The organism is Variovorax paradoxus (assembly GCF_030811855.1).
Classification (GTDB): domain Bacteria; phylum Pseudomonadota; class Gammaproteobacteria; order Burkholderiales; family Burkholderiaceae_C; genus Variovorax; species Variovorax paradoxus_L.
Genome location: NZ_JAUSRN010000005.1, coordinates 284577 through 339312 on the forward strand (window position 1 = coordinate 284577; position 54736 = coordinate 339312).

The window sequence follows — 54736 nt, forward strand, 5'->3', positions numbered from 1 at the left end:
ACGCGGCCATCAACCCCGGCAATTCGGGCGGCGCGCTGATCGACGTCAACGGCAACCTGCAAGGCATCAACACGGCCATTTATTCCCGTTCTGGCGGCAGCATGGGCATCGGCTTCGCGATTCCAGTTTCCATGGCCAAGATCGTGCTCGAAGGCATCGTGAAAGAGGGCCAGGTGCGCCGTGGCTGGATCGGCGTGGAGCCGAACGAACTCTCGCCGGAACTGGCCGAGACCTTCGGCGTGAAGGCGAATGCCGGCGTCATCATCACGGGCGTGCTGCAGAACGGCCCCGCGGCCAAGGCCGGCATCCGTCCGGGCGACGTGATCACCTCGGTCGGCGACAAGAAGACCGACAACGTGCAGGCCCTGCTCACCGCCGTGGCCGGGCTCAAGCCCGGCACCACTGCGCGTTTTGCGCTGCAGCGCGGCACCGACAAGATGGAATTGGACGTGACGCCGGGCCTTCGCCCCAGGAGCCCGGTGCGGCAGATTCCCAATCAGACCGAATGAGCGGTCAAGAAGACGCTGAGGAGTCGGCGCCTTCTTCTTCGGGCTTCTTGTTGCCCTGCGCAAAGTAGCGGGCGCCGATGATGCCGACCTCGTAGAGCAGGCACATTGGCACCGCCAGCGCGAGCTGCGACACCACGTCGGGCGGCGTGAGCACCGCCGCCACAACAAAGGCCACCACGATGAAGTACCCACGGAAGGACTTCAGCTTCTCGATGGTCACCATTTCGAAACGCACCAGCAGCATCACGACGATCGGCACCTGGAAGGCGACGCCGAACGCGATGTAGAGCGACAAAATGGCCTCGACGTACGAGGAGATGTCGGGCGTGGCCGCCACTGCGGCGGGTGTGAACTTCTGGATGAAGCTGAACATCTTGTCCAGCACGAAGAACTGCACAAAGGCGATGCCCGCATAGGCCAGCAGGCTGCCGAAGAAGATCAGTGGCAGTGCAAAGCGCTTTTCGTGGCTGTAGAGCCCCGGCGCAATGAACATCCAGGCCTGGTACATGAGCCAGGGCAGCGCCAGCAGCACCGCCGTCATCATCAGCACCTTGAGCGGCACGAAGAACGGCGAGAACACGCCGATGGCGATGAGCTTGGCATCCGGCGGCATGTGCGCGCGGATGGGCATGGCGATCAGGTCGATCAACCCCCCGGGACCGGGCCAGATGGCCAGCAGCACGCCAGCGATCACAAGGCCGTAGACGCAGTAGAGAAGCCGGTCGCGGAGTTCGACCAGGTGCTGGACGAACGGTTGTTCGGTGCCCGCCAGCTCGTCTTCTGCGTCTTTGTTCTTGTTGTCGGAATCGGCCATGGGGAGGGGAAAAGAGCAGGGAAAAGCGTTGGCTTCGGCCGGCGTGCGGCGCACGAGGAACGCGGAGAGTGAAAGCCGCTAGTTGATCTTGTGGGGGCGGAAACGAGCCACGCGCGCGGCACCCGAAAGCGCCTTGGTGCGCACGCCGTTGCGCGCCTTATACCACTGCGGTGTGGCGCCCTGCTTCAGGCGCCAGTTCTTGCGGGGATGCCGGTATTCCGGCACCGAAGACTCGGGTTCGGCCAGGGCCGAAAGCGTTTCGCCCGAGCCGGAAAACTGCTTCTCGAGATCACTCGCGCCGGTCTGGATGCTGTGCTCGACGTCGCGCGCCGCATCCTCCACGGTGCTTTTCATCTTGCGCAGTTCGTCCAGCTCCATCGAGCGATTGACTTCGGCCTTGACGTCGTTCACGTAGCGCTGCGCCTTGCCCAGCAAGGTACCGACCGTGCGCGCCACGCGAGGCAGCTTTTCCGGTCCGATCACGATCAACGCCACGACGCCGATCAGCGCCAGCTTCTCAATGCCAAGGTCGAGCACTTATGACCCGCGCTCAGGACTTCTGGCGCGCTTCGACGTCGATCGCCGACTTGTCGCTGTTGGCAGCCGGTTGGCCGGTGACCTGGGCGGCGGGGGCCGACGAAGCGGCCGGCGCATCGGTGGTGCTGCCGTCCTTCATGCCGTCCTTGAAGCCCTTCACGGCGCCACCAAGGTCGGAACCCATGTTCCTCAGCTTCTTGGTGCCGAAGATCATGACCACGACGAGGAGCACGATCAGCCAGTGCCAGATTGAAAATGAACCCATGGAAGACTCCTAAGAATGTGTCCGATTTTAGTCGGGCGGAATGTGACAGTTTGGCCTAATGTTCAGCCACGAAGCCAGGGCCGGGGACCGCCCATGACATGGACATGGAGATGGTGAACCTCCTGCCCGCCCTCGGCGCCGGTGTTGACCACCACGCGGTAGCCGCCGTCCGGATAGGGCCTGCAGCCCTGCTCCAGCGCGAGCTTGGGCGCCAGCGTCATGATCTTGCCCATCAGCGCGGCGTCTTCCGGGGTGAGTTGCGCCATCGAGGCGATGTGCCGCTTGGGCACCAGCATGAAATGGACCGGCGCCCAGGGCGCGATGTCGTGAAAACCGAACAGTTCGTCGTCTTCGTAGACCTTGCGCGAGGGGATCTTGCCTTCGATGATTTTGCAGAAGACGCAGTTCGGATCAGATGACATCTTGGGGTTCCATGGGGCGACTGTCTTTCATGCGGATCATGCCCTTCACGATCCGGTAGAGAAACCACAGCGAAATCAGGCTCCAGGCAATCCAGCCCGGCACGAGAAACAACAGCCAGAGCCACGAAGTGACCAGGTACAGCAGGCCTGCCCACAGCACCGAGCGGATGCGCCAGCTGAAGTGCGTGGCCTGCCACGTGCCGGCGGCATCGTCTCGTTTGACGAAGTCGATCACCAGCGCCACCAGCAAAAGGACCACCGAAGCCTGCGCCCCTGGCAGCACGGCGCCAATGGCCACGATCAGGTGCAGGATATAGCTGACCCAGCCCCAGGTCTTGAGGGAGTCGTCGGGTTCCACGTTCACGATGTCGTTGGCCATTGAATGTCCTTTCAATCGTTGGATGCTTCGCGGGCCTGCGCCTTGCGCAGGGCTTTTTCCTCGATGCCGCTGGTGCCTTCGCGACGCTCGAGCTCCGCGATCACCTCTGCCGGCGAGAAGCCGTAGTGGGCCAGCGCCACCATGGTGTGGAACCACAGATCGGCCACTTCGTTCACTATTTTCGTGCGGTCGCCGCCGTGGTCGGCGTCCTTCGCGGCCATCACGACCTCGGTGGCTTCCTCGCCGATCTTCTTGAGGAAGGCATCGGGGCCCTTGTGCAGCAGGCGCGCCACGTAGCTCTTTTCAGCATCGCCGCCGCGCGCGGGCAGGCGGCTTTCGATGACGGCGGCAAGGCGTGCGAGGGCGTCCGAAGTATTCACTGGTGCCGTCATTTGTAGATCGACTCCGGGTCTTTCAAGACCGGCTCGACCGCGGTCCATTGGCCGTTGTCGTACTTGCTGAAGAAGCAGCTGTGGCGGCCCGTGTGGCATGCAATGCCGGGCTCGTGGCCGAGTTGCGTGACCTTGAGCAGCACGACGTCGTTGTCGCAGTCGAGGCGGATCTCGTGCACCGTCTGCACGTGACCCGATTCCTCGCCCTTGAACCAGAGCTTGTTGCGCGAGCGGCTGAAATACACGGCGCGGCCCAGCTCGGCGGTCTTTTCGAGCGCCTCGCGGTTCATCCAGGCGAACATCAGGACGTCGTTGCTGCCCTGCTCCTGCGCGATCACCGGCACCAGGCCGTTCGCGTCCCACTTCACTTCATCGAGCCAATTCATCGCGATATTGTCGGGGATAGGCAAAGACCCCTCAGGAGTCGATTCGCACCGGGATTCCCCGCGCGGCCATGCGGGCTTTCGCCTCACCAACCGTGTGCTCGCCGTAGTGAAAGATGCTGGCAGCCAGCACCGCGTCGGCGCCGCCGGTCTGGATGCCGTCGGCCAGGTCGTCCAGGCTGCCGACGCCACCCGAGGCGATCACCGGCACGTTGACCGCATCGCTCACTGCGCGGGTGAGCGCCAGGTCGAACCCGCTCTTGGTGCCGTCGCGGTCCATGCTCGTGAGCAGGATTTCGCCGGCGCCGCGGCGCACCATCTCTGTCGCCCATTCGACGGCGTCCAGGCCGGTGTTCTTGCGGCCGCCATGGCTGTACACGTCCCAGCCGGCGCCACGCGTGGCGGCTTCTTCAGGGCTGCGGCGCTTGGCGTCGATGGCCACCACGATGCACTGCGAACCGTATTTCTGCGATGCGTCGTTGATCACCTTCGGATCGGCAATGGCCGCGGAGTTGAAGCTGGTCTTGTCTGCGCCGGCATTGAGCAGCCGGCGCACGTCGGCGACGGTGCGCACGCCGCCGCCCACCGTCAACGGAATGAAGACCTGCGACGCCACCGCCTCGATGATCGGCAGGATCAGGTCGCGTCCGTCGCTGGTGGCCGTGATGTCGAGAAAGGTGAGTTCGTCGGCGCCCTGCGCGTTGTAACGGGCCGCAATTTCGACCGGATCGCCGGCATCGCGCAGCTCGAGAAAATTGACGCCCTTGACGACGCGGCCGCCGGTGACGTCAAGACAGGGAATGATGCGTTTTGCGAGCATGGTCGGTGGTAAGGAAAAGTTCATTCAGAGAACGCGCAGCTGCTGCCAGCCCTGCCATTGGGCACCCGGCAGGAGCAGCACCTGCTCGTCGATGCGCGCGGCCTCTACGCACAGCATGTGCCGATATCCGTCTTCGGGCATGTCTGCGAGTTTCGCACCGAGCACCGCGCCGGGGTTCCACACCACGGTTTCGCTGCAGCTCGCACTTTGCGTGATTTCGAGTGTGCCGCTCGGCTGCACCAGGCGCATCGGCTTGGCGGGAGCGGCATAGACGCTGTCGAACTCGGCATCGAAGCGCAGTGCCGGCGCCGTCTCCACGTGCCGGTCGTCGCGCAGGGAATCCCAGCGGTTGGCACCCTGGAGGCCTTCCAGCCGCACTTCGGCGATATCGTCGACGCGCAGGTAGGTATGCAATGCCGCCGCAAAGCTGAACGGCGCATGATCCACATTGAGCAGCGTCAGCGTGGTGCGCAGCCGGCCGGGGCCCATGCCGACGTGCAAGCGCGCCTCGAAAGAGTGCGGCCAGAGCTTGCGGGTGGCCGGGTTGTCGCGCAGCCGCAGGACCAATTCGCCCGAGTTGGGGTCGACACCCCGGTTTTCCCAAGGCAAATTGCGCATGAATCCATGCTTGGGCAACATGCCGCGCTGGTTGAATTGAGGGCAGCAGATGGGCACGCCGCCGCGGATTGCAGCCTGCCCGTCGAACACCGCGCGAGGGCTCAGATAGAGGCGCTCCGCGCTGTCGGACGTGGTCCAGGAAAGCAGCTGCGCCCCGTGCAGCGACACGACAAAAGCACTTCCGTCAGCCCCGGCGGCACGAAGCGCGGGCTGGCCGCGAAAGTCGATCGAACTGATATCCATTGGAGAATTGTAGGCAGCGAAATCCCGTGGCACGGAATTGGCATTGGGCACTTAAGGCTTCATCGCGGCCGCGTCCTGCCGGTTGCAAGCAAGGGACCTTCTTGGATACCCTTCGCCTGCCGCACAAGAAGAGGCTGCCGGCCGACGCGCCCGCGCTCCCCAACCACACACACCTAAAAGGGACAAATATGCGAAAGAAAATGCCCGCCGCGGCCTGGATCCTGATTGCCATGGTGCTCGGCATTCTTGTCGGCTACATGATCTTCACGAGCTTTCCCGACAAGAAGGCGGCCGCGCAGATCGCGGGCTACGTGTCGATCATTTCGGACGTGTTCCTGCGCCTCATCAAGATGCTGATCGGCCCGCTGGTGTTCTCCACCCTGGTGGTGGGCATCGCGCACATGGGGGACGCCAAGTCGGTGGGCCGCGTGTTCGGCAAGTCGCTCGGCTGGTTCTTTACCGCTTCGCTGATCTCGCTGGTCATTGGCCTCGTGATGGCCAACGTTCTTAAGCCCGGCGAGAACCTGGGCCTGCCGCTGCCGGACATCGGCTCTTCGGCCAACCTTGCCACCGCCAAGTTCACGCTCAAGGACTTCGTGAGCCACATGGTGCCCAAGTCTTTTGCCGAAGCCATGGCCAACAACGAGATCCTCCAGATCGTGGTGTTCTCGATGTTCTTCGGCGTTGCGCTCGCTTCGCTCGGCGACAAGGCCAAGACGCTGGTGGCTGCCATCGACGAACTCTCTCACGCCATGCTCAAGATCACCGGCTACGTGATGAAGCTGGCCCCACTCGCGGTGATGGCCGCCATGGCGGCCACGGTCGCGGTCAACGGCCTGGGCATCCTGCTCAAGTTCGCCGTTTTCATGGGCGACTTCTACCTGGGCCTCTTCGTGCTGTGGGGCGTGCTGATCTTCGCGGGCTTTTCGTTCCTGGGCCCTCGGGTGTTCAAGCTGCTGGTGCTCATCAAGGAAGCCTTCCTGCTTTCGTTTGCCACCGCCAGCTCCGAAGCGGCGTACCCGAAGATCCTGCAGGCTCTCGACCGTTTTGGCGTGAAGCGCAAGATCTCGAGCTTCGTGATGCCGATGGGCTATTCGTTCAACCTGGACGGCTCCATGATGTACTGCACCTTTGCCGTGCTGTTCATCGCGCAGGCCTACAACATCCACATGCCGCTCAGCACGCAGATCACCATGCTGCTGATCCTGATGCTCACCTCCAAGGGCATGGCCGGCGTGCCGCGCGCTTCGCTGGTGGTAATCGCCGCCACGCTCAACCACTTCGACATTCCCGAGGCCGGCCTGCTGCTGATCCTTGGCGTCGACACCTTCCTGGACATGGGCCGCTCGGCCACCAATGCCGTGGGCAACTCCATTGCCACGGCCGTCGTGGCCAAGTGGGAGGGCGAACTGCTCTCCGAGAGCGATGCGGCATCGAACGCCAAGGCGCTCGACGCCGAGGCCGCGGCCACCCTCGCCCATCCAGCGCACGCGTGAGGCTCGCGATGAAAGCCAAGGCCACGCTGTCGGTTTTTTGGGCCGGCCTGCTGGCAGCCGCTGCGCTTGTTTCCGCTTTGCCTTCGCAGGCACAGCCGCAGGCCCCTGAAACTTTGACCGGCACTCTCGCCAAGGTGCGCGAGACCGGTGCCATCACCATCGGCTATCGAGAATCGTCGGTGCCGTTTTCCTTTCTCAACGCGCGCAAGGAACCCATCGGCTATTCGATCGAGCTCTGCCGCGCATTGGTCACGGCAATCGAAGACGCGGTGAACAAGAGCCTCACGATCAAGTGGACGCCCGTGACGTCCGATTCGCGCATCGACGCGGTCGAGAGCGGCGCGGTCGATCTCGAGTGCGGCTCGACCACCAACAACCTCGAGCGGCAGAAGCGCGTGAGTTTTTCGCCCACGATCTTCGTCTCGGGCACCAAGGTGCTGGTGAAGAAGGGTTCACCGATCAAGTCGTTCCGCGATTTGGCCGGCAAGCGGGTGGCGGTGACCGCCGGCACCACCAACGAGAAAACGCTGCGCGAGCTTTCGCAGAAGTTCAAGCTCGGCATCAACCTGCTGGTGGCGCGCGACCACGCCGATTCGTTCGGGCTCGTGAAGAGCGGCCAGGCCGACGCCTTTGCCACGGACGACGTGCTGCTTTACGGCCTCATCGCGCGGGATGCCGCCAAGGCCGAGTACGAGGTGGTCGGCGACTACCTCTCCTACGACCCCTACGGGATCATGTACCGCAAGGGCGATGCACAGCTGCGCAAGGTGATCAACGACAGCTTCCAGGTACTGGCCGAAGACGGCGAGATCGAGCGCCAGTACAAGCGCTGGTTTTTGCGCAAGCTGCCCACGGGGGAAAGCATCAACCTGCCGATGAGCGCTCAGCTGGAAGCGATCATTCAGACGATGGCGGTGAAGGCCGAGTAGCCTTCACCTCGCAAAACCTCAGGCGCCGGCGAGTTCGTCGGCGCGGGCCTGAGCGGCGGCGAAATCCAGGTCGCCCGAATAGATGGCCCGGCCGCAGATCACGCCTTCAACGCCTTCAGGCTCGACGGCGCAAAGCTGGTCGATGTCGGCCATGTTCGACAAGCCGCCCGAGGCGATCACCGGAATGCTCAGCGCCTGCGCGAGCTTCACCGTCGCATCGATGTTGATGCCCGACAGCATGCCGTCGCGGCCGATGTCGGTGTAGATGATCGATTCGACGCCGTAGTCTTCGAACTTCTTGCCCAGGTCGGCCACCTCGTGGCCCGTGAGCTTGCTCCATCCGTCGGTGGCGACCTTGCCGTCCTTGGCGTCCAGGCCCACGATGATGTGGCCGCCGAAGGCCACGCAGGCGTCTTTCAGAAAGCCCGGGTTCTTGACCGCGGCGGTTCCGATGATCACGTAGCGCAGGCCGTCGTCGATGTAGCGCTCGATGGTGTCCAGGTCGCGGATTCCGCCGCCCAGCTGCACCGGAATGTCGTCGCCCACCTCGCGCAGGATCGCCTTGATGGCCGCGTGGTTCTGCGGCTTGCCGGCGAACGCGCCATTCAGATCGACCAGGTGCAGCCGCCTCGCGCCGGCCTCGACCCACTTGCGGGCCATGGCGGCGGGGTCTTCGCTGAAGATGGTGGACTGGTCCATGTCGCCCTGTTTGAGGCGAACGCAGTGGCCGTCTTTGAGATCAATGGCGGGAATGAGGAGCATGGAAGTGACGCGAGTGTGCGGAATCCGGGCTGAGGAAGGGTCGGCCCGGGCAGAAATATAAGGTCAGGGATTCCAGTGGAGGAAATTTCGGTAGAGCTGCAACCCATGGTCCGCACTCTTCTCCGGGTGGAACTGGGTGGCAAAAATGTTATCGCGTGCAATGGCTGCGGTAAAGCTCGCGCCGTAATCTGCCTCGCCCACGCTGTGCCGGGCGTCCGCCGGCCGCGCATAGAAGCTGTGAACGAAGTAGAAATAGCTCATGTCCGGCACGCCCGCCCACACGGCATGCGGCTGGGCCTGGCGCACCTGGTTCCAGCCCATCTGCGGCACCTTGAAGCGACTGCCATCGGGTTGCAGCCGACCGGCCAGTTCGAACTTGACGACCTCGCCGGGGATGAGGCCCAGGCCGTCGGTCGGCCCCTCGTCGCTGCGCGACAGCAGCATCTGCATGCCCACGCACACGCCAAAGAGCGGCTTGTTCGCTGCGGCCTCGAGCACCGATTCCTGCAACCCAGAGTCGCGCAGTTCGCGCATGCAGTCGGGCATGGCGCCCTGCCCCGGCAGCACCACGCGCGTGGCCTTGCGCACCACTTCCGGGTCTGACGTGACGAAGACCTGCACGCCCACCTCATCGGCCGCGTGCTGCACAGCCTGCGAGACGGAGCGGAGATTGCCCATGCCGTAGTCGACGACCGCGACGGTATTTGCTACAGATTTCATAGCTGTTCGCTGGAGGAATTCAGAGCGAACCCTTGGTCGATGGAATGACGCCCACGGAGCGCGGGTCGAGTTCGAGCGCACCGCGCAGCGCGCGTGCAAAAGCCTTGAACACCGTTTCGCACTGGTGGTGCGCATTGACGCCCTTGAGGTTGTCGATGTGCAGCGTGACGAATGCGTGGTTGGCGAAGCCCTGGAAGAATTCGTAGGTGAGCTGGCTGTCGAAGGTGCCGATCATGCCGCTCGTGAACGGCACGTGCATCTCCAGGCCCGGTCGGCCCGAGAAATCGATGACGACGCGGCTCAGCGCCTCGTCGAGCGGCACGTAGGCATGGCCATAGCGGCGAATACCCTTCTTGTCGCCCACGGCCTTGGCAACCGCCTGGCCGAGCGTAATGCCAACGTCTTCCACGGTGTGGTGGCCGTCGATGTGCAGGTCGCCCTGGCAGTCGATCTCCAGGTCGATCAGTCCGTGGCGGGCGATCTGGTCGAGCATGTGGTCGAAAAAGCCAATGCCGGTGGAGAGCTTGGCGCGGCCCGTACCGTCGAGGTTGACGCTGACGGTGATCTTGGTTTCAGCGGTGTTGCGGGTGACCGACGCGGTGCGCGCAGCGGTGCCCGTTTCGGTGGTTTGGGGGGTGGTCATAGTGAGGCTTCGAGTGCCGCGAGCATCCGCGCATTCTCGTCGGTCGTTCCAACGGTGAGGCGCAGGCAATTTGCCAGCAGTTCATGCATTTTAGAAACGTTCTTCACCAGTATCCCGCGGCTCTTCATGCCCTCGAAGGTCTTGGCGGCATCGGGAACGCGCACCAGGATCATGTTGGCATCACTCGGCCACGCCTTCACACCGGCCAGGCGACCAAGGCCCATCAGGATGCGGTGGCGCTCCTCGCGGATCTGCTTGGCCTGGGCCTCGAACACCTCGGCGTGCTCCAGCGCAAACAGAGCGCATTCGCAGTTGAGGACGCTGATGTTGTAGGGCGGGCGCACCTTGTCGATTTCGGCGATCAGTGCCGCCGGCCCCATGAGGTAGCCGAGGCGGATGCCGGCCAGGCCGAACTTGCTGAGCGTGCGCATCAGCAGTACATGGCCGTGCCGTGCGATGCGGTCGACATAGCTCTTGGCGGCGAAGGGCTGGTAGGCCTCGTCGATCACCACCAGGCCGCCCTGCTCGGCCTGGGCCTGCACGATCTTCTCGATGGCAGCGTCGTCCCAGAGGTTGGCGGTGGGGTTGTTCGGATAGGCCAGGTAAACGATGGCCGGCTTCTCGCGCGCGATCGCGGCAAGCATGGCGTCCTCGTCGAGTTCAAAGTCGGCCGTGAGCGGCACGCCGACGAAGCGCAGGCCCTGCAGCTTGGCGCTCATGGCGTACATCACGAAGCCGGGCACGGGCGCGAGCACGGTGGCACCAGGCATGTCGCAAGCAATGGCCAGGAGCGAGATCAGCTCGTCGGAGCCGTTGCCCAGCATCAACGCAAAGCCTTCGGGCATGTGCGCGTGCGCGGCCAACACGCGCTTCAGATCGCTGCCCCGCTCACCGGGATAGCGATTGAGCGCCAGCGCGCCTAGCCGGGCGCCGAGCTCGGCCTGCAATGCGGGCGGCAGACCGAACGGGTTCTCCATGGCGTCTAGCTTGACGAAGCCGCGCGCGTCCTGCACCGAATAGGCATTCATGGACTGCACGTCGGAGCGGATGCGATCGATCGGGCGGGCGGTGGAAGAAGTTGTCATCGGGTGCAGCGGAAGCTGTTTTTAAGGGCGCCGGACATGACCAGTTGCACGGGCATGTCGGCTTCATAGCTGTCGGCGTTGCGCGTCAGCTCGGTTTGATAGAGGGAGCGCGCCATCGAGGGCTCCAGGCGCCGGCCTTCGATGCAGAAGACTGGCTTTTGGCCATTGCGCTGCGACGCTTCCACGCCTTCGCGCAAGCCTTCGAGCACGCCGACCAGGTAGTAGCTCGCGTACGCCTTGCCGTCCTTCTCGTTGGTTTCGAGCATGCGCAGTTCGCGGATGCTCATCGCCTGTGCACCGGCACCGGCCGCCAGTGCGAACAACAGCACCGGAAGGCGCAGCAGCAGCAGCAGGACGGCAGCACGGCTCATGGCGTCACTTGCGATAGCGCGGCGGCGGCGCGTACGAGGCGTCGGCCGGGAAGGCGTTGGGCTGCGGCGGCGTGGCGTCGCGGCGCGCGCGTCGCGGTGCCTCGGGCTGCTCGAGCTCGAACAATGCAGCGCCGATCACGCCGATGTTGCGCACGTCGCCGGCTTCGGTGTTCGCCGCATAGGCACGGCCCGGTGCGGCGAAGCGGAAGGCCGCGACTTCGCTCTGGCTCTTGCGGAAGCCTTCGATGTCCAGCACCTGCTGCGGACGCAGCACGTAGCCGCCATTGCGCAGGCTGCCGGGCTTGCCGTTCAGCACGTCGAGGCCGTCGACGGTGGCAATCACTTCGTAGCTTCGGTCGCTGAGGTTGCGAAAGCGCAGCGTGTAGCGCGCGCCTTCGATGCCGGCGAGGCGGAACATGTCGGCGCTGCGGCGTGCGCGCTGCAGCGGCAGGGGGCGGGCATTCTCGTCGAGCACCGACCATTCGACATCGCCTTGGGCCAGCAACAGGTTGAGCCGGCGCTCGGGGTTCTGGCCCGCGTCGCGGCGCACGGCGGATGCCTCGTTATAGCCAAGCGAGGCCACTTCGTCAGGCTGTGCGGACAGCCGTTTGGCGACGACCGAGCGGGTCTTCGACTCGATGCCCTCGCCCCACTGGGTGCCGAGCTGTGCCGGTGCGGGCGCGGCGGCGGCGCTGGGCGTTGCAGACAAGGCGGCCGACTCGTTGCGCGGCGCTTGCGGCATCTGGCTGCAGGCAGCGAGCAAGGCTGCGCCTGCAATGAGCCCTGTGGCGAATCTGAAAAAACGCGACCTATATAGACGGTGAATCATCTGACTGGCTCCTCCCCGAAGCGGTTTTTGTAAAGTCTCAGATCTTATGCAGGCGCATTCGCGCCGCTTCGGCGTGCGCCTGCAGGCCCTCGCCTTCGGCCAGCGTCACGGCGATGGGACCCAACACCTGCGCGCCAGCTTCGCTCACTTCGATGAGGCTCGAACGCTTCTGGAAGTCGTAGACGCCAAGCGGGCTCGAGAAGCGAGCCGTGCCGCTGGTCGGCAGCACGTGGTTCGGCCCCGCGCAGTAATCGCCAAGGCTTTCGCTGGTGAAGGCGCCGAGAAAGATCGCGCCTGCGTGGCGCAGCAACGGCTCCCATTGCTGCGGCGCGCTGCTGCTGACTTCGAGATGCTCGGGCGCGATGCGGTTGCTGATCTCGCAGGCTTCTTCCATGCTCTTCGTGTGGATCAACGCGCCGCGGCCGTTGAGCGAAGCCGCGATGATTTCAGCGCGCGGCATGGTGGGCAGCAGGCGATCGATCTCGGCCTGCACGCGATCGATATACGCCGCGTCGGGACACAGCAGGATGCTCTGCGCGAGCTCGTCGTGCTCGGCCTGGCTGAACAGGTCCATTGCCACCCACTCAGGCGGCGTGGTGCCGTCGGCCAGCACGAGGATTTCGCTCGGTCCCGCGATCATGTCGATGCCCACGGTGCCGAACACGCGGCGCTTGGCGGCGGCAACGTAGGCGTTGCCGGGGCCGGTGATCTTGTCGACCGCGGGGATGGTGGCAGTGCCGTAGGCCAGTGCGGCCACGGCCTGCGCGCCGCCGATGGTGAAGGCGCGGGTCACGCCGGCCACGTACGCGGCGGCGAGCACGAGCGGGTTCTTCTCCCCCTTGGGCGTGGGCACGACCATGATGATTTCGCCGACGCCGGCAACATGCGCCGGGATCGCGTTCATCAGCACGCTCGACGGGTAGGCCGCCTTGCCGCCGGGCACGTAGATGCCGACGCGGTCGAGAGGCGTGACCTTCTGGCCGAGCAGCGTGCCGTCGGCATCGCGGTAGCTCCAGCTCTCGCCGCTCGCCTTTTTCTGGGCCTCGTGATAGCTGCGCACTCGGCGGGCAGCGGATTCGAGCGCATCGCGCTGCGCAGCGGGAAGCGACTCGAAGGCTGCCTTCAGTTCGGCTTGCGTCAACTCCAGTTCAGGCAGCGTCTTCGCATCGAGCTTGTCGAAGCGGTTGGTGTACTCCAGCACTGCTTCGTCGCCGCGCTTCTGCGCATCGGCCAGGATGTCGGCCACCACCTTCTCGATGGCCGCATCCGCATCGGCGGACCAATGCAGCCGCGCCTTGAATTCAGCGTCGAAGCCGGCTGAAGCCGTGGAGAGGCGGATGGGTGCTGCTTTCAGTGTCATGGCGCTGCGGTGAAGAACTCAGGGCGTGGCTGCTGCGGGAATGGCGGAGGCGAAGGCGTCGATGATGCGTCGGATCGGCTCGCGCTTGAGCTTGAGCGCGGCCTGGTTGACCACGAGGCGCGCGCTGATGTCCATGATGCGCTCGACCTCGATCAGGTGATTTGCCCTGAGCGTATTGCCGGTCGAAACCAGGTCGACGATGGCGTCGGCCAGGCCCGTGAGCGGTGCGAGCTCCATGCTGCCGTAGAGCTTGATCAGGTCGACGTGTACGCCCTTGCTCGCAAAAAACTCGCGTGCCAGGCCCACGTACTTGGTGGCGACACGGAGGCGCGAGCCCTGCTTCACGGCCGACGCGTAGTCGTAGTCGGCACGCACGGCCACGCTGAGGCGGCAGGCCGCAATGCGCAGGTCGAGCGGCTGGTACAGGCCCTGGTTGCCGTGCTCGAGCAGCACGTCGGAGCCAGTCACGCCGAGGTCAGCGCCGCCGTACTGCACATAGGTGGGCACGTCGGAGGCGCGCACCAGCACCACGCGCACGTCAGCGCGCGTGGTGGCCAGAATCAACTTGCGCGATTTTTCGGGGTCTTCGGTGACCTCGATGCCGGCCGCGGCCAGCAGGGGCATCGTCTCTTCGAAGATGCGGCCCTTTGAGAGCGCCAGGGTAATCATGCGGCGGCTCCCGACACGCGCTCGATGTCGGCCCCGAGGCCGCGCAGCTTTGCTTCCATGCGGTCATAGCCGCGATCCAGGTGGTAGATGCGGTCGACAAGCGTCTCGCCATCGGCGACCAGCCCGGCGATCACCAGACTGGCCGACGCGCGCAGGTCGGTGGCCATCACGGTGGCGCCCGACAGTTGCCGAACGCCTTCGACCATCGCCACCTTGCCCTCGACGTGGATCGTCGCGCCCAGACGCACCATCTCGTTCACGTGCATGAAGCGGTTCTCGAAGATGGTTTCAGTCACCATGGAGGCCCCGCGCGCGATCACGTTCAGCGCCATGAACTGGGCCTGCATGTCGGTCGGGAAGCCCGGGTATTCGGTGGTGCTGAAGCTCTGCGCCTTGAGGTGCTCGCAAGCCGGCGCTTTGGAGGCAATGCGCACGCCACCCTCTTCCGGCGTGACGGTGCAGCCGGCGTCGCGCAGCTTGTCGATCACCGCGTCCATGTGGTTGGCGCGCGCGTGGCGCAGGAACACGTCGCCGCCCGTGGCCGCCACGGCACACAGGAAGGTGCCCGCCTCGATGCGGTCGGCCACCACGGCGTGTTCGCAGCCATGCAATTTTTCGACGCCCTGGATGCGGATGTGGCTGGTGCCGTGGCCTTCGATCTTCGCGCCCATGAGGATCAGCATTTCAGCCAGGTCGACGATCTCGGGTTCCTGCGCGGCGTTTTCGAGCAGCGTTTCGCCCTCGGCCAGCGCGGCGGCCATCAGGAAATTCTCGGTGCCGGTGACGGTGACCATGTCGGTCAGGATGCGCGCGCCCTTCAGCCGGGTGCGACCCGCCGGCAAGCTGGCGATCATGTAGCCGTGCTCGACCGCGATCTCTGCGCCCATGGCCTGCAAGCCCTTGATGTGCTGGTCGACCGGCCGCGAGCCGATGGCGCAGCCGCCCGGTAGCGACACCTTGGCGTGGCCGAAGCGCGCCAGCAGCGGACCAAGGGCCAGCACGGAGGCGCGCATGGTCTTCACCAACTCGTAGGGCGCTTCGGGGTTGGTAAGGTCGCCGGCATTGAGCCGCACGGTGCCATGGTGGTCGCGCTCGGCGGTCACGCCCATGTTGCGCACCAGCTTGAGCATGGTCGAGACGTCCTGCAGGCGCGGCACGTTGTGCAGCGTCACGGGCTGGTCGGTGAGCAGGGCTGCGCACAGCTCAGGCAGCGCGGCATTCTTGGCGCCGGAAATGAGTACCTCGCCGCGAAGCTGGCGCCCGCCGCGAATCAGAAGTTTGTCCATCAGGAATCCAGCGAAATTGAGGGCCGCCTTGGCCGCCCGTTGCTTACTTGTCGATCGCCGCCCATTCGGCCGGCGTGTAGGTTTTCATCGAGAGCGCATGCACCTCGTCGGTATGCATTTTCGCACCCAGGGTGGCGTAGACCCGCTGATGGCGCTGAATGGCGCGCTTGCCCTCGAACTCTGCCGAGACGATGGTGGCGTACCAGTGGCGGCCGTCGCCCTCCAGCGAGATGTGCTCGCACGGCAGGTGGGACTGGATCAGGGCCTGGAGTTCTTCGGCGGTCATGGGAATTGAATGGGCCTTTCAGCCTCTGATTTTGTAGCCGATTTTCAGCAGATGGACGGCGATGGCGCTCACTGCCAGCCACGCTGCGCCGACGATGCCCAGGCTGAGCCAGGGCGAGGCGTCGCTCACGCCGAAGAAGCCGTAGCGAAAGCCGTCGATCATGTAGAAGAAGGGGTTCAGGTGGCTCACGCCCTGCCAGAACGGGGGCAGCGAGCCGATCGAATAGAAAACGCCCGAGAGAAAGGTCATGGGCATGATCAAAAAGTTCTGAAACACCGCCATCTGGTCGAATTTTTCGGCCCAGAGGCCAGCGATGAGCCCCAGCGTGCCCAGCATCGCGGAGCCCAGCAGCGCAAACACGAGAATCCAGAGCGGTGCAACGAAGCCCGGCATCGCAAAGAACATGGTGACCAGGAACACACCGAGCCCCACGGCCAGCCCGCGAATCACCGACGAGCCCACGTAAGCGAAGAACCAGCCCCAGTGCGACAGCGGCGTGAGCAGCACGAACACGAGGTTGCCCATGATCTTGCTCTGGATGATCGACGAAGAGCTGTTGGCAAAAGCGTTCTGCAGCACGCTCATCATCACCAGACCAGGCACAAGGAAGGCGGTGTAGCCGACGGTGCCGTAGACCTTCACGTGGTCTTCGAGCACGTGGCCGAACACCATGAGGTAGAGCAGTGCGGTGAGCACCGGTGCGCCGACGGTTTGGAAGCCGACCTTCCAGAAGCGCAGCGTTTCCTTATAGAGCAGCGCACGCCACCCAGTAACCGCCATCATCTTGATACCTCCAACGGCGTCTGCTCACCCGCCATCAGGTCGATGAACACGTCTTCCAGATCGGCTTTGCGCATTTCCACGTCTTCCACCGCGACGCCGGCTTCGCGGATCGCGGCCAGCAGTTGTTCGACTTCATGGGCGTTCTGTGCGGGCAATTGCACGATGCGCCCGGTGATGCGCGCATGCTGGGCAATGGCCCAGGGCAGCATGGCATCGGTCTTGAAGCGCAGCACGTTGCTCGTGGCCGACTTCAACAGTTCGCTGGTGCGGTCGAGCGCAATCACGCGTCCCTGCTTGAGCATGGCGATGCGGCTGCACAGCGCCTCGGCTTCCTCGAGGTAGTGCGTGGTGAGCAGCACGGTGCTGCCCTCCTTGTTGAGCCTGGCGACGAACTGCCAGAGCGTCTGGCGTAGTTCGACGTCGACGCCCGCGGTTGGCTCGTCGAGCACGATGACCGGTGGCTTGTGGACCAGCGCCTGCGCCACCAGCACACGGCGCTTCATGCCGCCCGAGAGCTGGCGCATGTTGGCCGTCGCCTTGTCGGCCAAGCCCAGGCTCTGCAGCAGCTCATCGATCCAGGCCTCGTTGTTCTTGATGCCGAAGTAACCCGACTGGATGCGCAGCGATTCACGCACATTGAAGAAGGGATCGAACACCAGCTCCTGCGGCACGATGCCGAGTTGACGCCGTGCCTCGGCATAGTCGCGCTGCACGTCGAAACCATGAACGCTGATGGCCCCGGCGGTAGGCCGCGAGAGGCCGGCCAGCATGCTGATGAGCGTGGTCTTGCCTGCGCCATTGGGGCCCAGCAAGCCGAAGAACTCGCCCGGCTCGATGTGGAAGCTGACCTCGTCGACGGCGCGCAGCCCCTGCTTGCCTTGGGCCCGCTGCTGTCTGGAGGGAGGATAGGTCTTGGAGACCGATTGGAATGAGATCGCGGGCATGAGAGCCGGCGATTTTACGGGCCTGCGTTACAAGCCGCTGGACCGCACCCGGATGACCTGACTCGGCCGCTGCCGGGCCGCACTGCGCTCAGGGTGCCGCCGGCAAGAGCCCCGCGATGCCGTAGAGGGCGGCGAGTTCGCGCAGCCGCGGAGAAAGCCCCTTGACCGCGAAGCCGCGGCCGAGCGCACTCGATTCGCGCCGGCACTCCAACAACACCGCCAGCGCCGAGGAGTCGAACTGCGTCAAGGCGCTGGCGTCCACCACGGTGGACGTATCGGCTTGTCCCTTCAGCCCCTGCTGCAGCATGCGCATGCAGGCTGGGGCATCGTCGTGGGTGAGTTTGGTCGGCAGCACCAGCATGGCGTCAGCTCTTGCCGTTGTTGCCCTTGTTGCGCGCGGCCAGCGCTGCAATCAGGCCATCGATGCCGCGGGCATTGATTTCTTGCGCGAACTGCGTGCGGTAGGTGTCGACCAGCCAGACACCCAGCACATTGAGGTTGTAGACCTTCCAGCCGCCGCCCTGGCCAGGCGTCTTTTCGAGGCGGTAGTCGAGCTGGACCGGATCGCCGCGGCCCTTGACCTCGGTGCGCACCAGCACTTCGGTGTCTTCGGGCGAACCGCGGAACGGACGGACCGTGACGGTCTGGTCGCTCACCTGGTCGAGCGCGCCGGCATAGGTGCGAACCAGCAGTGTCTTGAATTCTTCCTGCAGCTTCTTTTGCTGTTCGGGTGTGGCTTGGCGCCATGCCGGGCCCACGGCGGAAGCCGTCATGCGCTGGAAGTTGACGTTCGGCATGATCTTGCTGTCGACCAGCACCATGATCTTGCTGATGTCGCCCGACTTGATGGAGGTGTCGGCCTTGATGGTTTCGAGCACGTCCGTCGACAGGCGCTTTACCAGCGCGTCAGGCGCTTCGTCGGCCGCCTGGGCCGGGCGCACGAAAGCGGTGGCAGCGCCAAAAAGAAGCGCGCTGGCCAGAACCAGGCGGCCAAAGCCGCGGCGTTGCAGGATGTTGTTGTTCATGGCAATTCCCTTAAATTTTTGAAATCTTCAACAGAGACGCAGTGATAGGCGCGCCTCCTGCAATGAAACGTGTTCGACGACTCTCAGGCCGACCGGGTTCCTGAAGCGCAGGTGAAGCCTTGAAACCGGATGCAAGCGGACGTTCTCCCGCCGCCTCCACCCGCTCTTTGGCCTCTACTTGCCGTTTTCATCGTCCGGCGGGTTCCCGTCGTATACGTCGTTGCGGCGGTGCTGGAGGAAGGCATCTCGCGTGAAGGTGTATTTGTCGAGCGCCGCGTCGTCGAGCAGCCGGCCGGCACGCAGGTACTTCGCGCGTGTATCGACAGCGTCCAGGAACGACAGCGAATTGCGCCAGGCCACGTCGTGCATGTTCGAGACAATGCCGCCGGCACGGTCCACCGGCAATGCCGCAGTGTCGCGCAAGGTCGAAGGGCCAAAGATGGGCAGCACGACGTAAGGGCCGGCGCCTACGCCCCAGCGGCCGAGCGTCTGGCCGAAATCTTCCTCATGGCGATCGATTCCGGCTTCGGTGGCCACATCGAGCAGGCCACCCAGTCCGAAGAAGGTGTTCACGTTGACCCGCATGAAGGTCTCGGCACTGTTCTGCAGCTTGAGCTGGGCCACGCTGTTGGCAAAGCTCCAGACGTCGCCCAGGTTGCCGAAGAAGTTACTCACGCCGGTGCGCACCATGGAGGGCAGCACGCGCACGTACGCGGTGGCCACAGGCACCAGCACCGCTTCGTCGACGGTGTCGTTGAAGCGCGTGACGCCGCGGTTGAAGGGCTCGAACGGGTCGGACGGATTGGCATGGGGCCCGGTTGCGCAACCTGCAAGCAGCACGAAAGCGGCTGCAGCGCCCATCAAGCGGGCAGAGTTTGCTACTTTCTTGATAGCAACGAACGATAAAAGACTGGTTTTCATTTCTTGTTGGCTGTTCCTGGCGTCGAAGGCGTGCTGCTGCTTCCTTCGGCTGCCTTGCTATAGAGGAACTGGCTGATCAGGTTTTCCAGCACCACGGCCGATTGGGTCGCGGTGATGGTGTCGCCGGCTTGCAAATTCTTCTCCTCGGCACCCGGCTCGATCCCGATGTATTGCTCGCCGAGCAAGCCACTGGTCAAGATCTTGAGCGAGCTGTCCTTGGGAAAACTGTAACGGTTTTGTAGTGCCAGTGTGACACGTGCTTGAAATGACTTGTCGTCAAACGAGATGGATTCCACACGTCCAACCACTACGCCGGCACTTTTGACCGCAGTTTGCGGCTTGAGCCCGCCAATATTGTCGAAGCGCGCGGTGACGTTGTAGGTCTTCTGGAAATTCACGCTCAGCAGGTTGGCCGACTGCAGCGCGAGGAACAGCAGCGCCGCGCCGCCGATCAGGACGAACAGGCCGACCCAGATGTCGCTATTGGAACGTTGCATTGTTTGCACTCTCTAGAACGATTGGAGCGAAGCTCCGTCAAATACTGAACATCATGGCGGTCAACAGGAAGTCGAGCCCCAGCACCGAGAGCGACGCCATCACCACGGTGCGCGTGGTGGCACGCGACACGCCTTCGGGCGTCGGCTGGGCCACAAAGCCCTGCAGCAACGCAATGAAGGTCACGGTGAAACCGAACACGATGCTCTTGATCACGCCGTTGCCCACGTCCCGCCACACGTCGACGCCGCCCTGCATCTGGCCCCAGAACGCACCAGGGTCCACACCCAGCATCAGCACGCCGACCACGTAGCCGCCCATGATGCCCACCGCGCTGAACACCGCCGCCAGCAGCGGCATGGTGATCACGCCGGCCCAGAAGCGCGGCGCCAAGATGCGCTGCACCGGATCGACCGCCATCATCTCCATGGCACTGAGTTGTTCGCCGGCCTTCATGAGGCCGATTTCCGCCGTCAGCGAGGTGCCGGCGCGGCCGGTGAAAAGCAGAGCCGCCACAACCGGCCCGAGCTCCCGCACCAGGCTCAGCGCGACCAACAGGCCCAGCGCCTCGGAAGAACCGTAGCGCTGCAGCGCGTAATACATCTGCAGGCCCAGCACAAATCCGACGAAAAGGCCCGACACCGCAATGATCGCGAGCGAGTAGTTGCCCAGGAAATGGATCTGGTCGCGCACCAGCCCGAAGCGACGCAAGCTTTGTGCCCCCCGCACCATGAGGCGCAGGAACAGCTTGGCGCCATAACCGAGGTCGGCCAGTTTGCTGCGCACGGCAAAGCCGGCGTCGGCGGGCTTCCACCAGCTCATAGCTGCCCCCCTTCATTGCCGAAATCTTGTTCGATGCCGACGCCCGGGTAGTGAAAATGCACCGGCCCGTCGGGCAGCGCGTTCACGAACTGATGCACCAGCGGATCGGCGCTTTCGCGCACCTCGCTCGGTGTGCCCTGTGCGGCGATGCCGCCGTTGGCCAGGATGATCACGTGGTCGGCGATGCGGAACGTTTCTTCGAGGTCGTGAGACACCACGATGCTGGTCAGCCCGAGCGTGTCGTTCAACTGGCGAATCAGCCGAGCCGCCGTGCCGAGCGAAATGGGGTCGAGGCCGGCAAACGGCTCGTCGTACATGACGAGGTCGGGGTCCAGCGCAATGGCGCGTGCCAAGGCGACACGGCGTGCCATGCCGCCCGAGACTTCGCTGGGCATCAGGTCGCGCGCGCCGCGCAAGCCGACCGCGTCGAGCTTCATGAGCACGATGTCGCGCACTAGCGCTTCCGAGAGCTGCGTGTGCTCTCGCAACGGAAATGCGACGTTGTCGAACACGCTCATGTCGGTGAACAGCGCACCGAACTGGAACAGCATGCCCATGCGTCGCCGCGCCAAATACATTCCGGCGGCGTCGAGCTTGCCGACGTCGCGGCCGTCGAAAAGAACCTCGCCGCGCTGCGCGCGCTGTTGTCCGCCGATGAGCCGCAGTACCGTGGTTTTGCCGCCGCCGGAGGCGCCCATGAGCGCCGTGACCTTGCCGCGCGGGACGGTAAATGACACCCGGTCGAGGATCGCACGCGCGCCGTAGCCGAACGAAACGTCGCGAAACTCTACGAAAGGCTGTGGCAGTGCGGCTGGGTCCATCTCAATAAAAAAGCCGGGCGCCTTGTCAGGCATCCCGGCATGCGGTTTCCGCGAATGATAGCGGGGCCGCAAGGGGCCCCGCAGAACTGAAACAAAAATCAGCGCGGTAAGTCGCTAAATCCCATCAAAAATTCATCCACCGACCGCGCCGCCTGGCGACCTTCGCGAATTGCCCACACGACCAGCGACTGGCCGCGGCGAATGTCACCCGCGGCAAATACCTTTGGCACATTGGTAGCGTAGCCACCGATGAAGTCGACGGTGGCCTTGGCGTTGCCGCGCGCGTCCTTCTCGACACCGAAGGCATCCAGCACAGGCGCTACCGGGCTCACGAAGCCCATCGCCAACAGCACGAGGTCGGCCTTGAGGATCTGCTCGCTGCCAGCCACTTCCTGCATGCGGCCGTCCTTCCACTCCACGCGGACGGTCTTGAGGCCGGTGACCTTGCCCTTTTCGCCGATGAACTCCTTGGTGGAGATGGCGAACTCGCGCTCGCAGCCTTCTTCATGGCTGGAGCTGGTGCGAAGCTTGATCGGCCAGTAGGGCCAGGTCAGCGGGCGGTTTTCTTCCTCGGGCGGCTGCGGCATCAGTTCGAACTGCGTGACGCTGGCTGCGCCATGGCGGTTGCTGGTGCCCACGCAGTCGGAGCCGGTGTCGCCGCCGCCGATGACGATGACGTGCTTGCCGTCGGCGCGCAGTTGGCCCTTGACCTTGTCGCCCGCGTTAACGCGGTTCTGCTGCGGCAGGAACTCCATCGCGAAATGGATGCCGTCGAGATCGCGCCCCGGCACCGGCAGGTCGCGCGACTGCTCGGCGCCGCCTGTGAGCAGCACGGCGTCGAACTCCTTGTCCAGTTGCTCGGGCGTGACGGTTTCCTTGGCGAGGTTGGTCACCTTGGAGCCCTTGCCCAGCGGATCTTTTGCAGCACCGACCATCACACCGGTGCGGAAGGTCACGCCCTCGGCCTTCATCTGCTCGACGCGGCGGTCGATGTGCGTCTTCTCCATCTTGAAATCGGGGATGCCGTAGCGCAGCAGGCCGCCGATGCGGTCGTTCTTCTCGAACAGCGTCACGTCGTGGCCCGCACGCGCGAGCTGCTGCGCCGCGGCCATGCCGGCCGGGCCCGAACCCACCACCGCCACCTTCTTGCCGGTCTTGTGCTTGGCAATGCGCGGCGCCACCCAGCCTTCGTCCCAGGCGCGATCGATGATGGCGTGCTCCAGCGACTTGATGCCGACCGGGTCGTCGTTCACGTTGAGCACACAGGCTGCCTCGCAGGGCGCGGGGCAGATGCGGCCGGTGAACTCCGGAAAGTTATTGGTCGAGTCGAGCACCGCGAAGGCGTTCTGCCAATCGTCGCGGTACACGAGGTCGTTGAAGTCCGGAATGATGTTGTTGACTGGGCAGCCGCTGTTGCAGAACGGCGTGCCGCAGTCCATGCAGCGTGCGCCCTGCACCTTGGCCTGCTCGACCGTCAGGCCGACGACGAATTCCTTGTAGTGCTTGACGCGCTCTTGGACAGGCTTGTAGCCCTCTTCGACGCGCTCATGCTCCATGAAGCCGGTGATCTTTCCCATCGTGATGTCCTTTTTCTCTCTGCGTTCTCGTGGGCGCTCAGACCGAAGCCGGCGACGTCTGCGGCGCGGGAGCCAGCGCGTGCGGCTCCAAGCCGACGTGCGCGTTGTTGCCGCTGCTGGTCAGCTCGACCTTGCGGTCGTGCAGTTCGGCGAGCGCGCGCTTGTATTCGTTCGGGAACACCTTGACGAACTTGGTGCGCGACACGGCCCAGTTGTCGAGCAGTTCGCGTGCGCGCTTGCTGCCGGTCCAGCGGTGATGCTCTTCGAGCAGCTTCTTGAGCTGGGCCTCGTCGGTTTCGCCGCCGTGCCAGATCTTGCGATGCACGCTTGCCAGCTGCTCGGCCGAGGTCAGCACCTTGTCGAGCGACACCATCGAGAGATTGCAGCGCGTGGCGAACTGGCCGTCTTCGTCGTAGACGAAAGCCACGCCGCCGCTCATGCCGGCCGCGAAGTTCCGGCCCGTCTTGCCGAGCACCGCGACCGTGCCGCCGGTCATGTATTCGCAGCCGTGGTCGCCGGTGCCTTCGATGACGGCCGTGGCCCCCGACAGACGTACCGCGAAGCGTTCGCCGGCCACGCCGCAGAGATACGCCTCGCCGGTGGTCGCACCGTAAAGCGCCGTATTGCCGACGATGGTGTTGCGCGCCGCTTCTCCGCGGAAGTCGAGGCTCGGGCGCACCACCACGCGGCCGCCCGAAAGGCCCTTGCCGGTGTAGTCGTTGGCATCGCCGATCAGGTAAAGCGTGATGCCCCGCGCCAGGAACGCGCCGAACGACTGGCCGCCCGTGCCTTCGAGCTGGATGCGGATCGAGTCGTCGGGCAGGCCTTGCGGATGCACCTTGGTCAGCGCGCCCGAGAGCATGGCGCCCACCGAGCGGTTGACGTTGCGCGCCACCTCGATGAACTGCACCTTCTCGCCGCGCTCGATGGCCGGGCGCGACTTCTCGATCAGCTTGACGTCGAGCGCACGCTCGAGACCGTGGTCCTGATTCTCGACGTGGTAGCGCGGCACGTCGGCCGGCACGATCGGCAACGCGAACAGGCGGCTGAAGTCCAGGCCGGAAGCCTTCCAGTGCTCGATGCCCTTGCGCATGTCGAGCAGGTCGGCGCGGCCGATCAGGTCGTCGAACTTGCGGATGCCGAGCTGCGCCATGATCTGGCGCACTTCTTCGGCAACGAAGAAGAAGTAGTTGACGACATGCTCGGGCTTGCCCGAGAACTTCTTGCGCAGGATCGGGTCTTGCGTGGCCACGCCCACCGGGCAGGTGTTGAGGTGGCACTTGCGCATCATGATGCAGCCTTCGACCACCAGCGGCGCAGTGGCAAAGCCGAATTCGTCAGCGCCCAGCAGCGCGCCGATGGCGACGTCGCGGCCGGTCTTCATCTGGCCGTCGGCCTGCACGCGGATGCGGCTGCGCAGGCGGTTGAGCACCAGCGTCTGTTGCGTTTCGGCCAGACCGATTTCCCACGGACTGCCCGCGTGCTTGATCGACGACCAGGGCGATGCGCCCGTGCCGCCGTCATGGCCCGCGATCACCACGTGGTCGCTCTTGCACTTGGCCACGCCCGCCGCGATGGTGCCCACGCCGATTTCGCTCACCAGCTTGACGCTGATGCTGGCATGCGGCGCGGCGTTCTTCAGGTCGTGAATCAGCTGCGCCAGGTCTTCGATCGAATAGATGTCGTGGTGCGGCGGCGGCGAGATCAGGCCGACGCCCGGGACTGCGTAACGCTGCTTGCCGATGTACTCGGTGACCTTGCCGCCGGGCAGCTGGCCGCCCTCGCCCGGCTTGGCGCCCTGCGCCATCTTGATCTGGATCTGGTCGGCCGAGAACAGGTACTCGGCCGTGACGCCGAAGCGGCCCGAAGCCACCTGCTTGATGCGCGAACGCAGCGAGTCGCCATCTTGGAGCGGCAGGTCGACCTCGACGTTGGCCGCGCCGATCACGCTCTTGAGCGTGTCGCCCTTCTTGATCGGGATGCCCTTGAGCTCGTTGCGATAACGCGCCGGATCTTCGCCGCCCTCGCCCGTGTTGCTCTTGCCGCCGATGCGGTTCATGGCAATCGCGAGCGTGGAATGCGCCTCGGTGCTGATCGAGCCAAGCGACATCGCGCCGGTGGCAAAGCGCTTGACGATTTCGGCCGCGGGCTCGACCTCGTCGACCGGAATGGCCTTGGCCGGATCGATCTTGAACTCGAACAGGCCGCGCAGCGTGAGGTGACGGCGGTTCTGGTCGTTGATGAGCTGCGCGTATTCCTTGTACGTGTTCCAGTTGTTGGAGCGCGTGCTGTGCTGCAGCTTGGCGATGGCGTCGGGCGTCCACATGTGCTCTTCGCCGCGCGTGCGCCAGGCGTATTCGCCGCCGGCATCGAGCATGTTGGAAAGAATCGGGTCGTCGCCAAATGCCGCCTTGTGCATGCGGATGGCTTCTTCGGCAATCTCGAACACGCCGATGCCCTCGACGCGGCTCGCAGTGCCGGTGAAGTACTTGTTCACCGTCTCGGTGTTGAGGCCGATGGCTTCGAACAGCTGGGCGCCGCAATAGCTCATGTAGGTGCTGACACCCATCTTCGACATGATCTTGGAGAGACCCTTGCCGATGGCCTTGACGTAGTTGTAGACCGCCTTCTCCGCGCTCATGTCGCCCGGCAGGTCGGCATGCATGGCCGACAGCGTTTCCATGGCGAGGTAGGGGTGCACGGCTTCGGCGCCGTAGCCCGCCAGCACGCCGAAGTGATGCACTTCGCGCGCCGAGCCGGTCTCGACCACCAGGCCGGCCGTGGTGCGCAGGCCCTCGCGCACCAGGTACTGGTGCACGGCCGAGAGCGCCAGCACGGCGGGGATCGCGACTTGCGTGGGGCTCACGCTGCGGTCGCTCACGATCAGGATGTTATGGCCGCCCTTGATGGCGTCCACAGCTTCAGCGCACAGCGAGGCCAGCTTGGCTTCGACGCCTTCGTCGCCCCACGCCAGCGGGTAGGTGATGTCGAGCACGTAGCTCTTGAACTTGCCCTGCGTGTACTTGCCGATGTCGCGCAGCTTGGCCATGTCGGCAAAGTCGAGGATCGGCTGGCTCACTTCGAGCCGCATCGGCGGGTTGACCTGGTTGATGTCGAGCAGGTTGGGCTTGGGGCCGATGAAGGACACGAGCGACATCACGATCGCTTCGCGGATCGGGTCGATCGGCGGGTTGGTCACTTGCGCGAACAACTGCTTGAAGTAGTTGTAGAGCGGCTTGTTCTTGTTGGAGAGCACGGCCAGCGGGCTGTCGTTGCCCATGGAGCCGATGCCTTCTTCGCCGGCCTGCGCCATCGGGCTCATCAGGAACTTGATGTCTTCCTGCGTGTAGCCGAAGGCCTGCTGGCGGTCGAGCAGCGCCACCTGGCTCACCGGCGTCTTGATGGTCGATGCGGCCGGCTCGGCCTTGACGCTGTCGAGCTTGATGCGCAGGTTTTCGATCCACTGCTTGTAGGGCTTGCTGTTGGCGAGGGTGGCCTTGACCTCCTCGTCGTCGATCATGCGGCCCTGCTCCAGGTCGATGAGGAACATCTTGCCGGGCTGCAGGCGCCACTTGCGAACGATCTTCTGCTCGGGCACGGGCAGCACGCCCGATTCCGAAGCCATGATGACCAGGTCGTCGTCGGTCACGCAGTAGCGCGAGGGGCGCAGGCCGTTGCGGTCGAGCGTTGCGCCGATCTGGCGGCCGTCGGTAAACACGATGGAGGCCGGGCCGTCCCAGGGCTCGAGCATGGCGGCGTGGTACTCATAGAAGGCGCGGCGACGCGGGTCCATGGTGGCGTGCTGTTCCCACGGCTCGGGAATCATCATCATCACGGCCTGGCTGATGGGGTAGCCGGCCATCGTCAAGAGCTCGAGGCAGTTGTCGAAGGTGGCGGTGTCGGACTGGTTGGCAAAGCTGATGGGATAGAGCTTCTGCAGGTCGGCGCCCAGCACGGGCGACGACATCACGCCTTCGCGTGCCTTCATCCAGTTGTAGTTGCCCTTGACCGTGTTGATTTCGCCGTTGTGGGCGACATAGCGGTACGGGTGGGCCAGCGGCCACTCCGGGAATGTGTTGGTCGAGAAGCGCTGGTGCACGAGGCCGAGGGCCGAGATGCAGCGCTTGTCCTGCAGGTCGAGGTAATAGGTGCCGACCTGGTCGGCGAGCAGCAAGCCCTTGTAGACCACAGTGCGGCTCGACATGCTGGGAACGTAGTATTCCTTGCTGTGCTTGAGCTTCAGGCGCTGGATGTTGGCGCTGGCGGTCTTGCGGATCACGTAGAGCTTGCGCTCCAGGGCATCCTGCACGATCACGTCGTTGCCGCGGCCGATGAACACCTGGCGCAGCAGCGGCTCCTTGGCGCGCACCGTGGGCGACATCGGCATGTCGCGGTTCACCGGCACGTCGCGCCAGCCGAGCAGCACCTGGCCTTCGGCCTTGATGGCGCGTTCCATCTCTTGTTCGCAAGCTTCGCGGGACGCGTGCTCCTTGGGCAGGAAGATCATGCCCACGCCATATTCGCCCGGCGGCGGCAGCGTGACGCCCTGCTTGGCCATTTCTTCGCGGTACAGATGGTCAGGCAGTTGGATCAGGATGCCCGCGCCGTCGCCCATCAGCTTGTCAGCGCCCACTGCGCCGCGATGGTCCAGGTTTTCGAGGATCTTGAGGCCCTGCAGCACGATGGCATGGCTCTTCTCGCCCTTGATGTGCGCCACGAAGCCGACGCCGCAGGCATCGTGCTCGTCGGCACCGGAATACAGACCGTGTTGTTGGAGATGTTCGATCTCGGCAGCCGTCGTCATGGCGCACTCCTTCAGTTTTTCGCAGGGATGAGAAGGATATTGCGATGCACAAAGAATGCCAAACACTTTATTTGGGGTCAGATTCCAATTTAATTCCGAGGCTCTTGGTCGGAGTCAAATTAGGGACACATTAAAAATGTCGCGACGACTCCCCGTAGCGGCAGGCCGCAGCAATCGTATTCAGGAACGGGGGGCCGACGGGGGACGCCCCGCCTTTGTCTTGGCCACGCGGCGTTCGGTGGACTTCTGCAGCGACGCGAGGAAATTGGCATCGCCGGCCGCCCATCCCCGCAAGGTGGCTTCGGTGAGCATGCCCTGGTCGGCGGAACGCACGCCGGCGCGCACCAATTCCGTATAGGCCGCTTCGCGCGCGAAGGGCGTATTGCCCAATTCCCAGTACAGCGGATGCGGCGTCAGCAGCTTGTCGTGCCGCAGGCCCGCATAGTGCCCGTAGCTGGACCACGGGAAGTCGCGCGCATCAGCGACCAGGCCGGCCCGCACGGGATTCAGGTCGATGTAGGCCATGCAGGTCAAGAGATAACGATCGGTCTGGATCAGCGTCGACCTGTAGCGCCCTTCCCACAAGGTGCCGCTGCGGCCATGGCGGTCGTTGAAATAGCGCACATAGCTGCGCCCCACCGACTGCATGAACTGGGGCAGCCCGGTGGTGGTGCTCGGCGTTGCCAACAGATGGAAATGGTTGTCCATCAGCACATAGGCATGCAGTGCCACGCCGAAGCGCGTGGCGGCGTCCGCCAAAAGGGCGAGCAGCCGCTCGTGGTCCGCGCGATCCACAAAAATGACCTGGCGATTGTTGCCACGCTGGATCACGTGGTGCGGCATGTCGGCGAGCGTGAGGCGAGGCAGACGGGCCATGGCGTGAATCGAACGAACGCGCTCTCGCTGACTTCAGGACAGGCGAAACCGTGTATCGCCCAGTGCGTCGAGTCCGAATTGCGACAGCAGCTCGCCAAGCCTTGCTGCCGCGGCGGCCTTGCGCTGCCCGGTGTGGCGCGCCAGGATCAGCTCGTTCTTCATGCTGTGCTCCCAGCCCACCAGCTCGGTGACGGTAACGCTGTAACCGTTGGCCTCGAGGTAGAGGCAGCGCAGCACGTTGGTGAGCTGGCTGCCGATCTCGCGCGTGTGCAGCGGATGGCGCCAAAGCTCGGCCAATGGCGTTCGCGACAAGGCCAGCGCCTTGGTTTCGCGCAGGCACGCCGCCACCTCGGCCTGGCAGCAGGGCACCAGCACCATGCAGCGCGCCTTCTTCGCGAGCCCGAAGGCGATGGCGTCGTCGGTTGCGGTGTCGCAGGCGTGCAGCGCGGTGACCACGTCGATGCGCTCCGGCAGCTCGCTCGCTTGGGCCGATTCGGCCACCGTGAGGTTCAGGAACGACATGCGGTCGAAGCCCAGCTGCCGTGCCAATGTGCGCGACTTCTCGACCAGCTCGCTTCGGGTCTCGATGCCATAGACGTGGCCGCCTGGGCGCGACCGGAAGAACAGGTCGTAGATGATGAACCCGAGGTACGACTTGCCCGCGCCATGGTCGGCCAACGTGGCCTCGGCACCGCCTTCCGGCAGTTCGCGCAGCAATTGCTCGATGAACTGGAACAGGTGGTAGACCTGCTTGAGCTTGCGCCGCGAATCCTGGTTGAGACGACCCTCGCGCGTGAGGATGTGCAGTTCCTTAAGCAGTTCGATGGACTGCCCCGGACGCAGGACCTCCGCCAGTTCGGCGTCGGCCTTGGAAGCCTTGGCGGTCTTCATCGCCTTGGTTGCTTGTGCATTCATGATCGGGCACTCCCGGGGCCGACGTCGAGCGCGGCCCAGCCAGCGGGGCCCAGCGCTTCCAGCGTTTCGATGTTGCGTTCGAAGATGGCTTCGGCCTCGGGGAACGCTTCGACCGCACGGCTCACGCTGTCTTCGCGCAGCAGGTGCAGCGTGGGATATGGCGCGCGGTTGGTCGCGTTGGTGATGTCGCCGCTCTCGGTTCCGGCAAATTGAAACTGCGGATGAAAGCTCGCGAGCTGGAACACGCCGTCAAAGCCCGCGCGGGCGAGCTTGCGTTCGGCGCGCGCCGTGAAATCGTTGAAGTCCAGAAAATCCGCCAAGGTGTTGGGTGCTATCAGCAAGGTGGTGTCGCGCACGGAGGCATCGAACGCGGCGAGTTCATCGGCCTGCTTCAGCAGAGCGTCGATCAGCGCGCCGTGGTCGGCAAGCAGGTACACGGCGTAGTGAATCTGCGCCTTCACGTGCACCGCCTTTGCGAACGGACACAGGTTGAGCCCGATCACCGCGCGCTCGAGCCAGCGCCGGGTATCGGCTTCGGCCTGAATGGCGTCGATTGTCGCCGCGCCTGTCATGCCACCTCCGCCGCCAGGCGTATTCGCCCGAGGCGCCGCGCAAGGGCCATGCCGGCCAGCGAGCATGCCAGCGTGGCCGCCCAGGTCCAGTGCCACCCGCCGGCACGGTGAGCGACCCATGCGACCGCGGGCGGCGCCAGGAATTGCCCCAGGGACGAGGCCTGCTGCATGAGCCCGACCGTCGTGGAAACGGTGGTGGGCCCTGGCGCCAAGCGAACCCCGAGCAGGAACAGAGTGGCTGGCACCATGCCTCCGCCCAGCGAAAAAGCACAGACCGCGGCATAGCGCAGCGCTGGCGGCAGGCCGAGCGCATCGGCCCCCTGCCCCACCTGCGCGAAAGCGGCCACGCCGCCCAGCGCCATGGCAACGAAACCCCACTGCAAGAGGCGCTCCGGCGCAACGCCGCGTTGCAGCCACCGGCCGCCCGCGAGGTTGCCGACGATGTTCATCGCGGCCGCAACGGCGGTGAGCACCGCGTTCCAGCCGGTCGGCACGCCCGCGCCGGCGTAGATGGCCGGCAGGAAGCCGATCACGGCCATCCATTGCGCCGAATACACGGCGAAGCTCGACGCGACCATCCAGGGCGCGCGTGCGCCGACAGTGGCGCGCAAGCGCGACGGCCATCCGCTTGGCATGGCGCTGCCTGCCGCAACAGAACGAACTCCGTCCGCCGGCACGGCCGACCACAGCCAAAGCGCTGCAGCGGCCGAAACGGCAGAGAGCGCCCACCACCAGTCGCCCCATCCGCCCCAGGCGATCAAGGCCGGCCCCAGCAGCAGCGCGAGCGCCACGCCCAGCGGCATGTAGGCGCCCCACACGCCGAGCGCCGCCTTGTCGGCCCCCGCCGGTGTCAAGGCGCGGATCAGCCCGGGTCCCGGCATGACCGCCAGCAGAAAGCCAATGCCTTCGACGGCCCGCAGGAGCAGCAGCCATTGCACCGCGTGTGCACCGCCGAAGAGGCCCGCACCGATGCCGCCCCCCAGAAGGCTGGCCACCGTCAGCACCACGAGTCCCGTCAGCATGCTGCGGCGCAGGCCGATGGTGTCGGCAGCCAAGCCTGCCGCCAGGCCCAGCGTCATGCTCGCCACCTGCACCAGCGAGAGCAGAAAACCCGCCTCGACGAGGCCGATGCCGAGCGAAGCCTGCAACGCCGGCACGGCGGGCGGCAGCTTGCCCAGGTGAAGCGCCGCGCTGACACCGCCCAGCACCACCGCGAAAGCAGCGGCCGGAACGCGCACGGATGCCCCCGCCGTTGGGCCCATCGGAATGCCCTCGCCCTGGCGCGCTGCGCCTTCCGAACGGCCGGAGGCGTTCATGCGATGCCCCGCCGGCCGGTCAGCCGCTCATGCTCGCGCATCGCAAAGCGGTCTGTCATGCCGGCGATGTAGTCGGCGACTGAACGGTACCGGTCGCGGCGCCCGGCATAGGCGGCAGGCATTTCGCCGGGGCGCTCGAGGTAGGCCTCGAACAGCTCCCGCACCACCTGCTGCGCCTGATCGGTGGTCTGCGCGACCTGCGGATGCCGGTAGAGGTTGCGAAACAGAAAGCCCTTGAGCGCGTTGGACTGCGCCTGCATGGTGACGCTGAAGGCCACGAGCGGCGGCGAGTTCCGTGCGTCGTCCGCATCGGCCGGCTTGGCCGTTTCGATTGCCGCGCGGGTAGCGTCGATCACGTCATAGACCTGGGCGCTCAGCATTCGACGGATCGTCTCGTAGAGCACGCGCCGCCCCTCCAGGTGCGGATATTCGGCGAGCGCCTCGCGGCGGTAGCGCTCGAACAGTTCCACCTCGCCGAGTTGCTCCACGCTGATGAGCCCTGAACGCACGCCATCGTCGATGTCGTGCGCGTTGTAGGCGATCGCGTCGGCCAGGTTGCACAGCTGCGCTTCGAGTCCCGGCTGCGTGCGGTCGAGAAAGCGCCGCGCCACGCCGTTGGGTTCGGCGGCTTCCAGGTGCTCCGCGTTGGCGCGGGAGCAATGCTTGAGGATGCCTTCACGGGTCTCGAAGCTGAGGTTCAGGCCGTCGTATTGCGGGTAGCGCAGCTCCAGAGCGTCGACCACGCGCAGGCTTTGCAGGTTGTGCTCGAAACCGCCATGGTCTTGCATGCAGGCATTGAGCGTGTCTTGTCCCGCATGGCCGAACGGCGTGTGGCCAAGATCGTGCGCAAGCGCAATCGCTTCGACCAGGTCTTCGTTGATGCGCAAGGCCCGCGCAATGGAGCGGCCCAGCTGCGCGACTTCGAGCGAATGCGTGAGCCGCGTGCGGAACAGGTCGCCCTCATGGTTCAGGAAGACCTGGGTCTTGTAGACCAGCCGCCGAAATGCCGTGGAATGCACGATACGGTCGCGGTCGCGTTGGAAGGCATCGCGCGTGGGCGCCGGCGGCTCGGCATGGCGCCTCCCGCGAGACTGCGCAGGGTGGCAGGCATAGGCCGCAAGATTCATCGATGCACCCTGGGCGCCGAACTCACTCCGCGCGGCAGCACTGTGCGAGCACTTCGCGCACGAGCGCATCGGGCGCGCTGCTGACCGCGGCCGAGCCCGGCTTGTCGATCACCACGAAGCGGATTTCGCCCGCTTCGGATTTCTTGTCGACCCGCATCAATTCAAGGTATCGGTCCGCGCCCAGCGCAGGGCCGACGGTGGGCAGGCCGGCGCGGTCGATCAGCCGCGTGAGCCGCTCGACGAACGCTGCGTCCACCCCGCCCAGCCGCTGCGACAGGTGCGCCGCCATGACCATGCCGCAGCCGACCGCTTCGCCGTGCAGCCATTCGCCATAGCCAAGGCCCGACTCGATGGCGTGGCCGAAGGTGTGGCCGAAGTTGAGGATGGCGCGCAGACCGGTCTCGCGCTCGTCCTCTCCGACGACCAGCGCCTTGATCTCGCAGCTGCGCTTGACGGCGTGCGCCAGCGCGGCCGGGTCGCGCGCCACCAGCGCCTCGACATTCGCCTCGATCCAGTCGAAGAATGCCATGTCGTAGATGGGGCCGTACTTGATGACTTCAGCCAGGCCTGCGCTCAGCTCCCGCGGCGGCAGTGTCTGCAGCGTGCCCAGGTCACACACGACGAGCTGTGGCTGGTAGAACGCGCCGATCATGTTCTTGCCCAGCGGGTGGTTGATGGCGGTCTTGCCGCCCACCGAGGAGTCGACCTGGGCCAGCAGCGTGGTCGGCACCTGCACGAAAGGCACGCCGCGCATGTAGCTGGCGGCGGCGAAGCCGGTCATGTCGCCCACCACGCCGCCGCCCAGTGCAAACAGCACCGTCTTTCGGTCGCTGCCGTGGCCGAGCAGGGCGTCGAAGATCAGGTTCAGCGTCTGCAGGTTCTTGTGCACTTCGCCGTCGGGCAACTCGAGCATGTGCACGGTGCGGAAGCCGCCGGCCAGCGCAGTGCGCAGAGCCTTGGCATAAAGCGGCGCCACGGTGGTGTTGCTGACGATCAGCGCGCTGGCGGCGGCGGGAGCCGCGGCAAAGCTCTGGGGATCGTCCAACAGGCCGGTGCCGATAAGAATCGGATAGCTGCGCTCGCCGAGCTGGATATCGACGCGTTCGGGCGGTGCGGAAGGTGCGGGCAATGACATGGCAGCGAGTTTAGGCGCTGCGGCCCGGCCCGCTCAGGGCGTGGGTTCTTCCGGCCGGGATCCCGGCGCAACGATGCCGGCAAGCTCGAGCTGCATCACGATGATGTTGACCAGCATGGCGATCGAAGGGCGCCCGGTGTCGACCACGTCGTGGGCCGTCTCGCGGTACAGCAGATCGCGCGCATCGTGGAGTTCGCGCAAGCGCCCGAGCGGATCGGCCACCTGCAGAAGGGGCCGCTTGACGTCGTGACGCAGACGTCGGAACAGGTCTTCGGGGGAGGATCGCAGATAGATCACATGGAAGTGATCCCGCAGCTGCTTGCGGTTGGCCGCCCGCAGGACGGCGCCGCCGCCAGTGGCCAGCACCCCGTGGGCATTCGCGGCAAGGTCGGCGATGACCGACTCTTCGAGGTCGCGGAAGGCGGTTTCGCCTTCGCGGTCGAAGTAATCGCGGATCGAGCAGCCGATGCGCTGCTCGATGACATGGTCGGTATCGACGAACGGAAGGTCCAGGCGTACGCCCAAGCGCCGGCCCACTGCGGATTTGCCGGCGCCGGGCAACCCGACGAGTGCGACCGCCACGCGGTGGCTGCTACGCCCGCGCGTCAGCGCGCGGCGTTGCGGTCGGTAATCATCTTCGGAGTGATAAAGACGAGCATTTCGGTCTTGTTGGCAACGCGTTCGCGCTTGCGGAACAATGCACCCAGGTAGGGCACTTCACCCAGCACCGGCACGCGCGATTCGTCATTGGTTTCGGTGAGTTCGAAGATACCACCGATGACGACCGTGCCGCCGTTCTCGACCAGCACTTCGGTCTGAACGTGCTTGGTGTTGATGGCCGGACCTGCCGAGGTGTTAACGCCGCGGGCATCCTTGCTCACGTCCAGCGTGAGGATGATGTTGCCTTCGGGCGTAATCTGCGGGGTGACTTCGAGCTTCAGCACCGCCTTGCGGAACGAAATCGAGGTTGCACCGCTCGACGTGGCCTGCTGGTAGGGAATTTCTTCACCCTGCTCGATGAGCGCCTTGGTCTGGTCGGCGGTGATGACGCGCGGGCTGGACACCAGCTTGCCCTTGCCGTCGGCCTCGAGCGCCGAGATTTCGAGGTTCAGCATGCGCGAGAAGCTCGAATTGAAAAGCGAGATCGCGAAGGTGCCTGGCGAGTTGCCCGTGCCGCCGGCATCACCCGAGGGCAGGTTGATGAAGTTGGAGTTGGTCCAGGTGGTGGTGGCGGCGTTGCCGCTCGTACCCGAGGTCACCGTCGGCATCATGCCCAGGTTGGCAAAGGCGCGGTTTCCCGACGACGAAGCGAAGCGCTCGCCGGCAATGCCGCCGCCCAGCCGCACGCCCAGCGACTTGCCGAAGGTGTCGGACGCTTCCACGATCCGGGCTTCGATCAGCACTTGGCGAACAGGGATGTCGAGCTTCTGGATCAGGTCGGCCACTTGCGCCAGGCGCGAGGGGATGTCCGACACGAACAGCTGGTTGGTGCGCGCCTCCGCGATCACGCTGCCGCGCGGGCTCAGGATGCGGGTGGTGGAGCCACCACCGCCCCCGCCGCCCGAGGCGCCGGTTCCGGTCAGGCCTTGCGCAATGGCAATCGCCTTGGTGTAGTTGAGCTGGAACGACTGGGTGCGCACCGGCTCCAGGTTCTCGATTGCGGCCTTGGCCTCGAAATCGAGCTTTTCCTTGGCGTTGATTTCATCCTTGGGCGCGATCCACAGCACGCTGCCGTTCTTGCGCATGCCCAGGTTCTTCGCCTGCATGATGATGTCGAGCGCCTGGTCCCAGGGCACGTCCTTCAGCCGCAGCGTCAGCGAGCCGGTGACCGAGTCGGAAGTCACGATGTTGAAGTTCGTGAAGTCGGCAATCACCTGCAGCAGCGAGCGAATTTCAATGTTCTGGAAGTTCAGCGAGAGCTTCTCGCCGTTGTAGCCCACGCCCTGCGTCAACTTGGCCGGGTCCACCTTGCGGGCGCGGACTTCGACCACGAACTGGTTTTCGCTCTGGTAGGCGCTGTGCTCCCAGTCGCCCTTGGCCTCGATCGTCATGCGCACGCGGTCGCCCGACTGTTGCGAAGTGATCAGCTGGACCGGCGTATTGAAGTCGGCCACGTCGAGGCGGCGGCGAAGCCCCTCCGGCAGGGTCGACTTGGTGAACTCCACGACGAGGTTCTTACCCTGCTGGCGCACATCGACGCCTACCTGGTTGTTCGGCAGATCGACGATCACGCGGCCGGTGTTGTCGGCACCCAGGCGGAAGTCGACGTCGCGCAGCGGCAGGGTGTCGCGGTTGCGGTTTTCCGCAAAGACGTTGGGTGTGGACGAAGCCAGGGCCGTGCCTGCCACCGGTTCGAGGATCACCAGCAGCGACTTGCCCTGGATCTCGGTCTTGTACGCGGTTGCCTGCTTGAGGTTCAGCACCACGCGGCTGCGTTCGCCGGCTTGAACCACGTTGACGGAACGCAGGTTGCCCTGGTTCACCTCGATGGCGGAACGGCCGATGGCGTTTGTCACGCCCGGAAAATCAAGCGCGATGCGCGCCGGCGTCTGAACGGCAAAACCGGTCGGCACGGCCGTGAGCGGCTGCGCGAGGTCGATGCGGATCACCTCGGCGCCGGATTGCGTCGAACTGGTCACCGCTTCGATAGCGTTTTGCGCATGGGCAATCGCAAACGCGCCAAATGCCAAGAGACCCAGCCCGGCGGCTCGCAGCCGCTGTGCCATCGTTGATTTTTTGTGATTCATTTCTTCGCACTCTCTTGCAGCTGCAATGTCGCCACGCGTTCGATCCATTCACCGGCGGCGTCTTGCACGATTTCACGCAAGGCGACTTCGGTTTCGTTGATACGGGTGATGCGCCCGTAGTTGAGCCCCAGGTACTCTCCGACCCGCACCTTGTAGAGCAGCTTGTCGACCCGGACCAGCGCCACGGGCTGGCCGTTGCGGTTCATGCTGCCCACCATGGCCATGGCGTCGAGCGGGAACGCTTCGAGCGCCTCCTTGCGGCGCACCAGTTCAGGGGCGATCAGTTCCGACGTGCTGGGCTGGTTCGAATCGCGGCGCAGCGCCTGGGTCAGCTTCAGCAGGTTGAACGGCTCGAACGCCGCCCCCTCGGTATAGGCCTGGGGCGTGAATTTCTTGGGCTCCGTGATCGGCGGCACGTTGGGCTTGACCTGGGCGCGTTGCTCGACCATCCAGCGGCGCAGGTCTTCCTGCTCCGAGTCGGCGCAGGCGCTCAGGCCCAGGGCGGCCGCGGCCAGCCACAGGAGTTTGGCGGTCGTCCTCATTTCTTCGCCTTTGGCGCCGCGGCGCGTTTCTGGGCCGCCCGCTCTTCGTCATCGAGATAGCGGTAGGTGCGGGCCGTGGCATCCATCGTCAGGGTGCCTTCCTTGTCTTTTTGCGGCGTGATCGTGAGGTTGTTCAGCGTCACGATGCGCGACAGGCTCGCGATGTCGGCCGCAAAGGAGCCGATGTCGTGGTACCGGCCGGTCACGCGCACGGCGATCGGCAGTTCCGCGTAGTAGTCCTTCACCGAAACCTGTCCCGGGCGGAACAGCTCGAACTGCAGGCTGCGCCCAAGGCCGGCCTGGTTGATGTCCGACAGCAATGCGTCCATTTCTGCCTTGCTGGGCAGCTGCTTCTCGAGCAGCGTCACGTACTGCTGCACCTGCTCGCGCTGCTTCTTCAGCAGGTCGAGATTGGCGGCCAAGGCCACCTTCTTCTGGTAGTCGGCGCGCAGGGAGACTTCCTTGGCGCGCTCGCTCTCGAGCTCGTCGTTCGAATTGGTCAGCCATACGAACCACAGACCGACCAGCACCAGCGCGGTCACCGCCAGGCACAGCACGTAGCGTGGCACCGGCGGCCAACTGGCCGGGTCGTTCATGTTCAGGTTGCGGAACTGGTCGCCGAGGCCGCGCAGTGCGGCGCCGACGTCGAGCTTCTGGGAGGGGCGATTGCTTGCCATGATCCGTTACCCCTTGACCTGCTGCGCTGCGGCCAGCGCCTTGTCGGCCGCGGCCTTCTGCGCGTCGGTCGGCCGCTTCAGGCCAATGCGCATCGTGAAGTTCGCCACCCGGCGCTGATCGCGCTGGCTCAGGTTCACCGTCGCCGAAGTGATTTCGACCAGTTCGGGCTTGACCAGCCAGGGACTGTTGTTGCCCAGGTTGCGCAGCAGTTCCGACACGCGCTCGTTCGACTGCGCCATGCCTTGCAGCGTGACCGTCTGGTTGTCCTGCTTCATGCTGGTGAGATAAACGCCGTCGGGCAGCTGCCGAACCAGTTCGTTGAGCAGGTGCACGGGCAGGTTGCGGTCGCCTTGAAGGTCCTCGACCGCCTGCTGTCGTGCTCGCAGGGCCGCGATTTCCTGCTGCAGCGTCGAGATCTCCTTGATCTCGGCGTCGAGCTTGGTGATTTCAGTCTTGAGGAAATTGTTCTTCGCTTGCTGCGCCGAGATCTGGGCCTCGAACCACAGAAAGGCCAGGCCGGCGATCAGTACGCCCAGGACCGCGGCAGCGCCGAGCGTGCCGTAGAACGCCTCGCGGCGCCGCTTTCGTGCGGCCTCGCGGTGCGGAAGCAAATTGATGAGGATCACTGCACGAACCTCCGCATGGCCAGACCGCAGGAGGTCAGATAGGAAGGCGCTTCACGCCGGACCTTCTTCTCGCGGATGTTGGAGCTCAGTTCCATGCCGTCGAAGGGATTCACGAGCGAGCAAGCAAACGAGGTCTGCCGCGTGACGGCACTGGTCAGGCTGGGCAGCGAGGCCGAGCCGCCCGCAAGCAGCACGTAGTCCACGCGGTTGTGGGGCGTGCTGGTGAAAAAGAATTGCAGTGCACGCGCGATTTCCTGCGCAATGCTTTCCACGAACGGCTTCAAAACGCCCGAGCCGTAGTCATCGGGCAGATCGCCGCTGCGCTTCTTGGCTTCGGCCTCTTCGGCGGAAAAACCATACTGGCGCACGATCAGTTGGGTGAGCTGCGCGCCGCCAAAGGCCTGATCGCGGTCGTACAGCACTTCCTGGTTGCGCAGCACCTGCATGCTGGTGGTGAAAGCACCCACTTCGAAAAGCGCGACGACGGCATCGACGCCCTTGCCCGGCAATTGCTCGATCAGGCGAGCAGTTGCAAGGCGGGAGGCATAGGACTCGACGTCGAGGATCACCGCCTTCAGGCCGGCCGCTTCGGCCAGGCCCTCGCGGTCCTGGACCTTTTCCTTGCGCGAAGCGGCAATCAGCACTTCAACGTCGCCGGCAGAGGCTGTGCTCTGGCCGGTCACGCAGAAGTCGAGGCTGACTTCGTCCAGCGAAAAGGGGATGTACTGGTTGGCTTCGGACTCGACCTGGATTTCGAGTTCCTGCTCGCTCATGCCGCCAGGAAGAATGATCTTCTTGGTAATGACGGCCGAAGGGGGCAGTGCCAGCGCCACGTTGCGCGTGCGGGTGCCGCTTTTGCGCACCACGCGGCGAACGGCTTCGGCCACTTCGTCGAATTTTTCGACATTGCCGTCGGTGATCCAGCCCCGCTCCAGGGGCTCGATCGCACAGCGCTCCAGAACCAGCTTGCCGCTGGCGTCACGGCCGAGCTCGACCAGCTTGACGCTGGACGAACTGACGTCCAAGCCGAGCATGGGAGCGTTCTGACGGCGAAACAATGATCCGAAAGCAGCCAAGTTAGGTCCCTTTACCCCTGCATTTGTAACTATTGGAAAAAAGTGCGTTCGGTTGCATGCTAGCAGCAGGCGTTGCGGCAACCAAGCAACCCGGGTCGGCAAACCCGAGGAACGTTGTCAAAAGCTGACGTTGACGCCACATTCAGTAACTTTTGGTTTAGCCCGCAACGATGCACCTAAGTTCGTCCCGCGGCAAGGGGGCGGCTTTTTATAATGTGCGGTGACTCTCCGGGCCCACATGCAAGAAACTTCACGCCCCAAAGGGCCAGCCAAGACCTCTCCCCCCTCACGACCAGCCTGGCTGAAATGGCTGTTGCGCTTCACGGTATGGGGAGCCGGCATCGTCGCAGCCAGCGTTTTGGCGGTTCTGTGCGTGATCGCGGTTGCCCTCGCGGTTGCCTACCCCAATCTTCCTGACATCTCGGAGCTGTCGGACTATCGTCCGAAGCTGCCGCTGCGGGTGTTCTCCGCCGAAGGCATCCTGATTGGAGAATTCGGCGAAGAGCGCCGCAATCTAACCCCGATCGCGGCAATCCCCAAGCTGGTGAAGGAGGCGGTGTTGGCCGCTGAAGACACCCGCTTCTATGACCATGGCGGCGTCGACTACAAAGGCATGGTGCGCGCGGGCCTGGCCAACATGAACCGCGTGAAGAGCCAGGGCGCGTCGACCATCACCATGCAGGTGGCGCGCAACGTCTACCTGAGCTCGGAAAAAACGCTGACGCGCAAGATCTACGAGGTGCTGCTCACTTTCAAGCTGGAGCACCTGCTCACCAAGGACCAGATCTTCGAGATCTACCTGAACCAGATCTACCTGGGCAACCGCGCCTACGGCTTTGCCGCCGCATCCGAAGCCTATTTCGGCAAGCCCCTGCAAGAACTCTCCATTGCGCAGGCAGCCATGCTGGCGGGCCTTCCGAAGGCACCCGGCGCAAACAACCCGGTCAACAATCCGCAACGGGCGCGCGGGCGCCAGTTCTACGTGATCGACCGGATGCAGGAAGCGGGCTTCATCACCGCCGAGCAGGCAGCCGAGGCCAAGAAGGAAGAGCTGCATCTGCGCGACGCGGCCGATCCGAACCGGCTGCATGCCGAGTACGTGGCCGAAACCGTGCGCCAACTGATGTATGCCCAATACGGCGACAGCACCTACACCCGGGGGCTCAAGGTCTACACCTCGCTGGTGGCCGCCGACCAGGCCGCCGCATACAAGGCGCTGCGCAAGGGCATCATGGATTACGAGCGGCGCCAGATCTACCGCGGCCCCGAAAAGTTCGTCGATCTGCCGAACGATCCCAAGGATCTCGACGAAGCGGTGGACGACGCGCTGACCGACCACCCGGACAACGGCGACGTGATGGCGGCCGTGGTGCTCAAGGCCAACGCCAAGGAAATCACGGCCGTGCGCGGCAACGGCGACCCGGTGCAGATCACGGGCGAGGGCCTCAAGCCCGCGCAGTCCGGCCTTTCCGACAAGGCGCCGCCCAACATCAAGATCCGCCGCGGTGCGGTGATCCGCGTGGTCAAGACGCCCAAGAACACCTGGGAAATCACTCAGCTGCCCGAGGTGGAAGGCGCATTTGTCGCCATGGACCCGCGCGACGGCGCCATCAAGGCGCTGGTGGGTGGGTTCGATTTCGGCAAGAACAAGTTCAACCACGTCACGCAGGCCTGGCGCCAGCCGGGTTCGAGCTTCAAGCCGTTCATCTACTCGGCGGCGCTCGAGAAGGGCTTCACGCCGTCCACGGTCATCAACGACGGCCCGCTCTTTTTCGATGCCGGCACCACCGGCGGCCAGCCCTGGGAACCCAAGAACTACGGCGGCGGCTACGACGGTCCCATGTCGATGCGCACCGCGCTGATGAAGTCGAAGAACCTCGTGTCGATCCGCATCCTGCAATCGATCGGCACGCGCTACGCGCAAGACTGGATCACCAATTTCGGCTTCGATAAAGACAAGCACCCGGCCTACCTGCCGATGGCGCTGGGCGCGGGTTCGGTCACGCCGATGCAGATGGCCGTGGGCTATTCGGTATTCGCCAATGGCGGCTACCGCGTCAACCCGTATCTGGTGACCCGCATCACCGACCACAAGGACAAGGTGCTGGTCGACAAGCAGCCGCCGCTGCTCAACGAGACGATCCGCGCCATTCCCCAGCGCAATGCCTTCATCATGGACACGCTGCTGCAATCCGTGACGCGCGCCGGCACTGCGGCCAAGGCCCAGGCCATGCTGAAGCGGACCGATCTCTACGGCAAGACCGGCACCACCAACGACTCGCTGGACGCCTGGTTCGCGGGCTTCCAGCCGACGATGACGGCGATCTCGTGGATTGGCTACGACACGCCGCGCAACCTTGGCGACCGCGAGACCGGCGGCGGCCTGAGCCTGCCGATCTGGATCAACTTCATGGAGACGGCGATCAAGGGCGTGCCCGTGACCGAACTGTCGGCCACGCCGCCGCAGGGCGTCGTGAGCGTGGGCGGCGAGTGGTACTACGACGACTACGCACCCGGCCGCGGCGTTGCCAGCCTGGGCGTGGACAGCGCGGCCGCTCAGCCGGCGGAGTCTCTGAGCGGCGTTCCGGTGAGCCCGCCCCCGCCGCCGGAAGAACGCAATCGGATCCTCGACCTCTTCAGGAACTGAAAGAAAACGGCGGGTCAGGCAGCCGCAAACTCCAGCGGCTGCCCGGCCTGCAGACTCGCTTCGCGCGACAGATTGCCGAAGAACTCCTCGCCCGTTTTGGTGTCGACCCAGGCCTTGCCGTCGTAGCGGTAGTGATAGCCGCCAGAGCGCGCGGCAAGCCAGATCTCCTGCAGGGGCTTCTGCAGATTCACGATCAACTGACTGCCGTTCTTGAATGAAATCGTGATCATCCCGCCGACGCGCTGGTTGTCGATATCGGCATCGGTCGCGTCGTTGATGCGGTCGCAGCCACGCTCGATGGCGGCGAGCGCCGCTTCGGCGCGGTCCATGTATTCGGAGTCGGTCATTACAATTTCGCTATGTTGAATGTTCGTCAAATTCTAGTGAGCGCCCCCAGCCGCGCTGCGCTCATGGTCTGCCTCGCTGCCGCAGCGGGCGGTTTGGCTGCCTGCGGGCAGCGCGGGCCGCTCTTTCTTCCGACCGATCCGGCAGCCGCCCAGCGCGCCACCTTGCCGCAGCTGCTCACGCCGGGCGGGCCTCGCGCCAGTTCCGACGCGGACGCCGCAGCGCCCAAGCCTGCTGCCGCCAGCAGCGCTCCAGCGCCGGCCGCCGGCGCCACCACCGGCACGGGAGCGCCCAAGCAATGACGAACGCTTCTCTCCCCGGACATCCGCATATCGCGCTGCGCGACGACTCGCTCCACGTCGAAGGGCTCCGCCTGGATGCGCTCGCGCGCGAACACGGCACGCCGCTGTTCGTCTATTCGAAGCAATGGATGTTGGACGCATTGGCCGCCTACCAGCGCGGCTTCGAGGGCCGCGACGCGCTCATCTGCTACGCGATGAAGGCAAATTCATCGCTGGGCGTGCTGCGCGTGTTTGCCGAGGCCGGCTGCGGCTTCGACATCGTGTCGGGCGGCGAACTGGCGCGCGTGCTGGCAGTGGGCGCCGATCCGGCCAAGATCATCTTCTCTGGCGTGGGCAAGACGCGCGCCGAGATGCGCCAGGCCCTTGTGGCCGGCATTGCCTGCTTCAACGTGGAGAGCGAAGCCGAACTCGACGTTCTCAATGAAGTGGCCTTGGCCGAAGGGCGCCGCGCGCCTATCAGCATCCGCATCAATCCGAACGTCGATCCGAAGACGCACCCCTATATTTCCACCGGCCTCAAGGGCAACAAGTTCGGCATTGCCCATGACCGCGCGGTCGAGGCCTATCGCCATGCAGCCAGGCTGCCGGGCCTCGATGTGGTCGGCATCGACTGCCATATCGGCTCGCAGATCACCGAAGCCTCGCCCTATCTGGACGCGTGCGACCGAATACTCGATTTGGTCGAGGCCATCGAGGCGGCCGGCGTGCCGATCCATCACCTGGATTTCGGCGGCGGTCTGGGCATCGACTACAACGGCGAAGTGCCACCCAAGGCCGATGCGCTCTGGCAGCAGCTGCTCGCGCGGCTCGATGCGCGCGGCTTCGGGCAGCGCAAGCTCGTGATCGAACCCGGCCGTTCGCTGGTCGGCAATGCGGGCGTGTGCGTGACCGAGGTACTTTTTACCAAGCCCGGCGAAGACAAGAATTTCTGCATCGTCGACGCGGCCATGAACGACCTGCCCCGGCCGGCCATGTACCAGGCATTCCAGAAGATCGTGCCGGTGCGCGTTCGCCCCGGCAACGAAATCATCTACGACGTGGTCGGGCCGGTGTGCGAAAGCGGCGATTGGATCGGCCGCGACCGTGCGCTCAACGTGGCCGCCGGCGACCTGCTGGCGGTGCTGTCCGCGGGTGCCTACTGCATGAGCATGTCCAGCAACTACAACACGCGGGGCCGTGCCGCCGAAGTGCTGGTGAGCGGCCAGCGCGCCACGCTGATCCGTCGTCGCGAGACGATGGAAGACCAGCTGCGCAGCGAGCAGGTCGAGGGCTGACGCGCGCAGGTCAGCTGGCGCTGCGCAGCGGCTTCTCGCTGCCGCCGCGCACACCTGCGGACGCTTTTGGCTTGCGCTTGTTCGCGTAGTTCCACACGCGCCAGCCGAGCAGCACCGCGATGATCGCGGCGTAGACGAACACCTCGGCAAAGTTGTTCTTGCCTGCGCGCATCCAGAAAAAGTGCAGCAAACCGAGGCCGGAGATCACGTAGACCAACTTGTGCAGCATCTGCCAGCGTTTGGCGCCCATCGCCTTGATGGCGCGGTTGAACGAGGTGGCGGCCAGCGGCGTCAGCAGCACGAAGGCCGAGAACCCCACCAGGATGAACGGCCGCTTGGCGATGTCCTTGGCGATGTCGGCCCACTCGAAGCCCATGTCGAACCAGCTGTAGCACAGCAGGTGCAGCACCACGTAGAAGTAGGCGAACAGCCCCAGCATGCGGCGAAAGCGCGCGAGCGCATTGGCCTTGGTAATCACTCGCAGCGGCGTCACGGCCAGCACGATGCAGATGAAGCGCAAGGTCCAGTCGCCGGTGGCGCGAATCAGGAATTCGGCCGGGTTGGCGCCCAGCCCGTCGGTGAATGCGCCATAGGTCAGCCGCGCGAACGGCAACAGGCACAACAGAAAAATGACCGGCTTGGCCGCCGGATGCATGAGCAGCTTGTTCATGGGGCAAGGGCCGGTTGGCGGTGCGGGCTCAGTAGTTCTTCTTCAGGTCCATGCCCGCATAGAGCTGGCCGACCTGGGCTTCATAGCCGTTGAACATCAGCGTCTTGTTGCGCTTGGCAAAGAGGCCGCCGCCATCGCCGATGCGGCGCTCGGTCGCCTGGCTCCAGCGCGGGTGGTCGACGTTCGGGTTGACGTTCGAATAGAAGCCGTATTCCTGCGCCGCAGCCTTGTTCCAGGCCGTGCTCGGCTCCTTTTCGACGAAGCGGATCTTCACGATCGACTTGGCCGACTTGAAACCGTACTTCCAGGGCACCACGAGGCGCACCGGCGCGCCGTTCTGGTTGGGCAGCACTTCGCCGTACATGCCGAAAGCAAGCAGCGTGAGCGGATGCATGGCTTCGTCCATGCGCAGGCCTTCGGTGTAGGGCCATTCGAGCACGCGCGAACCGACGAAGGGCATGGTCTTGGGATCGGCCAGGGTCACGAATTCCACGTACTTGGCGTTGCCCTGCGGCTCGACCTTCTTGATGAGTTCGGCCAGCGAGTAGCCCACCCACGGGATAACCATGGACCAGCCTTCGACGCAGCGCAGGCGGTAGATGCGCTCTTCCTGCGCGCTGAGCTTCAGCAGGTCTTCAATGCCGTACTTGCCGGGCTTCTTGACCAGTCCTTCGACTTCCACGGTCCAAGGACGCGTCTTGAGCGTGCCGGCGTTCTTGACCGGATCGCCCTTGTCGGTGCCGAACTCGTAGAAATTGTTGTAGCTCGTCGCGTCCTTGTATTCGGTGAGCTTTTCCATCGTCTGCGCACCCGGCACGGCAGACTTGGCGCCCGGAAGCAGCGCCAACTTGTGAGGACCCGTGGTCTGGGCAAAGGCCTCCCGGCCGGCAAAGCTCGCGAGCGCAGCGCCCGCCGCGCCGCCGGCCATCAGCTTCAGCAGGTCGCGCCGGCCCTCGTAGACGGCGCGCGGCGTGATCTCGCTCGAGAGCGGATGAATGAAACCGCTGTTGCGACCCTGCAGGCGGGGATGGAACGACATGGTGGTGGCCTTTCGCGTGAATCGTTGTGCTCAGGGTAGTTCGTGCAATTCCCTGATTCGGTTACGCGCAATGGCGGCGCGTGGTTTCAATTCTTCGCGAAAAGGTGGCCGCCCGCACTACAAGGTACCGTAGCTGTGCAGCCCACTCAGGAACATGTTCACACCCAGGAACGCAAAGGTGGTCACGGCCAGGCCTCCCAGCGCCCACCATGCGGCCACTGTGCCGCGAAGGCCCTTGACCAGCCGCATGTGCAGCCACGCCGCGTAGTTGAGCCAGACGATCAGGGCCCAGGTTTCCTTCGGGTCCCAGCTCCAGTAGCCGCCCCAGGCATCAGCCGCCCACAGGGCGCCGAGCACGGTCGCAATGGTGAAGAAGGCGAAGCCGACCGTGATCGACTTGTACATCACGTCGTCGAGCACCTCGTTGGCGGGCAGCCGCGCGGCAATGCGCTTGCGCCCGAGCAGGATGCCCGCGGCGATGAGCGCGGAGATGCCGGCATAGATCACCCAGTAGCTGCCGCCGGCCTCCTGCACTCGCTGGCGGAATGCCACCGGCACGAAGCACAGCGCCACGCCCAGCAGCCATATCGGCGTGAGCTTGTACCAGCGCGTCTCTTCTGCCTGCTCCTTGATGAGGTAGGCGAAGGCCACCATGGCCGCGAGCGCGAAGGTGCCGTAGCCGATGAAATTGGCCGGGACGTGAAGCTTCATCCACCAGCTCTGCAGCGCGGGCACCAGCGGCTGTATTTCGTGCGCATTGCGCACCAGCGTGTACCAGAGCAAAAAGCCGACCGCCGCGCTCACCACCAGCATGACGAAGGCGCCGAGCGTGCGCGTACCGTAGCGCGATTCGAAGTAAAGATAGAAGGCCGTCGTGAGCCAGCAGAAAAGCACGAAGACTTCATACAGGTTGCTGACGGGAATGTGGCCGATGTCCGGTCCGAGCAGGTGGCTCTCGTACCAGCGCACCATGGTGCCGGTCAGTGCCATGGCAACGGCGGCCCAGGCGAGGCGGGAGCCGATCATGTCGAAGGTGTCGCCCTGCTTGCCGCCGAAGAAACCAAACCAGTAGAACAGCGTGCTCATGAAGAACAGCACGCTCATCCAGAGAATGGCCGACTGGCTCGACAGGAAGTACTTGAGCCAGAACACCGTGTCTGCGCGCGCCAGGTCGCCTTGGTAGGACACGATGGCCAGCAGCGCGGCCGCGGCGACCACGATGGCCAGCACCCGCAGCGGGCGCCAGAACCAGCCGATGGCGATGATCGAGACCATGGCCGCGCCAAGGATGGGCTTCTCGTAGTAGTCCATCGAGCCCGCATACCGGGCAAAGGCAAACAGGCCGCCTGCCAGCACCAGCGCAGCAAACACCCAGTCGAAAAGATTGCGGCGGGAAAACCAGCTTTCGTGGAGCGTGAGGGTGGTGGTGTTCATGGCGTGGCCTGTCCTTCTTTCTTGAGCGCAAGCAGCTTGTGCTTGAGGTGCTCGAACTCGCGATCGCTGTCCATGGTCTTGCGGTTGACCGAGAACGCCATCGTCGCGGCAGTGGTGTTGTCTCCGGAGCTCGCGCCATTGGGTGTGAGCCACACCCAGAGCCGGCGTTCGCGCACGTACAGCATGGCAAAAATGCCGACGATCAGCAACAGGCAGCCCAGATAGACCACGTTCTTGCCGGGCGCGCGCGCCACCTGGAACACGCTGGCCTGCACCTGGGTGAAATCGGTCATCATCATGGCGACCGGCGCGGGGTAGAAGTACGCGTCGCTGATGGCCAGCACCGCCTGGGTCAGGAAAGCCTGCGACTTCTGGTCGCTTGGCAGTGCGGACAAGCCGGCGCCCTCGCGGCTCAGGTTGAGCACTTCGAACAGCACGTCATTGAGGATGCGCACCAGCACCGCGCCGGCACGTTCGCGCTCAGCTTCAGGCACGTTGGCTTCCATGAATTCCGCAATCGCCTGCCAGCCGCCCTTGGTGGCGGCGTCGGCCTTGGCGCGCTCGCTGCCGGCGAACAATGCCAGTGCGCGCGCCGCCGACACGCGCAATTGCTCGGCCATTTCGGGACGCTTTGGATCCACGGCCTTGGCGATGTAGCGCTCGACCGCGCGGGTGCGGGTATCGGCATCGGCCAGCGCGGTGCGCATGCGCACGAAGCTGTCCATGGAGCCCTGGTCGTCCGCCGGTACGCGCAAGTAGCGGAATGGCTCCTCGGGCTTCTCGCGCATGCCGAGCAGGAACACGGGCTGCCCGTCGCCGGTGTCGACCGGCACCATGTAGTTTTGATATTCGCGCGCCTGGCCCGCGGCATCGCGCAGCTTGTAGCCGATGCTCGGGCCGATGTTGCGCAGCACCTTCGGCTTGCTGGTCTTGTTGGCAGCGCCCAGGCGCGATTCGATGTCGTGGCGCAGGTCGACCTTGCGCACGTCGGCGCCGCTGCCCATGGCGCCGCCATCGGCAAAGTTCTCGACGTTGATCACCCGCAGCGCGGCATATTCGAGCGTGAGCTTTTCCTTGCCGTTGGTGATTTCGGTGTTCGGTCCACCGATGACGCCCTCGACCTCGAAGGGCTTGGCCGCGGCCGCCATCGGCACGGCCTTGAGCTTCACCTTGGAGCCGCCGTCGTCGAAGCTCGACTGGTAGATTTCCACGCCCTTGTAGCTGGCGGGATGGTTCACCTCGATGCGCGCCGGCACCTGCGCGCCGGTCTCGCGGTCATGCAACACCACCTCGCTCGCAAAAAGCTTGGGCATGCCGGTCGAGTAGTAGTCGACGATGAATTTCTTGAGTTCGATGGAGAACGGCAGCTCCTGCAGCAGCACGCCGTCGCTTTGCTGCAAGATGGCCACGCTGCCCTGCCCGCCTTCGGGCACCAGGATGTTGCCGCGGAAGGTCGGGTTGCGGGGCGACAGCCGGTGCTGGGGCGGCACGTCGGCAATCATGCCGCCGCCGGTGAACACGCTCTTGCCGTTGAACCAGGTCTGGGCGCGGACCACCAGATCGCCGTCGAGCAGTCCGCCGATGCACACCAGCACGATGGCGCTGTGGGCGGCGATGTAGCCGAGCTTGTGGGCTCCGCCCGCGCGCGCAGCGACCATCCAGCCCGCATCGGAATGTCCGTTCACGGCTTCGCGCTGCTGCAGCTTGACCTTCCAGCCGCCGCTCACCAGCAGCTGGCCGATGCGGTTGGCAGCCGCTGCGGGCGCTTCGTCGAGTTGGGTTTCAGCGCGTTGCCCGAAAGCCTTGAGGCTCTGGGCGCGAATCCCTTCCTTGAAGGTCTTCAGGTCCACAAAGATGCGCGGCGTGTTGCGCGCAATGCAAAGCGAAGTGCTAATCACCAGGAACAGCAGGATCAGCAGGAACCACCAGGCGCTGTAGACCGAATCGAGCTTGGCCGCGCGGAACAGCTCGGCCCAGAACGGCCCGAACTGATTGACGTAGTTGTTGATCGACTCGTGCTGCTTGAGCACGGTGCCAATGATCGATGCGATGCAAATGACGGTGAGCAGCGCAATCGCGAACCGCATCGACGAAAACAGCTCCACCGCGGCGCGAAGAGCGTGCGGGCCGCGATGAACGCGAAGGCCATGGGTGGAGACAGACATCGGCAGGCGGGGAAGAGAGAAATAGGGAAAAAGCAAAGGGCGGGCCATCCAGCTGGATCGGCCCGCCCTTTGTTTGGGTTTGTTATCGGCGGTTAGTTCACGCCGGAGGGCGTGCGTGGGAGCGTCAGCGCAGGCCGGCGATGTAGTCCGCGACGGCCTTGATTTCGCGGTCGTTGAGCTTGGCCGCAACGCCGGTCATGGGCGCGCTGTTCTGGCGCACGTTGTCCCGGAAGGCAACAAGCTGTGCCACCGTGTACTCCGCATGCTGGCCGCCCAGGCGCGGGTATTGCGCGGGCATGCCGGCGCCGTTGGGGCTGTGGCAGCCGGCGCAAGCCGGGACCTGGCGATCGGCAATGCCGCCGCGGTAGATCTTTTCGCCCAGCGCCACGAGGTCCTTCTCCTTGGAGAAGCCGGTCTTGACCTTCTTGGAACCCACGAACCAGGCGATGTTGCGCATGTCCTCGTCGGACAGCTTGGCGGCCATGGGCTGCATGATCGGGCTCTTGCGCTTGCCGGACTTGAATTCCTGCAGCTGCTTGAGGATGTATTCGGGGTGCTGCTGCGCCAACTTCGGGTTTGCCGCAATGGCCGAGTTGCCGTCCGCGTTGTGGCAGGAAGCACAGGCCTGCACAGCGGAATTGAACACCGCGTCGCCCTTGGCGGGATCGGGCTTGGCCGGCTTGGCCGCTGCGGGTGCAGCAGCCGGTGCGGCGGCATGATCGTCAGCCGCAAGGCTCGCGCTGGCTGCGACACCCATGAGGGCTGCAAGCAGAAAATTGGCAAACAACTTCATATCGGGGGCTCGATTTATTGGCGCAAAACCCCGCGATTCTACAATGGCAGCCCGTTCCGAAAGCTCATTGATGATCTCCCCGTCGCGCAAGCACGCTGCACCCTCCTCCCGCGCGACCCCTGCCGTGGACCCCCTTGTCGCCGAGCGCGAGCGCACGGCGCTCGGCTGGCTGCACACCGCCCACTTCCTGACCAGCGCCCCGCAGCTGGAACATTTGCCTCCTCTCGATCTGCCCGAGATCGCCTTCGTCGGCCGCTCGAACGCGGGCAAGTCGACCGCGATCAACACGCTCACCCAGCAGACTCGCCTGGCCTTCGCCTCCAAAACGCCCGGCCGCACCCAGCACATCAACCTGTTCGGCGTCGGCAAGCAGAAGGTCGACGACGCCGTGCTGGCCGACCTGCCGGGCTACGGCTATGCCGCGGTGCCCAGGGAAGCCAAGCTGCGCTGGCAGCGCGTCATGGGCAATTACCTGATGACGCGCGAAAACCTGCGCGGCGTGGTGCTGATGTGCGACCCGCGCCACGGCCTCACCGAACTCGACGAGATCCTGCTCGACGTGATCCGCCCGCGCGTGCAGCAGGGGCTCAAGTTCCTGGTGCTGCTGACCAAGTCCGACAAGCTCACCCGAAGCGAAGGCGCCAAGGTGCTGTCCATTACGCGACTGCAAGCCGGCGGCGGCGAGGTGAAACTGTTTTCCGCCCTCAAGAAACAGGGCGTGGGCGAAGCCGCCGAGCTGCTCTGGCGCTGGGCGCATCCGACCGAAGACGAAAAGGCAGAAGCACCGCAGGCGGAACCGCCGGCGCCGGAAGACACCTAGGGAAAAGCCCGGTCGCCGGCGTTTCATCAGCGTGATCCACTATCAAAACAATAGCGACGAAATTCGAAGGAGACAAAGGCATGATCGAGACGTTCCAGCGCAGCCTGCCCAACGGAACCACGCTGAGCTGCCGGGCCACTGGCACGCCCGGCCGGCCGCTGATGGTGTTCCTGCATGGCTTTCCGGAGGCTGCGTTCATCTGGGATGAACTGCTCGAATACTTTGCCGACCCCGCGCACGGCGGCTACCGCTGTGTCGCGCCCAATCTTCGCGGCTTCGAGAAGTCGAGCGCGCCGACCGACGTGGCTGCCTACAAGGCCCACTTGCTGATCCAGGACATCCAGCAGTTGGCGGCCACTGAAAGCGCCGACGGCACCATGGCCGCGCTGGTGGCGCACGACTGGGGCGGCGCTTTCGGCTGGGGCTATGCCAATGCCTTTCCCGAGCACGTCGGCCGGCTGGTCATCATCAATTCGCCGCACCCCGGCACCTTCACGCGCGAGTTGCGCAACAACCCGGCGCAGCAGCAAGCCAGCGCCTACATGAACTTTCTTGCGAGGCCCGATGCCGAGGCCCTGCTCTCGGCCGACGACTTCAAGCGCATGTGGCCCTTCTTCACCTTGATGAAGGCTGGGCCCGAAGGTTTCGGCTGGCTCACGGAAGAGGTGAAGCAGCAGTACCGCGAAGTCTGGAGTGCGGGCCTCACGGGCGCCTGCAATCTCTACCGCGTCACGCCGATGAAGCCGCCATTGCCGGGTCAGAGCATCGACAGCATTCCGGTGCTGCCGCGTGAGAGGCTCACAGTGAACGTGCCGACCTTCGTCTTCTGGGCGCTCGACGATGCAGCGCTGCTGCCCGGCCTGATCGAGGGCCTGGAAGAGTACGTGCCCCAACTCGAGATCAAGAAGGTGCCCAACGCCACGCACTGGATCGTGCACGAGCAGCCGCAGTTGGTGGCGCGCGAAATCGAAGCTTTCCTGCAGCGCCACTGAGGCGCCTCTCCGGGACGGCTCAGTAGATGGGCGCCTCGCCCTCGGGACGCGTCTTGAAGCGGCGGTGCACCCAGTAGTACTGCGAAGGCATGGTGTCGATGTAGCCCTGCAGCCGCTGGTTCATGAGCGCCGTGTCGGCTTCGACGTCGTCGGTCGGAAAGTTCTGCCAGGCCGGCAGCACTTCGATCTGGTAGCCCTCCGGCGTGAGCTTGGAGACCACCGGCACCACCTTGGCCTTGCCCAGCCGCGCAAAGCGCGACAGCGAGGGCACGGTCGCGGCCTGCACGCCATAGAACGGCACGAAGATAGTCTGGTCGCGGCCGAAGTCCATGTCCGGCAGCAGGTACAGGAGGCCACCCTTGCGCAGGCCTCCGAGCACCGGCTTGATGCCATCGACGCGGTTGAGCGCCGCCACGTTGCCGAAGCGCGTGCGGCCTTCGCGAATCCACTCGTCGACCATCGGATCGCGCTGGGTCGTGTAGATGGTTGCCGAAGGGCGCGGCGTATGCATGGTCAATGCCGTGGCCGCGGCATCGAGGCCGTAGAAATGCGGCGCGAACAGAATCATCGGCTCGTCGCCATTGGCGATCTCGTCGATCTCCTGGGGGGCGCCCACCACCTTGAGCCGGCTGGCCACCACCTTTTCGGGCGCATGCCAAAGCCAGCTGCGGTCGAGCCACGACTGCGCCACATAGACGAAGGTCTCGCGCGCAATGCGGCGGCGTTCAGCTTCGGATTTGTGGGGAAAGCACACCGCAAGATTGGTGTCGACCACTCGGCGGCGCGGCACGGCGATGGTGTGGAGCACACGCCCCAGCACCGCACCGAAACCGCGGATCAATGGCAGCGGCAGCGGGGCAATCGCGCGCATGAAGCCGATGCCCATACGGGAACCGAAACTCATCGTGCCTGCTCCCCACTCGGCGTCGCCGCCACGGTGTCGCCGCGCGGCTCCTTGTAGCGCGCGTAGTCCCACACGTACTGCCCCGGTAGGCTGAGAATCAGCCGGCCGATTGCGTCGTTCATGGCGGCAGCCGCGGCCTCGATGGGGGCGGCCGGATCGGTGAGCGCCGTGCCCACGATGGGCTCGAATCGAATCACGTAGCCCTCACCGCGCGGCAGCCTTTCGCACACGCTCAGGAAACAGGCGGCGCCGGTCTGCTGCGCGAGGCGCGGCAGCAGCGTCATGGTGTAGGCCGGCCGGCCGAGAAACGGAGCCCACACGCCCTGCCCCAGCGGCGGCACCTGGTCGGGCAGGATGCCGGTGTAGCCGCCGCTGCGAAGCGTGCGGATGAGGCCGCGCACGCCGGTGTTGTTGGTCGGCAGGGTTTGCAGGCCGGGCCGGTCGCGCGAGCCCGCGGCGATCAGGTCAGCCATCCACTTTTTGCGCGCGGGGCGAAACAGCGCCGTGATCGGGCCATAGGTCTCGAGAAAGCGCTCGCCGATGGCCTGGCCGCACATCTCCCAGCTGCCCAGGTGCGGTGCCACCAGGATCACACCCTTCTTTGCCTGCATGGCGGCCTCGAAGGCTTCCGTGCCTTCCCACCGCACCACCCGCCGCAGCACGCTTTCGCCCTGCGGTCGAAGCCAGAGCCACGGCAGCTCGGAAGCCATCTGGCCGGCGGCCGCGATGGCGGGGCGGTATTGGTCGGCGGTGACACCCGCGCTTTCGGCATTGGCCTTGAAGCGTCGGCGGTAGTCCGGTGCGCACCACCAGACGATCCACCCCAGCAACGCGCCGAGCCGATGCATCAACGGCATCGGTACGCGGGCAAGCAGGCGGAACAAGGTGACCATGGGCTGACAGGGAGTGTGAATACCAGGACGCGCGCGCACGGGATTGGCGCGGCTCGAATAGAATGCAAATTGTCGCCGAGTTACGGAACAACTTGCAGGGCGACAAACACAAGCGCAAATGCGATTGTGCCCCGCCGATTCATCGGCATCTGCTAAAGCGTTCGCCAGGGCTCCGCAGAGTTGGCAACGCGCCAAGTCACTTCAAGGAGCTTTGAACAAAATGGCGAACGACTTCCTCTTCACTTCCGAATCCGTTTCCGAAGGCCACCCCGACAAGGTCGCCGACCAGATCTCGGACGCCATCCTGGACGCGATCTTCGAGCAGGACCCGCGCAGCCGCGTGGCCGCCGAAACGCTGACCAACACCGGCCTCGTGGTGCTCGCCGGCGAGATCACCACCAACGCGCACGTCGACTACATCCAGGTGGCGCGCGACACCATCAAGCGCATCGGCTACGACAACACTGACTACGGCATCGACTACAAGGGCTGCGCGGTGATGGTCTGCTACGACAAGCAGTCCAACGACATCGCCCAGGGCGTGGACCATGCGTCCGACGACCACCTGAACACCGGCGCCGGCGACCAGGGCCTGATGTTCGGCTACGCCTGCGACGAAACGCCCGAGCTGATGCCCGCGCCCATCTACTACGCGCACCGCCTCGTCGAGCGCCAGGCCCAGCTGCGCAAGGACGGCCGCCTGCCCTTCCTGCGGCCGGACGCCAAGAGCCAGGTGACGATGCGCTACGTGGACGGCAAGCCGCACAGCATCGACACCGTGGTGCTCTCCACCCAGCACAGCCCTGACCAGAGCGAGACGCCGACCAAGATGAAGGCC

General features: G+C 64.8%; 58 protein-coding genes (2 of these 58 only partly in view). 9 read left to right on the plus strand and 49 right to left on the minus strand.

Annotation, left to right across the window (positions count from 1 at the left end):
* Positions 1-509, plus strand: partial view of a trypsin-like peptidase domain-containing protein gene (locus tag J2X92_RS12735; RefSeq protein WP_307576164.1) — the end only. Its footprint begins 652 nt before the window's first position; only the last 509 of its 1161 coding nucleotides appear in the window; its start codon lies off the left edge, out of view; it ends in the stop codon at positions 507-509.
* Between the two features lie 4 nt (positions 510-513).
* Here J2X92_RS12735 and tatC read toward each other — a convergent pair whose 3' ends face one another.
* The 9 genes from tatC to J2X92_RS12780 all read right to left on the minus strand — a co-directional run bounded on the left by tatC (position 514) and on the right by J2X92_RS12780 (position 5382).
* On the minus strand, positions 514-1323 hold the full coding sequence (gene tatC / locus J2X92_RS12740) for a twin-arginine translocase subunit TatC (protein ID WP_307576165.1): 810 nt from the start codon (positions 1321-1323) through the stop codon (positions 514-516).
* Positions 1324-1401: 78 nt separating this feature from the next.
* Entirely contained in the window at positions 1402-1860 is a 459-nt protein-coding gene (gene tatB, locus J2X92_RS12745; protein WP_307576166.1) for a Sec-independent protein translocase protein TatB, read from the minus strand.
* A 13-nt stretch (positions 1861-1873) separates the two neighbouring features.
* Positions 1874-2125, minus strand: coding sequence for a Sec-independent protein translocase subunit TatA (gene tatA / locus J2X92_RS12750; protein ID WP_093019974.1), 252 nt, complete (start codon positions 2123-2125; stop codon positions 1874-1876).
* A gap of 62 nt (positions 2126-2187) precedes the next feature.
* Positions 2188-2547 (minus strand): histidine triad nucleotide-binding protein, encoded by a 360-nt coding sequence (locus J2X92_RS12755; RefSeq protein ID WP_055803663.1) that lies wholly within the window; start codon positions 2545-2547, stop codon positions 2188-2190.
* Positions 2537-2926 (minus strand): DUF4870 family protein, encoded by a 390-nt coding sequence (locus J2X92_RS12760; protein WP_307576167.1) that lies wholly within the window; start codon positions 2924-2926, stop codon positions 2537-2539. Before J2X92_RS12760 ends, J2X92_RS12755 begins: the two co-directional genes overlap by 11 nt.
* Positions 2927-2937: 11 nt before the next feature.
* Positions 2938-3318 (minus strand): phosphoribosyl-ATP diphosphatase, encoded by a 381-nt coding sequence (locus J2X92_RS12765; RefSeq protein WP_307576168.1) that lies wholly within the window; start codon positions 3316-3318, stop codon positions 2938-2940.
* Positions 3315-3704, minus strand: a complete 390-nt coding sequence (gene hisI, locus J2X92_RS12770; protein WP_093019966.1) for a phosphoribosyl-AMP cyclohydrolase — start codon at positions 3702-3704, stop codon at positions 3315-3317. The genes J2X92_RS12765 and hisI overlap by 4 nt, the downstream gene beginning before the upstream one ends.
* Before the next feature lie 31 nt (positions 3705-3735).
* Positions 3736-4521: an imidazole glycerol phosphate synthase subunit HisF gene (hisF, locus tag J2X92_RS12775; protein ID WP_307576169.1), complete on the minus strand. Its 786-nt coding sequence runs from the start codon at positions 4519-4521 to the stop codon at positions 3736-3738.
* Between the two features lie 24 nt (positions 4522-4545).
* Complete coding sequence (locus J2X92_RS12780; RefSeq protein ID WP_307576170.1) at positions 4546-5382, minus strand: D-hexose-6-phosphate mutarotase; 837 nt, start codon at positions 5380-5382, stop codon at positions 4546-4548.
* Positions 5383-5570: 188 nt separating this feature from the next.
* Here J2X92_RS12780 and J2X92_RS12785 point away from each other — a divergent pair, with 188 nt between their 5' ends.
* A complete protein-coding gene (locus J2X92_RS12785; protein WP_307576172.1) occupies positions 5571-6878 on the plus strand; it encodes a dicarboxylate/amino acid:cation symporter in 1308 nt (435 codons plus the stop codon).
* Positions 6879-6886: 8 nt separating this feature from the next.
* A complete protein-coding gene (locus J2X92_RS12790; RefSeq protein ID WP_307576173.1) occupies positions 6887-7807 on the plus strand; it encodes an amino acid ABC transporter substrate-binding protein in 921 nt (306 codons plus the stop codon).
* A gap of 18 nt (positions 7808-7825) precedes the next feature.
* Here the strand turns inward: J2X92_RS12790 and hisA are convergent, their stop codons facing one another.
* The 32 genes from hisA to J2X92_RS12950 form a co-directional block, all read right to left on the minus strand.
* The gene (gene hisA / locus J2X92_RS12795; protein WP_307576175.1) at positions 7826-8569 is read right to left on the minus strand and encodes a 1-(5-phosphoribosyl)-5-[(5-phosphoribosylamino)methylideneamino]imidazole-4-carboxamide isomerase; all 744 of its coding nucleotides are present in this window, start codon (positions 8567-8569) and stop codon (positions 7826-7828) included.
* Positions 8570-8632: 63 nt separating this feature from the next.
* A complete protein-coding gene (hisH, locus tag J2X92_RS12800; RefSeq protein ID WP_307576177.1) occupies positions 8633-9289 on the minus strand; it encodes an imidazole glycerol phosphate synthase subunit HisH in 657 nt (218 codons plus the stop codon).
* 19 nt (positions 9290-9308) lie between these two features.
* Entirely contained in the window at positions 9309-9932 is a 624-nt protein-coding gene (gene hisB, locus J2X92_RS12805) for an imidazoleglycerol-phosphate dehydratase HisB (protein ID WP_055803635.1), read from the minus strand.
* Positions 9929-11017 (minus strand): histidinol-phosphate transaminase, encoded by a 1089-nt coding sequence (gene hisC, locus J2X92_RS12810; protein WP_307576179.1) that lies wholly within the window; start codon positions 11015-11017, stop codon positions 9929-9931. Before hisC ends, hisB begins: the two co-directional genes overlap by 4 nt.
* A complete protein-coding gene (locus J2X92_RS12815) occupies positions 11014-11388 on the minus strand; it encodes a hypothetical protein (RefSeq protein WP_307576181.1) in 375 nt (124 codons plus the stop codon). The genes hisC and J2X92_RS12815 overlap by 4 nt, the downstream gene beginning before the upstream one ends.
* A 4-nt stretch (positions 11389-11392) precedes the next feature.
* Positions 11393-12217 (minus strand): hypothetical protein, encoded by an 825-nt coding sequence (locus J2X92_RS12820; protein WP_373424834.1) that lies wholly within the window; start codon positions 12215-12217, stop codon positions 11393-11395.
* Positions 12218-12254: 37 nt separating this feature from the next.
* Entirely contained in the window at positions 12255-13577 is a 1323-nt protein-coding gene (gene hisD / locus J2X92_RS12825; protein ID WP_307576185.1) for a histidinol dehydrogenase, read from the minus strand.
* 18 nt (positions 13578-13595) lie between these two features.
* Positions 13596-14246 (minus strand): ATP phosphoribosyltransferase, encoded by a 651-nt coding sequence (hisG, locus tag J2X92_RS12830; protein ID WP_307576187.1) that lies wholly within the window; start codon positions 14244-14246, stop codon positions 13596-13598.
* A complete protein-coding gene (murA, locus tag J2X92_RS12835) occupies positions 14243-15532 on the minus strand; it encodes a UDP-N-acetylglucosamine 1-carboxyvinyltransferase (protein ID WP_307576189.1) in 1290 nt (429 codons plus the stop codon). The genes hisG and murA overlap by 4 nt, the downstream gene beginning before the upstream one ends.
* Before the next feature lie 43 nt (positions 15533-15575).
* On the minus strand, positions 15576-15818 hold the full coding sequence (locus J2X92_RS12840; protein ID WP_055803616.1) for a BolA family protein: 243 nt from the start codon (positions 15816-15818) through the stop codon (positions 15576-15578).
* 18 nt (positions 15819-15836) lie between these two features.
* The gene (locus tag J2X92_RS12845; RefSeq protein ID WP_307576191.1) at positions 15837-16601 is read right to left on the minus strand and encodes an ABC transporter permease; all 765 of its coding nucleotides are present in this window, start codon (positions 16599-16601) and stop codon (positions 15837-15839) included.
* Entirely contained in the window at positions 16598-17545 is a 948-nt protein-coding gene (locus tag J2X92_RS12850) for an ABC transporter ATP-binding protein (protein ID WP_307576192.1), read from the minus strand. Before J2X92_RS12850 ends, J2X92_RS12845 begins: the two co-directional genes overlap by 4 nt.
* 88 nt (positions 17546-17633) lie before the next feature.
* On the minus strand, positions 17634-17906 hold the full coding sequence (locus J2X92_RS12855) for an STAS domain-containing protein (protein ID WP_055803607.1): 273 nt from the start codon (positions 17904-17906) through the stop codon (positions 17634-17636).
* A 4-nt stretch (positions 17907-17910) separates the two neighbouring features.
* The gene (locus J2X92_RS12860; protein ID WP_307576194.1) at positions 17911-18570 is read right to left on the minus strand and encodes an MlaC/ttg2D family ABC transporter substrate-binding protein; all 660 of its coding nucleotides are present in this window, start codon (positions 18568-18570) and stop codon (positions 17911-17913) included.
* 174 nt (positions 18571-18744) lie between these two features.
* Positions 18745-19431 (minus strand): MlaA family lipoprotein, encoded by a 687-nt coding sequence (locus J2X92_RS12865; RefSeq protein ID WP_307576195.1) that lies wholly within the window; start codon positions 19429-19431, stop codon positions 18745-18747.
* Positions 19432-19487: 56 nt separating this feature from the next.
* Positions 19488-19988, minus strand: coding sequence for an outer membrane lipid asymmetry maintenance protein MlaD (gene mlaD / locus J2X92_RS12870; protein WP_307576196.1), 501 nt, complete (start codon positions 19986-19988; stop codon positions 19488-19490).
* Between the two features lie 37 nt (positions 19989-20025).
* Positions 20026-20808, minus strand: a complete 783-nt coding sequence (gene mlaE, locus J2X92_RS12875) for a lipid asymmetry maintenance ABC transporter permease subunit MlaE (RefSeq protein WP_307576197.1) — start codon at positions 20806-20808, stop codon at positions 20026-20028.
* Positions 20805-21662, minus strand: a complete 858-nt coding sequence (locus J2X92_RS12880) for an ABC transporter ATP-binding protein (protein ID WP_307576198.1) — start codon at positions 21660-21662, stop codon at positions 20805-20807. Before J2X92_RS12880 ends, mlaE begins: the two co-directional genes overlap by 4 nt.
* 65 nt (positions 21663-21727) lie before the next feature.
* Entirely contained in the window at positions 21728-23206 is a 1479-nt protein-coding gene (locus J2X92_RS12885; RefSeq protein ID WP_307576199.1) for a glutamate synthase subunit beta, read from the minus strand.
* A gap of 37 nt (positions 23207-23243) precedes the next feature.
* Complete coding sequence (locus tag J2X92_RS12890; protein WP_307576201.1) at positions 23244-28010, minus strand: glutamate synthase-related protein; 4767 nt, start codon at positions 28008-28010, stop codon at positions 23244-23246.
* Positions 28011-28190: 180 nt separating this feature from the next.
* Positions 28191-28886 carry a transposase gene (locus J2X92_RS12895; protein WP_307576202.1) on the minus strand — a complete coding sequence of 232 codons (696 nt, stop codon included), beginning with the start codon at positions 28884-28886 and terminating at the stop codon, positions 28191-28193.
* Between the two features lie 33 nt (positions 28887-28919).
* The gene (locus J2X92_RS12900) at positions 28920-29801 is read right to left on the minus strand and encodes a class I SAM-dependent methyltransferase (RefSeq protein ID WP_307576203.1); all 882 of its coding nucleotides are present in this window, start codon (positions 29799-29801) and stop codon (positions 28920-28922) included.
* Positions 29798-30373, minus strand: a complete 576-nt coding sequence (locus J2X92_RS12905) for a DUF1415 domain-containing protein (RefSeq protein WP_307576205.1) — start codon at positions 30371-30373, stop codon at positions 29798-29800. Before J2X92_RS12905 ends, J2X92_RS12900 begins: the two co-directional genes overlap by 4 nt.
* A complete protein-coding gene (locus tag J2X92_RS12910) occupies positions 30370-31635 on the minus strand; it encodes an MFS transporter (RefSeq protein ID WP_307576265.1) in 1266 nt (421 codons plus the stop codon). Before J2X92_RS12910 ends, J2X92_RS12905 begins: the two co-directional genes overlap by 4 nt.
* A 50-nt stretch (positions 31636-31685) precedes the next feature.
* Positions 31686-32816: a deoxyguanosinetriphosphate triphosphohydrolase gene (locus tag J2X92_RS12915; protein WP_307576207.1), complete on the minus strand. Its 1131-nt coding sequence runs from the start codon at positions 32814-32816 to the stop codon at positions 31686-31688.
* Positions 32817-32838: 22 nt separating this feature from the next.
* A complete protein-coding gene (gene aroB, locus J2X92_RS12920; RefSeq protein WP_307576208.1) occupies positions 32839-33951 on the minus strand; it encodes a 3-dehydroquinate synthase in 1113 nt (370 codons plus the stop codon).
* Between the two features lie 33 nt (positions 33952-33984).
* A complete protein-coding gene (locus tag J2X92_RS12925; protein ID WP_307576209.1) occupies positions 33985-34533 on the minus strand; it encodes a shikimate kinase in 549 nt (182 codons plus the stop codon).
* A gap of 23 nt (positions 34534-34556) precedes the next feature.
* A complete protein-coding gene (gene pilQ, locus J2X92_RS12930) occupies positions 34557-36698 on the minus strand; it encodes a type IV pilus secretin PilQ (RefSeq protein WP_307576210.1) in 2142 nt (713 codons plus the stop codon).
* On the minus strand, positions 36695-37240 hold the full coding sequence (locus tag J2X92_RS12935; RefSeq protein ID WP_307576212.1) for a pilus assembly protein PilP: 546 nt from the start codon (positions 37238-37240) through the stop codon (positions 36695-36697). Before J2X92_RS12935 ends, pilQ begins: the two co-directional genes overlap by 4 nt.
* Positions 37237-37917 carry a type 4a pilus biogenesis protein PilO gene (locus J2X92_RS12940; protein WP_307576214.1) on the minus strand — a complete coding sequence of 227 codons (681 nt, stop codon included), beginning with the start codon at positions 37915-37917 and terminating at the stop codon, positions 37237-37239. Before J2X92_RS12940 ends, J2X92_RS12935 begins: the two co-directional genes overlap by 4 nt.
* Before the next feature lie 6 nt (positions 37918-37923).
* Positions 37924-38544 carry a PilN domain-containing protein gene (locus tag J2X92_RS12945; RefSeq protein ID WP_307576215.1) on the minus strand — a complete coding sequence of 207 codons (621 nt, stop codon included), beginning with the start codon at positions 38542-38544 and terminating at the stop codon, positions 37924-37926.
* The gene (locus J2X92_RS12950) at positions 38541-39620 is read right to left on the minus strand and encodes a pilus assembly protein PilM (RefSeq protein ID WP_307576216.1); all 1080 of its coding nucleotides are present in this window, start codon (positions 39618-39620) and stop codon (positions 38541-38543) included. Before J2X92_RS12950 ends, J2X92_RS12945 begins: the two co-directional genes overlap by 4 nt.
* 238 nt (positions 39621-39858) lie before the next feature.
* Here J2X92_RS12950 and J2X92_RS12955 point away from each other — a divergent pair, with 238 nt between their 5' ends.
* Positions 39859-42267, plus strand: coding sequence for a penicillin-binding protein 1A (locus tag J2X92_RS12955; protein WP_307576218.1), 2409 nt, complete (start codon positions 39859-39861; stop codon positions 42265-42267).
* Between the two features lie 14 nt (positions 42268-42281).
* Here the strand turns inward: J2X92_RS12955 and cyaY are convergent, their stop codons facing one another.
* Positions 42282-42614 carry an iron donor protein CyaY gene (gene cyaY / locus J2X92_RS12960; RefSeq protein ID WP_307576220.1) on the minus strand — a complete coding sequence of 111 codons (333 nt, stop codon included), beginning with the start codon at positions 42612-42614 and terminating at the stop codon, positions 42282-42284.
* A gap of 36 nt (positions 42615-42650) precedes the next feature.
* On the opposite strand from cyaY, the gene lptM reads away from it, so the two are divergent.
* Both lptM and lysA read left to right on the plus strand, forming a co-directional pair.
* A complete protein-coding gene (lptM, locus tag J2X92_RS12965; protein WP_307576222.1) occupies positions 42651-42914 on the plus strand; it encodes an LPS translocon maturation chaperone LptM in 264 nt (87 codons plus the stop codon).
* Positions 42911-44188, plus strand: coding sequence for a diaminopimelate decarboxylase (gene lysA / locus J2X92_RS12970; protein WP_307576224.1), 1278 nt, complete (start codon positions 42911-42913; stop codon positions 44186-44188). The genes lptM and lysA overlap by 4 nt, the downstream gene beginning before the upstream one ends.
* Before the next feature lie 10 nt (positions 44189-44198).
* On the opposite strand, the gene J2X92_RS12975 is transcribed toward lysA, so the two are convergent.
* From J2X92_RS12975 to J2X92_RS12995, 5 genes are all read right to left on the minus strand, one after another.
* Positions 44199-44858 (minus strand): sulfite oxidase heme-binding subunit YedZ, encoded by a 660-nt coding sequence (locus J2X92_RS12975; protein ID WP_307576225.1) that lies wholly within the window; start codon positions 44856-44858, stop codon positions 44199-44201.
* A 28-nt stretch (positions 44859-44886) separates the two neighbouring features.
* Positions 44887-45897, minus strand: coding sequence for a protein-methionine-sulfoxide reductase catalytic subunit MsrP (gene msrP / locus J2X92_RS12980; protein WP_307576226.1), 1011 nt, complete (start codon positions 45895-45897; stop codon positions 44887-44889).
* A 117-nt stretch (positions 45898-46014) separates the two neighbouring features.
* Positions 46015-47331 carry a c-type cytochrome biogenesis protein CcsB gene (gene ccsB / locus J2X92_RS12985; protein ID WP_307576228.1) on the minus strand — a complete coding sequence of 439 codons (1317 nt, stop codon included), beginning with the start codon at positions 47329-47331 and terminating at the stop codon, positions 46015-46017.
* Positions 47328-49496: a cytochrome c biogenesis protein ResB gene (locus tag J2X92_RS12990; RefSeq protein WP_307576230.1), complete on the minus strand. Its 2169-nt coding sequence runs from the start codon at positions 49494-49496 to the stop codon at positions 47328-47330. Before J2X92_RS12990 ends, ccsB begins: the two co-directional genes overlap by 4 nt.
* A 124-nt stretch (positions 49497-49620) precedes the next feature.
* Complete coding sequence (locus J2X92_RS12995; protein WP_307576231.1) at positions 49621-50289, minus strand: c-type cytochrome; 669 nt, start codon at positions 50287-50289, stop codon at positions 49621-49623.
* Positions 50290-50359: 70 nt separating this feature from the next.
* Here J2X92_RS12995 and yihA point away from each other — a divergent pair, with 70 nt between their 5' ends.
* Positions 50360-51109 carry a ribosome biogenesis GTP-binding protein YihA/YsxC gene (yihA, locus tag J2X92_RS13000; RefSeq protein ID WP_307576233.1) on the plus strand — a complete coding sequence of 250 codons (750 nt, stop codon included), beginning with the start codon at positions 50360-50362 and terminating at the stop codon, positions 51107-51109.
* 80 nt (positions 51110-51189) lie between these two features.
* On the plus strand, positions 51190-52101 hold the full coding sequence (locus J2X92_RS13005; protein ID WP_307576235.1) for an alpha/beta fold hydrolase: 912 nt from the start codon (positions 51190-51192) through the stop codon (positions 52099-52101).
* Positions 52102-52120: 19 nt separating this feature from the next.
* Here J2X92_RS13005 and J2X92_RS13010 read toward each other — a convergent pair whose 3' ends face one another.
* Both J2X92_RS13010 and J2X92_RS13015 read right to left on the minus strand, forming a co-directional pair.
* Positions 52121-53005, minus strand: coding sequence for an LpxL/LpxP family acyltransferase (locus J2X92_RS13010; protein ID WP_307576237.1), 885 nt, complete (start codon positions 53003-53005; stop codon positions 52121-52123).
* On the minus strand, positions 53002-53898 hold the full coding sequence (locus J2X92_RS13015; protein WP_307576238.1) for a lysophospholipid acyltransferase family protein: 897 nt from the start codon (positions 53896-53898) through the stop codon (positions 53002-53004). Before J2X92_RS13015 ends, J2X92_RS13010 begins: the two co-directional genes overlap by 4 nt.
* Before the next feature lie 220 nt (positions 53899-54118).
* Between J2X92_RS13015 and metK the strand changes: the two genes are divergently transcribed.
* On the plus strand, positions 54119-54736 hold the 5' portion of the coding sequence (gene metK, locus J2X92_RS13020) for a methionine adenosyltransferase (RefSeq protein ID WP_145740980.1). Its footprint extends 564 nt past the window's final position; 618 of the gene's 1182 nt are visible here — the first part of the coding sequence; it begins with the start codon at positions 54119-54121; its stop codon lies beyond the right edge, outside the window.

What these genes read in the sequence shown, in the direction of transcription:
- yihA (WP_307576233.1), top strand. Translation starts at nt 50,360, where the DNA reads ATGATCTCCCCGTCGCGCAAGCACGCTGCACCCTCCTCCCGCGCGACC.
- murA (WP_307576189.1), bottom strand. Translation starts at nt 15,532, where the DNA reads ATGGACAAACTTCTGATTCGCGGCGGGCGCCAGCTTCGCGGCGAGGTA.
- hisF (WP_307576169.1), bottom strand. Translation starts at nt 4,521, where the DNA reads ATGCTCGCAAAACGCATCATTCCCTGTCTTGACGTCACCGGCGGCCGC.
- J2X92_RS12885 (WP_307576199.1), bottom strand. Translation starts at nt 23,206, where the DNA reads ATGGGAAAGATCACCGGCTTCATGGAGCATGAGCGCGTCGAAGAGGGC.
- hisC (WP_307576179.1), bottom strand. Translation starts at nt 11,017, where the DNA reads ATGACAACTTCTTCCACCGCCCGCCCGATCGATCGCATCCGCTCCGAC.
- J2X92_RS12850 (WP_307576192.1), bottom strand. Translation starts at nt 17,545, where the DNA reads ATGCCCGCGATCTCATTCCAATCGGTCTCCAAGACCTATCCTCCCTCC.
- J2X92_RS12905 (WP_307576205.1), bottom strand. Translation starts at nt 30,373, where the DNA reads ATGACAGGCGCGGCGACAATCGACGCCATTCAGGCCGAAGCCGATACC.
- J2X92_RS12790 (WP_307576173.1), top strand. Translation starts at nt 6,887, where the DNA reads ATGAAAGCCAAGGCCACGCTGTCGGTTTTTTGGGCCGGCCTGCTGGCA.
- msrP (WP_307576226.1), bottom strand. Translation starts at nt 45,897, where the DNA reads ATGTCGTTCCATCCCCGCCTGCAGGGTCGCAACAGCGGTTTCATTCAT.
- J2X92_RS12955 (WP_307576218.1), top strand. Translation starts at nt 39,859, where the DNA reads ATGCAAGAAACTTCACGCCCCAAAGGGCCAGCCAAGACCTCTCCCCCC.
- J2X92_RS12780 (WP_307576170.1), bottom strand. Translation starts at nt 5,382, where the DNA reads ATGGATATCAGTTCGATCGACTTTCGCGGCCAGCCCGCGCTTCGTGCC.
- J2X92_RS13005 (WP_307576235.1), top strand. Translation starts at nt 51,190, where the DNA reads ATGATCGAGACGTTCCAGCGCAGCCTGCCCAACGGAACCACGCTGAGC.
- J2X92_RS12900 (WP_307576203.1), bottom strand. Translation starts at nt 29,801, where the DNA reads ATGAATGCACAAGCAACCAAGGCGATGAAGACCGCCAAGGCTTCCAAG.
- J2X92_RS13015 (WP_307576238.1), bottom strand. Translation starts at nt 53,898, where the DNA reads ATGGTCACCTTGTTCCGCCTGCTTGCCCGCGTACCGATGCCGTTGATG.
- mlaD (WP_307576196.1), bottom strand. Translation starts at nt 19,988, where the DNA reads ATGCAACGTTCCAATAGCGACATCTGGGTCGGCCTGTTCGTCCTGATC.
- cyaY (WP_307576220.1), bottom strand. Translation starts at nt 42,614, where the DNA reads ATGACCGACTCCGAATACATGGACCGCGCCGAAGCGGCGCTCGCCGCC.
- J2X92_RS12840 (WP_055803616.1), bottom strand. Translation starts at nt 15,818, where the DNA reads ATGACCGCCGAAGAACTCCAGGCCCTGATCCAGTCCCACCTGCCGTGC.
- J2X92_RS12935 (WP_307576212.1), bottom strand. Translation starts at nt 37,240, where the DNA reads ATGAGGACGACCGCCAAACTCCTGTGGCTGGCCGCGGCCGCCCTGGGC.
- lysA (WP_307576224.1), top strand. Translation starts at nt 42,911, where the DNA reads ATGACGAACGCTTCTCTCCCCGGACATCCGCATATCGCGCTGCGCGAC.
- mlaE (WP_307576197.1), bottom strand. Translation starts at nt 20,808, where the DNA reads ATGAGCTGGTGGAAGCCCGCCGACGCCGGCTTTGCCGTGCGCAGCAAA.
- J2X92_RS12995 (WP_307576231.1), bottom strand. Translation starts at nt 50,289, where the DNA reads ATGAAGTTGTTTGCCAATTTTCTGCTTGCAGCCCTCATGGGTGTCGCA.
- J2X92_RS12940 (WP_307576214.1), bottom strand. Translation starts at nt 37,917, where the DNA reads ATGGCAAGCAATCGCCCCTCCCAGAAGCTCGACGTCGGCGCCGCACTG.
- J2X92_RS12990 (WP_307576230.1), bottom strand. Translation starts at nt 49,496, where the DNA reads ATGTCTGTCTCCACCCATGGCCTTCGCGTTCATCGCGGCCCGCACGCT.
- tatC (WP_307576165.1), bottom strand. Translation starts at nt 1,323, where the DNA reads ATGGCCGATTCCGACAACAAGAACAAAGACGCAGAAGACGAGCTGGCG.
- hisB (WP_055803635.1), bottom strand. Translation starts at nt 9,932, where the DNA reads ATGACCACCCCCCAAACCACCGAAACGGGCACCGCTGCGCGCACCGCG.
- J2X92_RS13010 (WP_307576237.1), bottom strand. Translation starts at nt 53,005, where the DNA reads ATGAGTTTCGGTTCCCGTATGGGCATCGGCTTCATGCGCGCGATTGCC.
- tatA (WP_093019974.1), bottom strand. Translation starts at nt 2,125, where the DNA reads ATGGGTTCATTTTCAATCTGGCACTGGCTGATCGTGCTCCTCGTCGTG.
- J2X92_RS12755 (WP_055803663.1), bottom strand. Translation starts at nt 2,547, where the DNA reads ATGTCATCTGATCCGAACTGCGTCTTCTGCAAAATCATCGAAGGCAAG.
- hisA (WP_307576175.1), bottom strand. Translation starts at nt 8,569, where the DNA reads ATGCTCCTCATTCCCGCCATTGATCTCAAAGACGGCCACTGCGTTCGC.
- J2X92_RS12845 (WP_307576191.1), bottom strand. Translation starts at nt 16,601, where the DNA reads ATGATGGCGGTTACTGGGTGGCGTGCGCTGCTCTATAAGGAAACGCTG.
- J2X92_RS12895 (WP_307576202.1), bottom strand. Translation starts at nt 28,886, where the DNA reads ATGGCCCGTCTGCCTCGCCTCACGCTCGCCGACATGCCGCACCACGTG.
- aroB (WP_307576208.1), bottom strand. Translation starts at nt 33,951, where the DNA reads ATGTCATTGCCCGCACCTTCCGCACCGCCCGAACGCGTCGATATCCAG.
- J2X92_RS12820 (WP_373424834.1), bottom strand. Translation starts at nt 12,217, where the DNA reads ATGATTCACCGTCTATATAGGTCGCGTTTTTTCAGATTCGCCACAGGG.
- pilQ (WP_307576210.1), bottom strand. Translation starts at nt 36,698, where the DNA reads ATGAATCACAAAAAATCAACGATGGCACAGCGGCTGCGAGCCGCCGGG.
- J2X92_RS12855 (WP_055803607.1), bottom strand. Translation starts at nt 17,906, where the DNA reads ATGCTGGTGCTGCCGACCAAACTCACCCACGACGATGCCCCAGCCTGC.
- hisI (WP_093019966.1), bottom strand. Translation starts at nt 3,704, where the DNA reads ATGAATTGGCTCGATGAAGTGAAGTGGGACGCGAACGGCCTGGTGCCG.
- J2X92_RS12765 (WP_307576168.1), bottom strand. Translation starts at nt 3,318, where the DNA reads ATGACGGCACCAGTGAATACTTCGGACGCCCTCGCACGCCTTGCCGCC.
- J2X92_RS12890 (WP_307576201.1), bottom strand. Translation starts at nt 28,010, where the DNA reads ATGACGACGGCTGCCGAGATCGAACATCTCCAACAACACGGTCTGTAT.
- J2X92_RS12975 (WP_307576225.1), bottom strand. Translation starts at nt 44,858, where the DNA reads ATGAACAAGCTGCTCATGCATCCGGCGGCCAAGCCGGTCATTTTTCTG.
- hisH (WP_307576177.1), bottom strand. Translation starts at nt 9,289, where the DNA reads ATGAAATCTGTAGCAAATACCGTCGCGGTCGTCGACTACGGCATGGGC.
- hisG (WP_307576187.1), bottom strand. Translation starts at nt 14,246, where the DNA reads ATGATTACCCTGGCGCTCTCAAAGGGCCGCATCTTCGAAGAGACGATG.
- ccsB (WP_307576228.1), bottom strand. Translation starts at nt 47,331, where the DNA reads ATGAACACCACCACCCTCACGCTCCACGAAAGCTGGTTTTCCCGCCGC.
- J2X92_RS12880 (WP_307576198.1), bottom strand. Translation starts at nt 21,662, where the DNA reads ATGCCTGACAAGGCGCCCGGCTTTTTTATTGAGATGGACCCAGCCGCA.
- J2X92_RS12760 (WP_307576167.1), bottom strand. Translation starts at nt 2,926, where the DNA reads ATGGCCAACGACATCGTGAACGTGGAACCCGACGACTCCCTCAAGACC.
- J2X92_RS12785 (WP_307576172.1), top strand. Translation starts at nt 5,571, where the DNA reads ATGCGAAAGAAAATGCCCGCCGCGGCCTGGATCCTGATTGCCATGGTG.
- J2X92_RS12910 (WP_307576265.1), bottom strand. Translation starts at nt 31,635, where the DNA reads ATGGGCCCAACGGCGGGGGCATCCGTGCGCGTTCCGGCCGCTGCTTTC.
- J2X92_RS12915 (WP_307576207.1), bottom strand. Translation starts at nt 32,816, where the DNA reads ATGAATCTTGCGGCCTATGCCTGCCACCCTGCGCAGTCTCGCGGGAGG.
- J2X92_RS12865 (WP_307576195.1), bottom strand. Translation starts at nt 19,431, where the DNA reads ATGGGCGCTGCAGCCGCTTTCGTGCTGCTTGCAGGTTGCGCAACCGGG.
- J2X92_RS12860 (WP_307576194.1), bottom strand. Translation starts at nt 18,570, where the DNA reads ATGAACAACAACATCCTGCAACGCCGCGGCTTTGGCCGCCTGGTTCTG.
- hisD (WP_307576185.1), bottom strand. Translation starts at nt 13,577, where the DNA reads ATGACACTGAAAGCAGCACCCATCCGCCTCTCCACGGCTTCAGCCGGC.
- J2X92_RS12815 (WP_307576181.1), bottom strand. Translation starts at nt 11,388, where the DNA reads ATGAGCCGTGCTGCCGTCCTGCTGCTGCTGCTGCGCCTTCCGGTGCTG.